Source organism: Sphingomonas turrisvirgatae, from assembly GCF_001721295.1.
Classification (GTDB): domain Bacteria; phylum Pseudomonadota; class Alphaproteobacteria; order Sphingomonadales; family Sphingomonadaceae; genus Sphingomonas; species Sphingomonas turrisvirgatae.
On the sequence record NZ_MDDS01000007.1, the window covers coordinates 1 to 53,631 of the forward strand.

Sequence of the window (53,631 nt, forward strand, 5' to 3'; positions counted from 1 at the left end):
AGAAGGGTGGCCGGCCGGCCGCACCGGCAAGGACAAGCGCGACCTGGCCGTCAGGCTCTACCACGAGAACACGATGCCGATCGCCAAGATTTGCTCGATGCTCGGCATCTCCAAGCCAACACTCTACGCCTATGTGCGATCGGCCGAGACCAAGCCGGTAGCCGCGTAGCGACGCTCGCCGACAAATAGCGCGATCAGAATGCCGCCACTTAGCGCGAGCGTTTACACCGTTCGCGGTCCCGATCGGCCCAGCGTCCCCCGGAACCGTTCGTTATCGGGAAGGCATCTAAGCGGTCTGCACCATCCTTCATCTAAAGTTCTCCAAGCGCTTCTGAGGATTTTCGGGCGCACCAAAAGCACTTGCTCCTCCAGTGGCTGGAGCATGTAACCGCAATTTGCTCTCCTGCGGACGGGGGGCTGGAGGTGGCTTTTTGACGGCCCGTGTTGAAGCAATCGGTATGTCTCGACGCTCATTAGTGGCGCGGCTGGTGGCCTGTGGAACCGGCTTGGTGCTCGGTTCTCCAACGCTCGCGCGACAGACTTCCCGGTCTGCGGGCTCGTGGAACTTCGGTGCGGCTCACCTCGAATGGGAGCCGCTGGAAGTCGGCACGGGTGATACCCTCCTTGTTTCGGCACAAGTGCGCGGAGTGCCGGTGCGGGCGGTGCTCGACAGTGGCAGCGGCGCGTCGATCATGAGCACGGCGCTCGCGGCGAAGCTCGGCTTGAACGATGGTGAGCGGCGCATGATTAGCGGGCTGAGCGCCAAGGCCCCGGTGCTGCTGGTCCGCGACATCGACGTACAGCTCGCCCGCGAAACCCGTCGCTTACCCTTTGCCGTCGTTGGTGATCTGAGTTCAGTGTCGGCGGCCTTCGGACGACCGATCGATATCCTCCTCGGTGCCGATATGTTCACGGGTAGCTGCATCGCGCTCGATTTCGCGAAAAGGCGTATGGCGGTCGTCAAGTCAGGCACGTTTCTCGCCGGTCCCGACTGGCGCGCTGTCGCGCTCGGGCGCGGTGCCAAGCAGGAGCTGTTCATTCGAGCTTCCGTCTCGGGTTTGCCTCCCGTGCCCTTGATGATCGATCTTGGCAGCTCGGCCGCGCTGATGCTCTCGTCGGCCTATGCCCGCGATCAAGGGCTGTTGAACGGGAAGCTCGTCTCGACCGCGGCGATCGGCGGCGTCGATGGTGTGCGTATCAACGATGCTTTCACGATCCAGAACATCAACATCGAAGGGCTTGGCGTCTCGAACGTCCCCACACTCGGGATGAGAGCTTGGCTCTCCACCAGCACGGTTGGCAATGTCGGCCTACCGCTGATCGCTCAATTCGACGTGGTGTTCGACGTGACCGCCGGATTCGTGTGGCTCCGGCCACTCGGTCCTCGTCGTCGCCTGCCGATGCTGAAGGACCGTAGCGGCCTTGGCCTCGCAGCCTCACCAACGGCGCTCACCGTTGTTCATGTGGCGGCGAACAGTCCCGCGGAAAAGGCTGGCTGGGCGGTCGGCGACCGGATCGTGGCGGTGAACGGCCATTCGATCGATGCGAACTATACGCGTGGGGAGCTCTGGCAAGTGCGCTCCCGGCCTGCTGGCACCCTCGTAAAGCTGACGATGGCCTCGGGTGATGTGCGCGAGCTCAGGCTGGCCGATTATTATTGATCGGCTTGAGGGTGGCCTTTGCCGATCGCCTTCATGATCCGACAATCGGCCATGCGCGCCTTGGTGCAGCTCTGGCTGAGCATTGCCAACTCATCCCGCAACACCGCGAGTTGCGCCAGTCTCTCCTCCACATCCTTGAGGTGCTGAGCAGCGATAGCTGAGGCGGCACCACAATCCTGGTCCGGGTTCTGCGCCAGCCCCATCAACGAACGGATCTCGTCGACGGAGAAGCCAAGCCGGCGACCGTTGCGGATGAAGTGCAAACGCTCAATGTCACTGGCATCGTAGGTTCTGCGACCCGACGCCGTGCGAGGGGCGGATCGGAGCAACCCGATCGACTCATAAAAGCGGATCGTCGTCACCTTCGTCGAGGTCTCGCTGGCGAGCTGCCCAATCATCACCGGCTTCATCATGCCATCCTTGCTTATGCGAACGTGTCGCACATTTCGCTTGCTTCTACAGCGACTGGAGGTGGTAAGGAAGGCCGCATGAATGCTTCTACCGAAAGCTGCGGGTGCCACGGGGAGCCCGCGCGCGCGCAAACCGATCCGGCCTATCGCCGTGCGCTGCTGACCGTCGTGGTGCTCAACCTCGGCTTCGGAGTCGCCGAGCTGTTCGGCGGGTTCATCGCCGATAGCCAAGCGCTGAAAGCGGATTCCCTCGATTTTCTCGGGGACGGGTCGATCAGCCTTATCGGTCTTCTCGCGCTTGCCTGGTCCGCACGGGCGAGGGCAAAGGTCGCGCTGACGCAGGGGTTGTTTCTCGGTGCGCTTGGCGTGGGCGTAATCGGTTTCGCGATTTGGCGCGCCCTGAACGCAACCGCGCCCGATGCCGAACTGATGGGCACAATCGGCGTTGTCGCGCTCGCGATCAATGTCGTGTCCGCCTTGGTGCTTGCGCGTTTCCGGGAAGGGGACGCCAATGTTCGCGCGATCTGGCTGTTCAGCCGCAACGACGCGCTCGCCAACGTGGCGGTGATCGCCGCGGCCGGTCTGGTGGCGTGGACAGGAAGCGCCTGGCCGGACCTCGCCGTCGCCGGCCTCATCGCCCTCCTGTTCCTCCACTCCGCTTATGAAATCGTCACTGGCGCTCGGCGCGAATTGGGAGAGCGGTAGTGCGTCTGCTCGCGTTGATCCGGGCAATGCTCTCGTTGCGGCTGCTCTCCGCGCTCGCGGCGCTGCTGATCCCTGCTGCGGCAATCGCCGAACCCGGCGACGTGCAAACCGCATGGCGGCTGCTCGACTATATGGCCGTCGATTATGGCGGCGCGGTCGCCAACGGTCGGATCAAGAGCACGTCGGAATATGCCGAGATGACGGAGTTCGCCGCGTCGGTCTCGACACGGCTTCAGGGCCTGCCGGCGAAGCCGGAGCGTCAAGCCCTCATCCAGCGGGCTGCCAACCTCCAGGCGGTGATCGCGGAAAAGGGACCGACTGAACAGGTGGCAACATTGGCGCACGGGCTCGCGGCCGATCTGTTGCGCGCCTACCCGGTGCCGCTCGCGCCCGATAAGGCTCCGAACCTCGTCTCCAGCGATGCCCTGTTCCGACAATCCTGCGCGTCCTGCCACGGGATGACGGGCAACGGCCGTGGCCCTGACGCCGCCAAGCTCGCTACGCCCCCGATTGCTTTCACCGATGCCGAGCGCGCGCGCCAGCGCAGCGTGTTCGCGCTCTATCAGGTGGTGACGCAAGGCATCGACGGGACCGCGATGCAGAGCTTCGCCGATCTGCCCAACGATCAGCGCTGGGCGTTAGCATTCCGAGCCGGGAGCTTCGCCTTCACGGATGCGCAGGCGCGCGAAGGCGAGCGGCTTTGGAAATCCGACCCGACCCTTCGCCGGCGCATTCCGGACCTGAAAACCCTGGTCGCGCTCACCCCGGCCGCGCTCGGCGCGGCGATCGGCGACGCCAAGGCTGACCCAGTGCTCGCGTTCCTGCGTCGTCATCCCGAACAGGTGATACAACAGGCTCCCGGCTCGCTCGCGGTCGCCCGCGCCAAACTCGCCGAAAGCGTGGCGGCTGCGCGGCGCGGCGATGCGCGCATGGCGAAAGAGCTGGCGCTGTCGGCCTATCTCGATGGGTTCGAGCCGATCGAGCCAACACTCACCGCGCGCGACGCGACGCTGATGGGTCGAATCGAGGGCGCGATGGGGGAGTTCCGCGCCTCGATCGACCGGGGCGCGTCGCCCGATGATCTCGCGGAGAAGGTCGCAGTACTGGGCGGCCTTTTCGACGATGCGGAAGCGGCGCTCGCGCCTGATGCCGCCACCGAAGCGTCCACGTTCCTGGGCGCGTTCACGATCCTGCTGCGTGAAGGGCTCGAAGCCCTGCTCATCGTTGTCGCCATGATCGCGTTCCTGCGTAAAGCCGAGCGCGGCGAGGCGCTGCGGTACGTGCATGGCGGCTGGGTCAGCGCGATCATCGCGGGCGGGATCACCTGGGCGGTCGCCACCTATGCGATCGGGATCAGCGGTGCGAGCCGGGAGCTGACGGAAGGGTTTGGCTCGCTGTTCGCCGCGGTCGTGCTGCTCTCGGTCGGGATTTGGATGCACGGCAAGGCGCAGGCCGATCAGTGGCAGCGCTATATTCGCGAGAAGATGTCGCGGGCGCTCTCGGGCGGGTCGGGCTGGTTCCTGTTCGGGCTGGCGTTCGTCGTAGTTTATCGCGAGGTCTTCGAGACGATCCTGTTCTATGCCGCGCTTTCGGCGCAAGGTGACAACGGGATGCTTCTCGCGGGGGCCGGGTCGGCGATTGGACTGCTCAGCCTGATCGCTTGGGCCATGCTTCGCTACAGTCGCAAGCTGCCGATCGCGCAGTTCTTCCGCTATAGCTCCTGGCTCATGGCGGTCCTGACCGTCGTGCTGGCGGGTAAAGGCGTCGCCGCGCTCCAGGAAGCCGGCCTTATCAACATCGCACCGCTCGCGGACGTGCCACGGCTGTCGATGCTCGGCGTGTTTCCCACTTGGCAATCGGTGCTGGCGCAACTCCTGATGGCGGTCGCCATTGCGGTCGGGTTCGCCTGGAACGGGCGCGACCGATCCCGCTCGGGTTCCGGCTCAGTGACCCTTGGTTCGAATTAGTGCAATGACATGAAAACCCTTCCGTGATAGAGGCAAGCTAGTGCGAGCCTTTTTGCCTTTCCTGACATGCCTGATGCTGGTCCTGACCAGCTTCTCCGGCATGGCCCATGCCGCCGATCTGGCGGGGGGAAGCATCGCGGGCGTTGAGTTCACGGTCCATACCGCCGGTGACATCGATCAGGTGCCATCGGACTCGGACAAGAATGTCCCGCATCATCACAATTATTGTCACGGACACGACGTCGGCGCGCCTGCGCGCACGACGATGGAATATACCCCCGTCCTCACAGTGCCCAAGCCGACAATCTCCGCCTCTGCGTCGCTCGACGGCCGCACCGGCATGGTCCATTTGAGGCCCCCCCAAGCCTGACGTCCGATTTGGGCGTGCGTTGGCGCGCCCCTGTCGATCATCGTCAGGAGTCCTATTTTCATGAATCGTATCCTCGCGGCCATGCTGGCCGCAGCGTCTTGCGCCACGATGGCGCAGGCGCAGGTCGGACCGTCCGCGCCTGTTGCGCAGGATGCGCCGGTCTACACGCTTGACCAAGCGGTCAGTGCAGCGGGCGGTTCGGCCCCTGCTGCGGAAGCGGCGACAGCTGGAATCGACGCGGCCCGTGCAGGTCGCACAGTCGCCGGCTTGCGGCCCAATCCGGTGGTTCAAGGCCAAGTCGAGAATGTCATCGGCTCCGGGCCGTATCGGGGGGTCCGCAGCGCGGAAACCACGGTCGGCTTTGCGATCCCGATCGAGCTAGGCGGCAAGCGCGGCGCCCGCGTCGCGGTCGCCAATGCGCAATTGTCCCGGGCCGAGATCCAGGCCGCGATCATCGCGGCGGATGTCCGGCTTCAGGTAACGCAGCTCTATGTCGAAGCGGTCGCGGCCGATCGCCGGGTAATGACAGCCCGCGATCAGGCCCGGATCGCCAGCGATGCGCTGCGGGCCGCGAGCGTTCGCGTGCAGGCAGGGCGGGCATCGCCACTCGAGCAACAGCGCGCGGATGTCGCGCGTATCAATGCCGACGCCAATGTGGAGCGGCAGCTTCGCTTGGCCGAGGCGGCCCGCGCCAATCTGGCGCGTCGGATCGGACGGCCGATCGACGGCCTGCTCGATGACACGCTGCTCGATCGCCTTCCCGGTGTGAACGTCTATGGGCCGTTGGCACCGGTCAACACGACCGGCACACTCGCGCTGGCGGCAGCCAACGCGGATTTCTCCATTGCCGAAGCCGGCGTGCGGCTCGCGCGCGCCAATCGCGTGCCTGACCTGAACGTCGGGCCGTCGATCCGCCGCCTGGAAGCGACCAACGACATGGCGGCGGTGTTCAGCGTGTCGATCCCGATCCCGGTGTTCAACAATGGTCGCGCCGCGATTGCGCAGGCGACCGCGCAGCGGACCCAGGCGGATGCGCAGCGCCGCGTGACCGCGCTCGACATCGAACAGGCGATCACGGACGCGCAGGCGCAGGCGGCCAATGCCGCAACGACGGCTCGTGCGGCGTCGGGGCCGGCGCTGGCGGCTGCACAGGAGGCCGCCCGCATCGCGCGGATCGGCTATCGCGAGGGCAAGTTCGGCCAGCTCGAATTGCTCGATGCTGAACGCACGCTCGCCGAAACGCGGGTCGCCGCGATCGACGCGCTTGCCAATTACCAGAATGCCCGCGCGCAAGTGGAGCGACTGACCGCTCGTGCGCCCAATGGGGGGAATCAGTGATGAAGAGCTTTTATCTCGCGGGCGCGGCGTCGCTCGCCCTGCTCTTGGCTGCCTGCGGCGGCAAGGATGGCGGAAACGAGGCAACTGCCGAAGGCGCAGCTGCCAATGAGACGGCAGCGGGCACGGAAAAGGGCGGTGCTGAAGGCGGTCATGCCGGTGAAGGCGTCGTCACATTGGGTGCCGACCAGATCGCCACAGCGGGCGTCCAGGTCGGACGGCCGATCATCGGCGGGGCCGGGACGATCGAGCTGCCCGCGATCATCGAGGGCGACCCACAGGGAACGCAGGTCGTCTCGGCCGCAATTGCGGGACGCGTGGTCGCGCTCACCCGTAACCTCGGCCAATCGGTCGGACGCGGCCAGACCATTGCGGTCATCGAAAGCCGCGAGGCGGCGCAGATCAAGGGCGAGGTCGAGGCGGCGCGGGCGCGGCTTCAGCTCGCTAATTCGAACCTCGCGCGCGAACAGCGGCTGTTCGCGCAGAGAGTCTCCCCTGAACAGGATCTGATCGCCGCCCGCACAGCGGCGACGGAGGCGCGGATCGCCCTGACGCAGGCGCAGAGCATGGTTTCGGCGGCGGGTGTCGGCGGCGGTGGGCTCAACCGGCTCGGCATTGCCGCGCCGATCTCGGGCCAGATCATTGCGCGCCCCGTGACGCTGGGACAAACGGTCGCGGCGGATGCCGAACTCTATCGCATCGCCAACCTGAGCCAGGTGTCGATCGCGCTTAATCTCAAGCCCGAGGATGCGGGCCGGGTGCGTCCCGGCAATACGGTGCTGGTGAAGGCGGCAGGCCGTCAGGCGACCGCCCGCGTGACCTTCGTGTCGCCGGCGCTTGATCCGCAGACGCGGCTCGTGCCTGCGCTCGCCACCCTCGACAATCGCGGTGGCGAATGGCGGGTCGGCGAGCCTGTGACGGCAGCCGTGCAGCTCACGGGCAGCGGCGGGAGCGGGGCGGTCCGCGTGCCGACGACGGCGGTCCAGAGTTTCGAGGGCAAGTCGGTCGTGTTCGTGCGCACGCCCACCGGCTTCAAGGCGACCCCGGTCCAGCTCGGCGATGCGTCGGGCGACACGGTGATCGTCCGGTCGGGCCTGACCGGCAACGAACAGATCGCCACCACCGGAAGTTTCACGCTCAAGGCCGAGATCGGCAAGGGCGAAGCGAGCCACGAGGATTAAGCCATGATCGCCCGTATCGTAACCTGGGCGGTCGAGAAGCGCTGGCTAGTCCTGCTCCTCACCGTCATCGTCGCCGCCATCGGCGCCTTTTCCCTCTACCGGCTACCGATCGACGCGGTGCCGGACATCACCAACAATCAGGTCCAGATCAACGTCCGCGCGCCTGCCCTCTCGCCCGAGCTGGTCGAGAAGCAGGTGTCGTTTCCAATCGAAACCGCGCTCGCCGGCACCCCCGGCCTGGAATATACGCGCTCGTTGAGCCGCAACGGCTTCGCGCAGATCACGGCGGTCTTTTCGGACGCGACGGACATCTATTTCGCCCGCCAGCAGGTGGGCGAGCGTCTGCGGGGCGTGCAAGAGAATCTGCCCGACGGCGTGAACCCTGAAATGGGTCCGATCGCGACAGGCCTGGGCGAGGTGTACATGTACACCGTTCGTCTCGATCATCGCGAGGACGACAAGCACAAGCCCGGTGAACCGGGCCAACAGCCCGATGGCAGCTACATCACGCCAGAGGGCGAGCGACTGACGACCGAAGAGGACAAGGCGACCTACCTGCGCACCGCGCAGGACTGGATCGTGACGCCGCTTCTGAAGACCACACCGGGCCTCGCCGGTGTCGACTCGATTGGCGGTTACGCCAAGCAGTTCCTCGTCGTGCCCGACGTGCAGAAGCTGGCCTCGCTCGGCATCACGCTGACGGACCTGGGAAATGCGCTGGAGCGCAATAACACCAGCGTCGGCGGTGGCTTCGTCAATCGCAATGGCGAAGGTCTGGCTGTTCGCTCGGATGCGCTCGTTCGCAATGCCAGCGAGTTGGCCAGGACCGTGATCGCGACACGTAACGGCGTGCCGATCACGGTCGAACAAGTTGCGACTGTGAAGACGGGTCAGGCGATCCGCATGGGTTCGGCATCGGAGAACGGTACCGAAGTCGTCGTCGGCACGGCGATCATGCGGATCGGCGAGAACAGCCGCATCGTGTCGACCGCGGTCGCTGAGAAACTGAAGACGATCAACGCTTCGCTGCCTCCTGACGTCGTAATTCAGCCGGTGCTGAACCGCACCGAGCTGGTCAATTCGACGATCAAGACGGTCGCGAAAAACCTGTCCGAAGGCGCGGTGCTGGTCATCGTCGTGCTCTTCCTGCTGCTCGGCAACTTCCGTGCGGCCCTGATCGCGGCGTTGGTCATCCCGATCACCATGATGCTGACAGGCTTTGGTATGCTGCGCGCTGGGGTCTCGGCCAATCTGATGAGCCTTGGGGCTTTGGACTTCGGTCTGATCGTCGACGGCGCCGTCATCATTGTCGAAAACGCGCTGCGCCGGCTTGCCGAGCAACAGCATCATGAAGGCCGATTGCTCAGCGTCAAGGAACGGCTCGCGACCGTGGCAGCCGCTGCGCGTGAGATGATCCGTCCCTCTGTGTACGGGCAGGCAATCATCATCCTCGTCTACGTACCGCTGCTCACGCTGACCGGCGTGGAGGGTAAAACGTTCGGACCGATGGCGCTGACCGTCATCATCGCGCTCGCCTTCGCCTTCATCCTCTCTCTCACCTTCGTGCCGGCGATGATTGCGATCTGGCTGTCGAAGAAGGTCGAGGAGAAGGACGGCCGCATCATCACGTGGCTGAAGAAGCGCTACGAACCCGGTCTCGACCGGGCCATGAAGCGCCCGACGCTGACGATCGGTGCGGGTGTGGGAAGCCTTGTGGTGGCGGCGCTTGCTTTCACTACGCTCGGCTCGGTGTTCCTGCCGCAGCTCGACGAAGGCGATTTGCTGATCCAGTCGCTCCGCATTCCGGCAACGTCGGTCCAGCAGAGCCAGGCGATGCAGGTGCCGATCGAGCGGATGATGTCGAAGCAGCCGGAGGTGCAATTCGTCTATTCCAAGACGGGCACCGCCGAGCTGGCGGCCGACCCGATGCCGCCGAACGCGACCGACATGTTCGTCATCCTGAAGCCGCGCAAGGATTGGCCGGATCCTGAGCTTCCCAAGGAGGAGCTGGTCAGCCGGATCGAGGGTAATCTCGCGAAGATTCCGGGAAATGCCTACGAGATCACCCAGCCCATCCAGATGCGCTTCAACGAGCTGATCGCCGGCGTGCGCGGCGACATCGCGGTGAAGGTGTTCGGGGACGACTTCAACCAGATGAACCGGACGGCCGAGCAAATCGCGGCGGTGCTGCGCAGAACGCAAGGCGCAGCGGACGTGAAGGTGGAGCAGACGACCGGTCTTCCCATGCTCGACATTCGCGTCAACCGCGACGCGATGGCGCGGTTGGGCGTTACGGCTCAGGATGTGCAGGACACCGTGACTGCGACGATCGGCGGGCGAACATCGGGCCAGATCTTCGAGGGCGACCGTCGCTTCCCCGTGGTGATCCGCCTGTCGGAGGCGCAGCGTGCCGACATCGGCCTGCTCCAACAGGTGCAGGTGCCGGTGGCAGGCGGCGGCTATGTACCGCTGTCCAGCGTCGCCGAGATCAAGGTGGTCGATGGTCCGAACCAGATCAGCCGCGAGAACGGCAAGCGGCGCGTGGTGGTGCAAGCCAACGTGCGTGGCCGCGACGTCGGATCCGTCGTGGCGGATGCGCAGGCGGCGATCGGCAGCCAACTCCGGCTGCCTGCCGGCACCTATCTCGAATGGGGCGGCCAGTTCGAGAACCTCCAATCGGCAAGCGAACGGCTGAAGCTGGTCATTCCGGCTTGCTTCATCTTGATCCTGCTGCTCCTCTACGGGGCGTTGGGATCGGTCCGCGACGCCGCGATCGTGTTCACCGGCGTGCCTTTCGCGCTGGTGGGCGGCGTCCTGTTGCTGTTCCTGCGGGGCATGGACTTCTCGATCTCGGCGGCAGTGGGCTTCATCGCCCTCTCGGGCATCGCGGTCCTCAACGGCCTCGTCATGGTCAGCTCGATCCAAGATCTGATCCGATCAGGGATGAGCCGCGAGGAAGCCGCGCATGTTGGCGCGATGCAGCGTCTGCGACCCGTCATCATGACCGCGCTAGTCGCCAGCCTCGGCTTCGTGCCGATGGCGCTGGGCGAAGGCGCCGGCGCAGAGGTTCAAAAGCCTTTGGCGACGGTCGTCATCGGCGGTCTGATCTCGGCGACGCTTCTTACGCTGTTCGTGCTGCCGACACTCTATGCCCGGTTCGGGCAGAAAGTGATCGAGAAACCCGAGCACTACAATGAGGAGCATGAAGGGGACGACCACGGTCAGACCTTCGTGAACAACTTGGCCTGATGGATGGGCGGGGCGATCCGCGATCGCCCCGCCCATCTCTGGGAGATGGGGATATGCCTCGCACCATAACCAGCTCGATGCTTCACGGCGGGCCACTGCGCATCTGGTCGGCACTCACCGATCCGGATCATCGCCGGGCGTGGAGTCCGCTCGTATTTCTCGATGATCCGTCCCGGCTCGGCGACACAGAATGCACCTTTGCGATCCAGGGCATCACCCGGCCAATTCGGACGCCAGCACGGATTGATCGATTCGATAAACCGCACGCCTTCGCTTGGTCCTGCGGCATCCCCTATCTGTTCACGCTCGAAGAGCGGTACGAGCTGGCGGGGGACGATGGCGGCACCAGGCTAACGCATAGCTGCACGCTGCGCGGGGCGCTCTCCCTGCCGTTCGCGGCGATGATGTTGCGCCGCCTGCGATCCCTGATGGTCGAATCTGACGATCGCCTCGCAACCTATCTCCGCTGGCGGGTAGGTCAGCCTGCCCGGGCTATCAATCGTCAGCGCGTCCCCTTCCGCTACAGGAGGAAGGCGCGATGATGATGCACTGTAAGCGGGTGCTGCCCGCCGTCATCCTCGTTGTCGGGCTCGCGGCGTGCTCGGAAAGAAAGCCGCCAGCCCCGCCAACGGAGCAGCAGATCCATTCGTCCGACAGCGCCGTGGCGACCGGGGAAATGGGGCGGCATAGATATCGCTGTTCCGACGGGGAACCACTGTTCGTCGATTACAAGGACGATGGCCTGCAAATCGATTTGCGGCGCTCCAACGGGGGACCGCCGATGATGCTGACCGCGCCAGCGCAGGGCCTGCAATATGTCGGCGAGACGGCCACCGCGACCTTCAAGGGGTCGCAACTCACGATCGTGGAAGGCGAAGGCCGCACGCGGACATGCGAGCGGGAGGGCGTCCAATGAACCGTCCCGTCCTCCGACACATCGCACTGCAACGGGGGAGAAGCGATGTCTGACACGTCGATCTCGAATGTGATGGCCATTCGTGCCGAGGTGATCGCGCGCAGCCGCGCCTTGCGCGAGGCGCAGCCGACGGCACCGCCGAGCGTCGCTCCGACAACTCCAGCCTCAAGCTTTGCCGACACGCTCAACGCCGTGGTCGCCAAGGTCAATGAGACCCAGGAGCAGGAGGATGTCGTCACCGAAGCATATGAGCGTGGCGAGACCACCGACATTGCGACCGTCGCGCTCATGCAGAGCCGCGCATCCATAACTTTCGAGGCGACCCTGCAAGTCCGGAACAAGCTGCTGTCCGCTTATCGGGACATCATGAACATGCCGATCGGATGACGGTCGCAGGGAGAATTAAGGCGTAACTGATATGATTGTCGGCACGAGGCCACGATTTAGACAGATCATTATCGAGGTTTGGAAGCCCCTCACGATCCTGTTCGTGTGGGACGTGGCCGTGACGGCATTCCACATGATGACCCCGATCAAGGAACCGCCTTTGCCGACGGCGCTGTTCGGCACCGCGATCGCGCTGTTCATGGGGTTCCGGACCAACGCTGCTTATGCGCGCTGGTGGGAGGCGCGAACCCTTTGGGGCTCGCTGATTAATGCGTCGCGCAGCCTTGCCCGGATCACGCGCAGCCTGACCAGGGGCGAACCCCAAGGCAGTGAGATGCGGGACGATATCATCCTGCACCAGATCGCCTTTGCGCACTCGATGCGCTGCCAGCTCCGTCGACAGTCGCCCTATGAAGAGATTGCCCGGGTCGCCGGCTCTGACGTCGCCGACAGGGCGCTCGCTCGCACAAACCCTGCCAACGCGCTCTTGGAGGACATATCGTGCATCTACTCCGACGCGCTCGCGGAAGGGCGGATCAACGCCATCCAGCAAGCGACTGTCGAGCGCGTCCTGATCGACATCGCCAATGCGCAGGGCGGCATGGAGCGGATCAAGAACACGCCGCTGCCCAATGGCTTTCGGTTCTTCCCGAACCTCTTTACGCGCGTGTTCTGCATCCTGCTCCCGATCGCGCTCGTCGAATCCTTGGGCCTCGCCACGCCGATCGGATCGACGCTGATCGGACTCGTCTTCCTCGCGGTGCTGAGCATCGGCGAAGATCTGACCGATCCGTTCGCTAACAGCGTCCACGATGTCCCACTCACGGCCATGTGCCGCACGATCGAGATCGACCTTCTCCAGACGGCGGGGTTGCCAGCCCCTGAGCCGCTGACTCCCGATCACGGCGTACTGTGGTGATGGGTGTGCGCGCCTTGCTGCATCTGCCCGGCCTGACGATCGCGCGCGCTGGCGTCGTTCTCGTGACCGGCGTGGTTGTAGGGGCGTGCAACCCGGCCCCGAGCGAACCCGCCGAACCAGCTCACGATAAGCGGCTGACGCCAAGGCTGATCGCGCAACGCATCATGTATTGCGACGACGGCACCCGCGCCGATGTCGACTTCATCGACGACGGCTTGAAGATGGCCGTCACCTGGCTGCCGAAGGGCAGGACCGAAATCCTGCGCGCGCAGCGAACTGGCGACGAGTTTCGCGGCGACCAGTCGCGGGCCATCGTGGCGGGCGGGGCGATCGCCTTCATGCGGCGCGGAAAGATCCACGTCTGTCACCGAACCCCGGAGGGATCATAGGATATGCAGGCACTGCTCTACACGCTTGCGCCTGTGCTGGCGGTCGTGCTCGGCGCGATCATCGCGAGCCGCACCAAGTTGAAACCCAACCTAGTGGCGGGCCTCCAGCATCTCGCGGCAGGCGTCGTGTTCGCGGCTGCCGCGACCGAGATACTTCCCCAGGTCAAGCATGAGGCATCGCCCAGCGCGACGTTGATCGGCGGGGCGGCGGGCGTCGCGACGATGCTGGGGCTCAAGGCATTCGAGGCCCGCTTCAAAGGGCCGATGGCGCTGCTCGCGGCGATCGGCATCGACATCCTGGTCGATGGCCTGGTGCTCGGTCTCGCCTTCGTGGCGGGCGAGAAGGCAGGTTTCCTGCTGACGATCGCGCTCACGCTGGAAGTATTGTTCCTGGGACTGACGCTGACCGACGAGTTGGCGGAAACCTATCGCTCGCGCCTGCGCATCATCGTGATCGTCTCGGCGTTGGCGCTGCTGCTGCCGATCGGCGCGCTGGCGGCTGTACCCGTCGCCACGCTGTCGCCGGTGATGGTCGCCGGCTTCCTCAGCTTCGGGCTGATGGCGCTGCTCTATCTCGTTACGGAGGAGCTGCTGGTCGAGGCGCACGAGAAGCCCGACACCCCGCTCATCAGCTCGATGTTCTTTGTGGGGTTCTTGGCCCTGCTGACGCTTGAGGAGATCATGGGATGATCCCGAGCAACGACAACAAGGGCGGAGAGGAGCGCCGCACCCTCTGGATCGTCCTGCTGCTGAACGCGGCGATCGCGGTGGGCTTCTTCATCTCGGGCTTCTTCGCGGACTCGAGCGCGCTGATCGCCAACGGCGTCGACAATCTGTCGGACACCGCCGTGTATGCACTGAGCCTCGTAGCGCTCACCCGGGGCCAGACATGGAAGACACGCGCCGCGATGGCGTCGGGCGTCATGTTGCTGATCTTCGCGGGCGGCATCCTGATCGACGTTGGCCGACGCTACCTTCAAGGCAGCGACCCGATCGGGCCGACCATGATGGTCATGTCGGCGATCGCCGGCGTCGTGAACTACCTCTGCCTGCGGCTGCTCCAGCGCCTCAAGGATCCGGACGTCAATCTCCGGGCCGCCACCACCTTCAGCTTCAACGACTTCATTTCCAACGGCGGCATCCTGATCGCCGGCGTCCTGGTATTGTGGCTGGGCACCAACTGGCCGGACCTGCTGGTCGGCTTCGCTACCGCCATCATCGCCATCAAGGGCGGTGTCGAAATCCTGCGCGACGCACGCGCCGAAACCAAGAAAAGCGAAAGGAGGTCGTCATGAACGACAAGCTCGAACTCGATATTCCAGTGCTGCTGCCGGACCTTCCTGACGCGGCCGATGCCTGCCTGGATCGTCTCGTATCGACCCTGTCGAAGCGCGAAGGCGTCGAGCGGGCGCATGTGATCTGCCTCGACGGCGACACGCCGGCGGCGTTGTGCATCCATTTCGACGCTGCCAAGCTGCCGCTGCCACGCTTGCGCGAGATGGTGCGCGCCGCAGGCGCCGAGATCACCGAACGTTACGGCCATGCGATCTGGCAGGTGACAGGTATCAATCACGAGCGCCGGGCGCGCACTGTCAGCGATGCACTGTGCGCCTTACCCGGCGTCGTCCAGGCAAACGCCAGCACCAGCGGCTCGGTTCGGGTCGAGTATGATCGCCGGGAGACCACCGAAGAGGAGGTCCGCGCCGCACTTCGCAAGCTCAAGGTCGGTGTGGGCAAGCGGGTCGCTGCCGATGAACATGCCGGCCATGACCACGGGCCGGGTGGCCACGGCGCGGGCGAGGAGAAGCACGGTCCTGGCGATGGCCACGACCATAGCCATGCCGAGTTTCTTGGCCCCAACACCGAGCTGATCTTCGCGCTCGCCTGCGGTGCTCTCCTGGGGGTCGGCTATGCGATCGAGAGGCTGGTCACTGGTGCGCCGGACTGGCTGCCGACCGCCTGCTATATCGCGGCCTATTTCTTCGGCGGTTTCTTCACGCTGCGCGAGGCGATCGACAATCTCCGGCTGAAGAAGTTCGAAATCGACACCTTGATGCTGGTGGCAGCCGCCGGCGCCGCTGCGCTGGGTGCATGGGCCGAAGGTGCGCTGCTGCTGTTCCTGTTCAGCCTCGGCCATGCGCTCGAGCATTATGCGATGGGCCGCGCCAAGAAGGCGATCGAGGCACTGGCGAAGCTCGCCCCGGAAACCGCGACCGTGCGCCGCAACGGGGAGACCAGCGAAATCCCGGTCGAACAGATGGTCGTCGGCGATATCGCCATCGTGCGCCCGAATGAGCGCCTGCCTGCCGACGGCTTCGTCATCAAGGGCGCAAGCGCGATCAATCAGGCCCCGGTGACGGGTGAAAGCATTCCGGTCGACAAGGTGCCGGTCGCGGACGCTGCGGCGGCACGCGCCAAGCCCGACGCGGTAGACGCGGAAAGCCGGGTCTTTGCCGGTACGATCAACGGCGGCGGTGCGATCGAGATCGAGGTGACGCGCCGTTCCAATGAAAGCGCGCTTGCCAAGGTCGTCAAGATGGTGAGCGAAGCGGAGACGCAAAAGTCGCCGACGCAGCGCTTCACCGACCGGTTCGAGCGGATCTTCGTGCCCGCCGTCCTGATCCTGTCGGTGCTTCTCCTGTTCGCTTGGGTCGTCGTCGACGAGCCGTTCCGCGACAGCTTCTACCGCGCGATGGCGGTGCTGGTGGCGGCAAGCCCCTGCGCGCTTGCGATCGCCACGCCGAGCGCGGTGCTATCGGGCGTCGCCCGCGCAGCGCGCGGCGGCGTGCTGGTGAAGGGCGGTGCGCCGCTCGAAAATCTCGGGTCGCTGAAGGCGATCGCCTTCGACAAGACGGGCACGCTGACCGAAGGTCGGCCGCGCATCACTGATGTCGTGCCGGTCGATGGCGCCGATGAAGGCGAGCTGCTCGCGCTGGCCGTGGCTGTCGAGGCGCTGAGCGATCATCCGCTGGCCCAAGCGATCGTCAAGGACGGTCGCGAACGTCTGGATGGGCGCGCCTTGCCCACTGCCGGCGATCTCAAGAGCCTGACCGGTCGCGGCGTCACCGCAAGCGTCGATGGCGAGACGGTGTGGATCGGCAAGGCCGAGATGTTCGGAACGGAAGGTATTCCGACCCTTGGGCAGGGGGCGCAGGATGCGATTGCGCGCCTGCGCGAGAACGGGCGCACGACGATGGTGGTCCGCAAGGGGGATCGCGACCTGGGCGCGATCGGCCTGATGGACACGCCTCGCGAAGCTGCCAAGACCGCGTTGCGTCGGCTGCACGAGATGGGCGTGTCGCGGATGATAATGATCTCCGGCGATCACCAGAAAGTCGCCGAAGCGATCGCCGACGAAGTCGGGATCGACGAAGCGTGGGGCGACCTCATGCCCGAAGACAAGGTTGCCGCGATCAAGAAGCTCGCCGGCGAAGACAAGGTCGCGATGGTGGGCGACGGCGTGAACGATGCGCCGGCGATGGCAAGCGCCACGGTCGGCATCGCGATGGGCGCGGCGGGGTCGGACGTGGCGCTGGAGACGGCCGACGTGGCGTTGATGGCCGACGATCTGGCGCACCTGCCGTTCGCGGTCGGCCTGAGCCGCCACACGCGCGGGATCATCCGACAGAACGTCTTCGTCAGCCTGGGCGTTGTCGCCTTCCTCGTGCCTGCCACCATCCTCGGCCTCGGCATCGGGCCAGCGGTGGCGGTCCATGAGGGTTCCACGCTGCTCGTCGTCATCAACGCGCTCAGGCTGCTCGCCTACCGCGATCCGGCGGGGAAGGCGGCATGAAGTGGCTGATTGCCTTCGACCTCGACGGCACGCTTGCGGAGAGCAAGCGGCCATTGTCACAGGAGATGGCCGCAACCCTCGCTCGATTGCTCGCCGTCACCGACGTGGCGGTGATCTCGGGCGGTGACTGGCCGCAATTCGAAAAGCAGGTTGCTTCACGCCTTCCTGTGGATGCCGCCCTAGACCGCCTTTGGTTGATGCCGACCACGGGCACAAAGCTCTACCGGTTCATCAATGGCGCTTGGCGCGCTGTCTATGCCGAGTTGTTCGACGGCGCGGAGAGGGCGAAGATCCGCACGGCTTTCGATCGGGCGCTCGTCGATGCCGGGATCGCTGATGAACGCATCTGGGGTGAACGGATCGAGGATCGGGGTAGCCAGATCACCTTTTCAGGGCTTGGCCAGGCAGCACCGCTGAAGGAAAAGGAAGCGTGGGATCCTGACCGAAAGAAGCGCACCGCGTTGCAGGCGACCTTGCGCGCGGCGTTGCCGGACCTCTCGATCAATCTTGGCGGCACGACATCGATCGACGTGACGAGGGCAGGGGTCGACAAAGGCTATGGCCTGAAGCGTCTGAGTGCCGAAAGCGGCGTGCCGCTCGATGCGATGCTGTTCATCGGCGATGCGATTTTCCCCGGCGGGAATGACTATCCTGCTGCTGAAATCGGCCTCGATACGGTGAAGGTGCGCGACGTAGCCGAGACGACTGCCGTCGTGACCGCCATCATCGCATGTCTGCACCGCTAGGATCGCCGATGTTCGCAACCATCGCCTTCCCCGGTGAGACTTTCCCCCATTTCTTCCGATCTGGAGCAATCGCGTAGAACAGGCAGGCCGGCATGTTTCAAAGCTCGTGGTGGGAGATCGCCACCCATATCATCAGTCTCGCCGCCGCCTACGCGCTCGCCCTGCCCGTTGGCTGGGATCGGGAGAGGGATGCGCGCAGCGCAGGTATCCGAACCTTCCCACTGGTCGCCATTGCCAGTTGCGGGTTCGTGCTGGTGGGCATCGCAATCCTCGGCCGCACGTCTCCTGCGCAAGCCAGGCTGCTCGAAGGTCTGATTACCGGCGTCGGCTTTATCGGGGGTGGCGCCATCCTGAAGAAAGGCAGCAAAGCGTCGGGCACGGCAACAGCGGCCAGCTTATGGGCTACCGGGGCGCTCGGCGCGGCGGTCGGCTATGGCCTCTATGATATCGCCGTCATTCTGAGCGCCACCACCTTCCTCACGTTGCGTTGTTCTCGTCCGCTCAAGCGCGCCAGCAAAAGCGACGTCGGCACCCCCGCAAGCCCATGACGGCCTCTCAGGCGCCTCGATGGCCGCGGCCCGTTCGCGCGCTTACTAAACGCTGGACGCTGGCGAGCAGCATCGCGGCGCAGGATCGCCAACATCGCTTGCTGCGCTGGGCGACACTGCTGGAGCGCAATCCGCATCGGATCATCGGTTTGCTTTCTCCCTCCTGGGCGGGCGGTGATGCGCGCGGCCCGATCGTCGATCGGCCGAGCGCGATCGATGTCGCATGGGACGACGTGGTGCTGCGCGCGATGGGGCTGGCGGGGCGGTCACGCGCCGATGTGAAGGCGTTTTTCGGGCTGTCGGATGCGGAGCTGGATCGCATTGCCGCAGGCTCCTGGCGGTGTCCAATCCGCCCCGCTTGGCAAGTCGCCGTGCGGATCAGGAACGTCGAGTGTCCGCGACTGGAAAACCGGATCGTAGGGTCCGTCTTCGCCTTCCTGCTCGCATTCTGCGCGATTTTCTATTGGGTCTTCTGACGAGGCTGGCTTGTGTTCGACATCATAACATCGATCCTCTCAGCGCTCGGCGGCTTCGGCGTCTTCCTGCTGATGCTGGCCGAAAACGTCTTCCCGCCGATCCCATCGGAAGTGATCTTGCCGCTCGCAGGCTACACGGCTGCGCAAGGACGCGGCTCGCTGTTGATGATCGTTGTCGCCGGCACCCTCGGATCGGCTGCAGGGGCAGTGCTGTGGTACTATGTCGGCCGCTGGATCGGCATCGATCGGTTGAAGCGCTTCGCGTCCCGTCACGGCCGATGGCTGACGCTGACACCGGGCGAGGTCGACCATGTCGACCGCTGGTTCGCCCGCTATGGCCATTGGGCGGTTCTGTTCGGCCGTATGGTCCCGGGGGTCCGGACATTGATCTCGGTGCCCGCAGGGGTCAGCGGGATGCCCCTTGGTCCATTCTTGGTCTCGACGCTCGCCGGCTCGGCCATATGGACCGTGATCCTCGTGCTGGCGGGCTATGAGCTGGGCGAGCGCTATAGCCAGGTGGCGAGCGTCATCGAGCCGGTCAGCAACGCCGTGCTCGCGCTGGCCGTCATCTGGTATCTTTGGCGGGTCGCGACTTTCGGGCGGTGAAGGGGCGGCGATTGATGGCTGGCCTGCTGCCCGTGCCTCCTGCCGGCCTTTGGCTCATGGCGGCTTCGATGCTTGTCCGCATCACACGCCTCGCACGTGCCTTTAGCCTGATCTCGCCAGCCTGCGCGATTGTTCTCATCAAGTGGGTGGACGGCTTCACCGCAGCGGATTTCACGCATGGCGTCGCAACGGAGGGAAGTGGCGTCGCGCCGGAATATGGAGAGGATCGACATAATGGGGAACAGCAAGCAGCGGGCGGCAATCGCCGTTGCCGCGACAATTGGTCTGTCCGGATGCGGGCTGATTAAACCACGGGATGCGGGCTATTTCCGCTTCCACGCGGAAGAGGCGAGACTAGTCGTCACACGCTGCAAGCAGGGCCAAGAGACCGGCGGCGACTGCGAGGCTGCGGCGCAAGCCGTGGCCGAGCTCGACGCGGTGGCGCGACGAGAGTCCTCTGCCGACGGTCGACGCTGATGGTAGCCGCCTTCGCCCGCACCATGAATCGAAACTCTGCCACTGGAGAACAAGTGTAATGATCGGAACCACCAGAGCATTTGTGCTGATGCTCGCAATGGCCGCTGGGCAAACGCCGCTCGCCGCGAGCGCCCAGCACACCCAACACGACTTAAGCGCATCAGAAACTGTGGCTTCTGACCAGCGGACCGAGACGCCCGCAACCGAGGCTTACCGAGCAGCCAATGCCAAGATGCATGGCGAAATGGATGTAACATTCACCGGCGATGCCGATGCCGACTTCATGCGTGCGATGATCCCGCATCATCAAGGCGCGATTGCGATGGCCGAAGTCGAACTGAAATATGGTCGCGATCCCGCTGTTCGCCGCCTCGCGGCCGAAGTCGTGGCGACACAGCGGCGCGAGATCGCCCAGATGCGAGCTTGGCTAGCCCGCCGGGAAACCCGCAAATAATCGTAGCTGACAATCGAAGTGCTGTCTTAACACCCTGCCATTCCTAGATTCAAATCCTCGGCGATTGCGACCGATCGCCGAGGCTTTAAAATCACTTCGCGGTGGGCCAGTAGACGTCGCGCTTCCATCTGCATTCACGACAACACGAAGCGTTCGTCGTGCCGCTGCATGCGCCGCATTTGTGAAAGTGACGACGGTCTGACGGGCGCCGCCCAGCGTGCGCTCGCTAGACCCTTGCAGATTGGCTTTCGTCCAGCTCGCCGGAAGCTTCGATTGCGTCACCATGCGGATGATATGCTGACGCGCCTGATCCGCTGGCGCTTGCTGCTGCACCTCTTCATCATGGTCGGGGTGGGCCATAGCAGGGGAGGCAATGAGCGCTGCCCCAGCAAGGAAGCATATTTCATAGGTCGTCTCCGGTTGAAGGATTGGCTTGTGGGTAGGTCAGGATTTCGGTTTCGCGGCGAAGCTACGGAACGTGCCGGTTGCCGTCACCGTAACGGTGACGGGGGAAGAGGTACGGTTACGCCAATACCACCCATGCATCCCGTCGAACGGAGCCTGGAACTCACCTCGCTCGCCAGCAGACGATCCCTTCTCGTAGCTGGTATATTCGTCAGCCGGCGCATCATGCTCTTCACCATGCAACTCGAAGCGAATTTCCGGTCCGCCGGTTGTCCAAGCGTAGGTAATCTTGTCCCCAGCGCGCATGTCAGCTTTGACCTCGCGCCCTTCGTCGGGGGCGAGCGTGACCTTCACCTCGGCGCTCTGCGCGGTCGCTGGCACATTCGACGTTGCCGCCGACGGCGCTGTCGTAGTGGCTGCCGGGACGGTAGCCGTCTCGGCAGCATGTTCGGCCTGCTTCACCTCTCCCATGCGAGTGAGGCCAAGCAGGCGTCCCGTCCCGATCGGGTCGACACCATATTCGGCGGGCAGGATCGTCGTCGCGAGCAGCGCGACGGCGACGCCGAAGGCAAGCGCCGTTGCCCGGTTGAGCTGGTGCAGCGTCGGCAGATCGCCGACGTTCGGCAGATTGGCGTTTTTCATCAGGCGTTCCCTTCGAGAATGAGGCCGGCGAGCTGGTAGCCGGAAAGGACGAAGCCGGCGGTCATCAGGACCACGTTCGCGGCAAAGGCATATCGGCGGAAGCTGGCGGTGCGGCGCCAGTAGCCCATAACGATCAGGATCGCGGACAGAGCGAGCAACTGGCCTATTTCGACGCCGACGTTGAACGACAGCAGATTCACCAACAAGCCGTTCGATGGCAGCGCGAAGTCTTGGAGCTTGGTCGCGAGGCCGAATCCGTGGAACAGGCCGAAGATCAGGACCGCGGCCTTGGTGTTAGGCTGGACGCCGAACCACCGTTGATAGGCACCGAGATTGTCGAGCGCCTTATAGACCACCGACAGACCGATAATCGCGTCGATCGCATAGGGACTGACGTGGGTGCCGAGCAGAACGCCGGCGATCAGCGTCGTGCTGTGGCCGATCGCGAACAGCGTCACGTAGGCTGCGACCTGCTTCATCCGGTAGAGGAAGAAGATCACCCCGAACAGGAACAGCAGATGGTCGTAGCCTGTGACCATGTGCTTGGCGCCGAGATAGAGGAAGGCGCCGGGGGCGGGTCCGTTGATCGTCTCGATGAATGCCTGATCGCCTTTGGCGACCCCATGTGCATAGGCGGCGCTCGCCATGAACGTCGCGGTGGCGACGGCAAGGAGCGTCGTCACCCCTCTCAAACGCAGCGGGAGCAGCCACGGGCGGTTGGATGATGTTTCCACGGTAAGTTGTCTCCGCTTCATCACGCGAGCGCGTGGGCCGGGGTGGCAGAATCGGTACGTCGCCGCTGCGACCATCGACCCGCGAGGGCGGTGATCGCCGGGAGCACCAGCAAGGTGAGGGCGGTCGATGTGATGAGGCCACCAATGACGACGGTCGCGAGCGGCCGTTGCACCTCGGCGCCGGTGCCGGTAGCCAGCGCCATCGGCACGAAGCCGAGCGACGCCACCAACGCGGTCATCAGTACCGGGCGGACGCGCTCCATCGCACCGCCCACGATCGCATCGTCGTCGCTTGCCCCTTCCTCACGATGCTTCCCGATCGCGCTCATCATCACGAGGCCGTTGAGGACAGCGACGCCCGATAGAGCGATGAACCCGACCGCTGCGGTGATTGAGAAGGGGATACCGCGCAGCAGCAGCGCAAACACGCCCCCGGCGAGTGCCATCGGCACCGCCGAGAACACGATCGCCGCCGACACGAAGCTGCCGAGCGCCATGTAGAGCAGGGCGTAGATCGCGATAAAGCAGATCGGCACGACGATCAGCAGACGCAGCCGAGCCGATTGCAGACTCTCGAAGGTGCCGCCCCACTCGGTATACATGCCGGCGGGGAGCTGTATCTGGCCGATCTTCGCCTGCGCTTCCTCGACGAACCCGCCAAGGTCGCGCCCGCGGACGTTGATCTGCACGACCACCATCCGCTTGCCGTTCTCACGACTGATCTGGTTCAACCCCTGCGTGTAGTTGAACCGGGCGACCTGGCTAAGCGGGATCGAGCGCGCCACCTGACCTTCGGCCGCGGGCAGCATCACCGGGATCGACCCCAGCGTCTCAAGGTCATCCCGCTGCGCGTCGGGGAGGCGGACCACGACGTCGAACCGCCGGTCTCCCTCGAACAGCAACCCGGCCTCACGACCGCCAAGCGCAGCCGAGACAGTGTTCGCCACCTCCTCGACCGACAGGCCGTAACGGCCCGCCGCTTGCCGATCGATCTGCACATCGAAGGTCGGCGCGCCGGACGTTTGCTCGGCGCTCACGTCGCCAGCGCCGGGAATGGTGCGCATGACGGCGGCGATGCGACGCGCCTGTTCGCTCATCGCGTCAAGGTCGTCGCCGTAGAGCTTGATCGCGACGTCGGCGCGGACGCCAGCAATTAGCTCGTTGAAGCGCATCTGGATCGGTTGCTGGATCTCCGTGCGGTTGCCGATCAACGGTTTCATCCGCTCCTCAATGCGGCGAAGAATGTCCTCCTTGCTTTTCACCTCCGCCGGCCATTCGTCCTCCGGCTTGGGGATGACGTAGGTGTCCGACGCATTAGGCGGCATCGGGTCGGTGCCGAGATCGGCGTTGCCGTTCTTGGAGAAGACCAGCGCCACCTCCGGCAGCGTCTTCAATGCGTTCTCGATCTGGAGCTGCATCTGCGTCGATTGGTCGATCGACGCCGACGGCACGCGGAAGTTGGTGACGGTTATGTCCTTCTCGTCGAGCTGCGGCATGAACTCCTCGCCGAGCAAGCCAAAGCTCAGCACGGCCGCAACGAACACGCCGACACCGCCCAGGATGAAGGGCATCGGGCGGGCGACAGCCCGGCCCAGCACGGGGGCGTAGCGTTCCTTGAACCAGCGGATCGGCTTCACTTCCGTCTCACTGACCCGGCCCTTGACGACGATCGCGATCATCGCGGGAACGAAGGTAAGCGACAGGACGAAAGCAGAGGCGAGCGCCACCATCAACGTGATCGCCATCGGCGCGAACGTCTTGCCCTCGACGCCCTGGAAGGTGAGCAGGGGCACGAAGACGAGGAAGATGATGAGCTGACCATAAACGGTCGGCCGCACCATCTCCTTGGCCGCGAGCGTCGTTTCCTCCATCCGCTCTTCGCGGGTGAGAAGCCGGCCTTCATGCTCCTGGCGCTCGGCAAGGCGGCGAAGCGCATTCTCGACGATGATGACGGCGCCGTCGACGATCAGCCCGAAGTCGAGCGCCCCCAGGCTCATCAGGTTGCCCGACACGCCCAACCCGTTCATCCCTGCGGCCGTCATCAACATGGTAATCGGGATGACTGCGGCGGTGATGAGCGCGGCGCGGATGTTGCCGAGGAGCAGGAACAGCACGACGATGACGAGCAGCGCGCCTTCGGTCAGGTTCTTTTCCACCGTCGCGATCGTCGCGTTGACGAGCTTCGAGCGGTTATAGACAGGCTCGGCGAACACGTCGGGCGGCAGCGCCTTGTTGATCTGCGTCAGCTTCTCGGCGGCATCGGTCGCGACGATGCGGCTGTTGTCCCCAACCAGCATCAGCACCGTCGAGATGACCGCTTCCGATCCCATGCGGCTGCCGGAGCCGGTGCGGACCGCACCGCCGATCACCACCTGGCCCACGTCCTTGACGCGGACGGGGACGCCGTTGCGGGTCGCGACGACGGCTTCCTGAATGTCCTCGATCGACTTCAGACGAGCATCGGCGCGGACAAGGAAGCTCTCGCCGGCGCGGCGGACATAGTTGGACCCGGCGGAGAGGTTGGCCCGCTCCATCGCGTCCGCCAGCTCCGTGACGGACAATCCATAGCTGGCGAGCGCGTTGAGGTTTGGCTCGATCAGATATTGCTTCACATAGCCGCCGTTGGAATCGACGCCGGCGACGCCGCGCACCGCCCGCATCTGCGGGCGGATGACCCAGTCTTGGACCGTGCGGAGATAGGCGGCTTTTGCCAGTTCGGTGGTTAGCCGCTCGCCCTCGGGGGTGAGATAGCTGCCGTCCGACTGCCAGCCCGGTTTGCCGTCGACCGTCTTCAGGCCCTTGCCGTCAGGATGACGGAAGGCGACCGAATAGAAGAAGATTTCGCCAAGCCCCGTGCTGAGCGGCGCGAGGATCGGCTGCGCGTTGGCGGGAAGGCTGTCGCGCGACTGCGCAAGCCGTTCCGTGACCTGCTGGCGCGCGAAGTAGATATCGGTGCGATCGGTGAATACCGCCGTCACCTGGCTGAAGCCGTTGCGCGAGATAGAGCGCGTCATCTCAAGCCCTGGGATACCGGCCAGCGCCGTCTCCACCGGGAACGTCACCTGCTTCTCGATATCGACCGGCCCCAAGGTCGGAGCGAAGGTGCTGATCTGGACCTGCCGGTTGGTGACGTCGGGCACGGCGTCGATCGGCAGCTTGGTAATCTGCCAGAGGCCGAAGCCGATGACGACGAGGGTCAGGAAGGCGACAAGCCATCGCATCCGGACCGAAAGGGAGAGGATGCGGCCGATCATTCCGCCGACTCCTTCTCGATCTCGGCCTTGAGAAGGAAAGCGTTGGTGATGGCGATCTGTGTGCCGGCGGCGAGGCCGCCGGTGATCGCCACCATCCCACCCGATCGGCTGCCGATCTGAACCCGCTGCGCGCGGAAGCCCTGGCCGGTGCGGACGAACACCACGCTGTCGCTGCCAAGCGTCTGCACCGCGTCTTGCGGCACCATCACGCCGCTCTTTGCGGCTCCACCACTGGCAAGGATGCGGGCCTGAACAAGCTGGCCTGGGGCAAGCGTGCTGCCGCCGGCGGTCGGCGTGACGACGACCGTCGCGGTCCGCGATTGCGGATCGACGACGCCGGTCGCCGACCGCACCCGCCCTTCGATCGTGTGACCGTCTGTGGTGGTCAGCTCTACCCTGTCGCCTTCTCGGACACGGCCAGCATCGGCAGGCGGGACGCTTGCGGTGATCTGAAGCCGGCGTGGATCGGCGACCCGGAACAACTCGGTTTCAGCCGCGACGAACTGGCCGAGATTGGCACCGGCATTGGTGACGCGCCCCGCGACGGGGCTGACGACCGCGACCGATCGACCGTCGCCCGAAACACGGGCCGCGCCTGCGGCGGCGCTGGCCCGTCGGGCGTCGGCCTGGGCGACGGCAAGGTTGGCCTGCGCCGATTCATAGTCGGCGCGGGGAGTCACGCCCTGCGCGAGCAAGCCGCGCTCTCGTTCGAGCTGACGCGCGGCGAGGGTGACGCGCGCGGACGCGGCCGAGCGGTCGGCCGCGATTTGCGAAGCATCGCGGCTCTCGACCAACGCAAGGGTCTGGCCGGCGCGAACCGGATCGCCGATGCGGACCATGATACGGCTGACCGTGCCTGGCGCGCGCGCGGTCAGCACCGCCTCGGCGTCGGGCGTCGCCTCGACCGTGGCGGAGGCAAGGATCGCGGCGTCCAGCTCGCCGGAGGCCGCCGGGGCGACGGTGATCTGCGATGCCGAAAGCGCCTGTTGCGTCATCGCAACCGTGTTCGACGGCTTCGACGGCGCTGCGGCCTCCGTAGGGTCAGGGGTGGGCGGCGGCGATTGAGTGAGGCGCGCAGCGCCAAAGCCGAGCGCTGCGGCGGCAACCAGGCCGATAGCGGCGCCGGTATAAAGACGATTTCTATCGGTCATTGAACCGCTTCTCCGGTGATGGTGAGGCCCTGCAGGCGGGCAAGGTTGGCGCGAGCGTCGATACGGGCGCTCACGGCGTCGAGAAGGACGACCCTCGTGGCCCCCAGATTGCGACGAGCGGCAAGAAGTTCGATCAGAGGCGACTTCCCGGCCTCATATGCTACGCGGGCGAGGCGATAGGCCTCCTCGGCCGTCGCCAGCGTGCGCTCGGCGGCAACGGCTCGCTGGTCCGCCGCTTCCACGAGGGCAAGCGCCGCGCGGCTTCCAGTCTCGGCGTCCAATCGCGCGATGGCCGCGCGCGCTTCAGCCCCCTGTAAGTCGGCTTGAGCGGCGGAAATGTTGCCGCGGTTGCGGTCGAACAAGGGAAGTGGGATGCCAATTCCGGCGACGATGGCGGGGCCGCTGGCGACCCTGAGCTGTCGAACACCGAGCTGCGCAGTGACATTCGGGATCGCGAGCCGCTGCTGCAGCGTCACGGCCCGGGCGGCCGCATCTCGTTCCGCCTCGGCAACCTTGACGGTGGTCGCTTGCATCGGATCGATCGGACCCGTGGCGGGGCGTGCATTGAGCCGACCGACGAGCGATTCAGACACACCCGTGAAGGGTATGGGAACCCCGGCCAAAGCTGAGAGACGTGCGAGTGCAACGGTCTTTTGCGCACGTACCGTCTCGAGATCAGCCCGAAGCGTGTTGAGGTCGGTTTCGGCTTGTAGTTGGCGCAGCCGCGCTTCCTTGCCAGCACCAACCAGAGCCTGCGCGACCTTCAAATCCTGGGTTGCCGCTTCAACCTGATCCTCGGCGATGCTGATGCGGCGCTCGGCAAGTTCGGCACCGGCATAGGCACGGGCTAGCTCGGTCGCATAGAGTAATCGGCCGTCTCTGGTACGCGCCTGTGCGAGAACGATGCCGGCTTCGCCGGCGGCTATCCGCGCAGATCGCTTGCCACCCAACTCGATAGGCTGATCGATCTGAAATGTCGTCTGTTGCTGATTGCTGGCATTGCGGAGCGTGTCGCCCGCAAAGTTTTCCGCATAGACAGAGACAGTAGGATTAGGTCGAGCGCGCGCCTGTTCGGCGACACCTCGCGCCCGAGCTATCTCTGCATCAAGTACCGTAACGCGTGGCGTGGTCTGTGCGTCGCGCAAAAGTTGGGCGAATGGTGGGGCGGTCTGCGACCATGCCGCGCCCGCTGGCCATAGCGCCGCAAGCGTGCCGGCCAACGCAAGCGTGCGCTGCCGGCGATAATAGCCGTTCATATTCCATGATCCTCCAGAGGTAAGTCAGGCGGCGTATCGCGCGCCGGCAAGACTCAACCGCGAGGAGGGCGAAGAAGCTTTGAGGGATCGATCGTGCTGAGAAGTGAGGCCGTCAGTATCGACCATGTACGAGTAGCGACGATCGTTGGTACAGGGGCGGTCGTGGGTCCGCCGAACGCGACCCAGTGGCCAGCGGCATGTGCTAGAAGATGCACCGGGCCGACATCGCCGCTTTCCTTGTCGGGAGCGTGTTCGCCTTGCTCTGCCGTAACATCGTGATGGTGGTCGACCACAGCGACTTTAATCGGATTATGGTCATGGACGGTGGCGCTATGCCATCCCGACGCCACGAGAAGACCGAGCATGGCAACAAGTGCCAGCACGGCTCCAAGGAACGTAGGAGAATGACGCATCGCCATAGCGGGGGGTCTAGGCTGATAGCGACCACGGGGCAACAAGATCACTTGCCCGGCCATTGTGGATGACGACGGTCGATCACATAGGGGTGTTCGCCGTGGCTGTGGACCGCCAGATGCGGATCATCAGCAGGAAGATTGCCATGTTCATGCGCGATCACGTCGGGGTCATTCGCTGGCCATAGTCGGATGGCAGCAAGGGTGCCGAGTGCGGCGAGAATTGCCATCGCGCCGAACGCCGCTTCCATTCCGACGCGAGCGCCGAGCTGGCCGACGAGCGGGTAGCAGACCAGCCAGCACACGTGGCTGAGCGCGAACTGCGCCGCGAACACGGCGGGGCGATCCTCGGTCTGCGCCGACCGCTTCAGCAGACGGCCAGATGGGGTGACGTTAGAGGAATAGGCGGCCCCCATAATCAGCCAACCGACAAGCAGCACGTGCCAGTAGCTCGCTCCCGGCGGCATCGTGGCCGTGATCGCGGCAAGCGCGCCGAGCGTGATCGTCAGGATGGTCGCACCGACCAACATCACAGTCCGATCGGCGACGCGATCGAGGATGCGCGGAAGGGTGAGGGCGGCGATGATAGATCCGCCGCCGAACGCGGCAAGCGTCAGCGCCACATCGCGCTGTGTCAGCCCCATGCCGCGCACAATGACGACGGTGTTGACGATCACCATCGCGCTCGCTGCGGCGGCGGTGAGGGTCAGCGCCAGCAGCCCGCGCAAGCGCGGCGTCTTGAGGTAGATGCGGGTGCCGCGCGTCGTCTTGTCGTAGATGCCACCCTCACTCTCCACGGGGGCGGGCCGGGGTAGCACGGTCGAGACGACGAGCAGGGCGGAGGCGACGAATCCGATCGCGGTGCCCGAGAACAGCCAATGATAGCTCATCACGGTTAGCAGTCCGGCCGCAAGGATCGGGCTTGTCAGGCTCTCCATGTCGTAGGCGAGGCGGGAGAGGGACAGCGCCCTGGTATAGTCGCGCTCCTCGGGAAGAACGTCTGGAATCGTCGCCTGAAAGGTTGGCGTAAACGCAGCCGAAGCTGATTGCAGGACGAAGATCAGGATATAGACCTGCCAGACCTGGTTCACGAACGGCAGGCAGATGGCGACCCCGGCGCGGATCGCGTCCATTCCGACCAGCAAGGCGCGGCGCGGTACGCGGTTAGCGAACGCGCCGGCGATCGGCGCCACGCCAATATAGGCGACCATCTTGATCGCAAGCGCGGTTCCCAGCACCGCCCCTGCGCTGCCACCGGCTATGTCGTAGGCAAGCAGGCCAAGCGCGACCGTCGCCAAGCCGGTCCCGACCAGCGCGATGATCTGCGCGAGGAACAAGTGCCGATAGGTACGGTTGGCAAGAACGCTGAGCATGCTCGCGCTATATCCCCCCTGGGGGATTGAGTCTATCCCCCCAGGGGGATACTCGACAACTGCCCCTCACGCGCACTAGATAAGGGGATGACCCATCACGCTCACAACAGCCACCCGGCGATCGTCAAGCGGCTAAACCGCGCCGCTGGTCATCTGCGCAGTATCGTCGGCATGATCGAGGAGGAACGCCCCTGCGTCGACATTGCGCAACAGCTCCAAGCGGTCGAAAACGCCATCGCCAGCGCCAAGCGCGCGCTTATCAACGACCATATCGACCATTGCCTAGTCCATGCCGAAGAGGGCGAGGGGACCAAGGCCGCGGTGGAGCAGTTCCGCGCGATCTCAAAATATTGGTGATGCGCCACTCGTCCGTGGGCGGGGAGTAGCGCGTGATTGCCGGCTAACCGGCAATGAAACTACCGCGCCCGCCCCTGAACGCCCCAACGACGTTGCCGCCGTCCCAATGGCCGGAAAGGATGCCGCGCCGGGGTATGCTGCCGATCGGCTTGCGGCGCGCGGCGAGGAGCCGCGCGCGGCGCATGTCACGGTCGATCAGCTCGCCGGTCGAAATATCTACCGCGCTGCGCAGCGGGATCATTCCGGCCGCCATTGCTCAACCAGCGCCGCCATCGCGTCGCGGTAGCCCCACGCGTCGGGATACACGGTTGGTTCCTGCGCCAGATACGCCATGACGATCAACATATCCTCCGAAATGGATGGATCGCAGTTGCACAGGTGGAGAACGGGGAAGTGCCCCCAAGTCGCGCCGTCCCACCATGCCAACAGAAAGTCGGCCGCGCGCGATGCTTGTCCCGTGTCTGACCCGGCGATCACGATCAGGCGGGAGATAGCCCCGCCCACCTCATCGAAGCTGACGGCGCGGATCGCAGGGCGGCGTTGAGGTGGATTCATGACACTTAGCTCCTGCTGCCCTCAAGGGTGGAAGGGGACGGGGACCAACAGCGCATCGTCGATCGGCTCGACGTCGCGCAGTTCCACCATCACGATCTTCTCTACCCGTTCGGCCCCGGTCGGATCGAGATAAACATAGGTGTGGTCCGCAAACACCGGACTGCACAAGCGCCAGATGACACCTTTCCGGCCAACGCGGCGCTCAAAGCGGCCGTCATAGGATACGGACGATCCGGCGATGCGGACCCGCTGGCCGACGCGCAGCCAATTCGCAGACGATCGGATTAGCACCGCCTTTTCCTCGGCGCTCAAGCCGGGACGGCCGATGCCGAACGTCGCATTGGGGTCGCGCGCGATCCGCGCCAGCTTCTCTTCCACCGGCTCGGGCTTCCAGTCGATGACCGGCCCGGGCGCGGCCTTGTGCATGTGCGTCACCGGCTTCCCGCCGAATAGGTCGGGCTGCACGCCGACAAGGCGGCGGTGAAACATCGCCTTGTGATAGTCGCGCCGCCATTGCGCCTCGGGGGTCAGCGGCTTGGCGGCGATGCCGTCGCGCATGATCGCGACCAGTTCGTTAAACTCCTCCTCGCTGACGGTCGCGAAGCTCGGATCATAGACCAGTCGCCCCGCGATGGCCCGGCCCTCGTCGGGGCCGGGATCGTGGGGGGCGGTCACGCTGCCTCCTCCATTTCGGAGGCCGTCTCGACCGCCATGCGGCTCAACAGCCAGTCGGAGGCATCCTGCGCGAGCCGTGCAGCGGTGAAGATGCATCTTTTGTCGTTGCGCAGGGCTTGAAGCCAGCTTGCCAGATAGGCGGCATGGTCCTCGCGGTCGTGGAGCTTGATGCCGATCGTCGCGCTGATGAACGCGGCCCCAAGCTCGGCCACCAATTCCTCGCGGGCGTAGTCCTCGCGCTTCGTGGAAATGAGGGTGGGGCGGGCGAGCCGGTCCACATGGCCGCTGGCGTGACATAGCTCGTGCGCTAGGGTCGAATAATAGTCGTCGCTGGTGTGGAAGTCGGCAAACTCCGGCATGACGACATGATCGCTGCTCGGCTGATAATAGGGCTGGGAACCATGATGCCGGACGGTGACGGGCACGCGGACAAAGAGGGCGTCTAGCTCGGCGTCCCGCTCGTCGGGATTGGTCGCGGTGATGATCGGCGCGGGGGTGGGATATTTCGCCTCAATGCCGTCGATCTGCTCGGCATTGAAAACGGTGTAACGCTTGAGGAACGCCACCTGACGCTTGCCGTCCTCGCCCCCCTGATCGCCGCCACGGTCGCCCCTGTCGGCGTCCACCTCGATCTTGTTGGCATAGACGACGGTAGAGCCCTTCTCGCCCTTCCTGACGCATCCCCCAAGCGCGAGCGCCTGCTTGAAGGTCAGCCAATGCGGGGAGGCATAGCCCTTCGTCATCGACGCAACCCACAGGGTCAGGACATTGATGCCCCGATAGGGAACGCCAGTGGAACGCAGCGGGATATTGGGCGCGGGGCTGCCATTCCACGATTTCGACCAAGGCCGGGTGCCTGCCTCGATCATCGCGATCATCTGATCGGTGATTTCCTGATAGATGTCGGCTCGATTGTCGGTGATCCGTCCCATGATGTCTTCCTTTCCTTTGAGGCTGAAAGCCGGTCGCAACAGCAACCGGCTCTGCCTTTCCGGCGAGGAACGGGATGGGGAGGGAGGGCGAGAATCTGGCCTCTGGCGCGGGCGAGCCGCCTAGCGCGGCCGACGCTTCGTAGGGCGTCGGGTGCCGCGGTTGGCGGATTACACGGGGGGCCTGATTGTCGTTCGGGAACGAAAGGGCAGCCGCCCTTGGTGTTCCCCGGCACCGGTCTGGCCTCCGGGGGAGGGCAGGGTGGCCAACAGGCTGTGCCGCGCCTGTAGCGCGACATAGGGGTGTGCCACGTGGCACACCTGCCTTGCAGCAACGCGACGCAGAAAAATTTGGGCAGAGGGGGAGGCCGTGGGGGCTCCCGCTGGATGGTTACTCGGTTGATACGCCAGGAGTGTACCCTGAGCGGTTCCTATATGGGGATGTCCTATGCTTTGTAGGCCCCGTGCGGCTCCCGGGAGGGCGGTCCAAGAGGCTGGGGAGGGGGTGGCCCCTGAGCCCTGTGGGGCGCCCGTAGTGCCGCCCCCTCAAACTTGAATCGCCTTCGCGCGAGGGACATATTTGCGGTCAGAAAGGATAATCATATGGCTGCGAAAAAGCAAAAGGACAGCAGCGCCGATCTGCGAACGAATGAGAAGAAGTGGACCAAGCCGCTGATGGATGCGGGCTGGACTGCATTGCCGAGCGTCATCATCGAAAATCAGCGCCAGCTCATGCTGTCGCCGCTCGATCTCAATATCATCGTGTATCTGGCGAGCAAATGGTGGACGGCGGAGGGCAAGCCCTTTCCGTCCAAGACCACGATGGCGAAGGCGATGGACGTTCATCCGCGCACGATCCAGAAGCACATCGCTGCGCTGGAGGGGGCAGGGTATATCCGTCGCGAGGAGCGGCGGACCGAAACTGGCAGCCGCACCAACATCTACCATCTCGATGGGCTGATTAAGGCCGTAGCGCCGTTCGCGGTCGAGAAGCTGGCTGAGATCAAGGACAAGGCCGAGTTGGCGAAGCGCCGTCAGAACCGGGCCGGGGCGCCTAAGCTGCGTCTGGTACAGGATGACGACGAGTGAACGCGCATATCCAAGATCCACCCCCGAAGGTGGAACCGAGGGTTACGGCCGCGCCAAGCATCCGTCAGCTCTACTGGTGTGACTTTCCGCAAGACGCCCAGCTCCCGGAGTTCTGGAAGCGGCGCCCCGTCATCATCGTGTCGTTCAAGAATACGCTGCATGGCGCGGTCACGGTCGTTCCGTGCTCGACGGCAGCGCAGCCAGGAAACAAGTGGGCCTTTCCGCTGCAGACCACGATTGACGGTCGGGCGGCGTTCGCGATCTGCGACAAGCTGACGACCGTGGCGGTGAGCCGGCTAATCCCTGACAAAGGCGGCATCATGCGAATGCCGGTCGGGGAGTTCGACGACATGCTGCGCCTTGTGTTGGCCTGGCTGCCGGTGCCCTCGACGCCCCCGTCGCCGCCTCAGGGGGTGCCGCCTACGCCCACCGGTTCCGGCGCGTAAGGCCGGTTGATGTCCTTTCAGATTTTAGTTGAATCGTAAGGGATGGGTTTCTACATGGGGAGCACGCGCGGCCTCCCCCTAGGGAGTGTCCGTTTCCCGCGAGGGAACTAAATGGTCGGGGCCGCCTCAAAAGGGCGGCCCTTGGCTTATCTGCGGCACTGGCACGCAGCCCGCAAGCTTCAGACATAATGACCTGCTCGCCGGTAGATTGGCATCGAGTCGTCCAGTCGCATGGCAGGGAAGGGCGGAACGTCGTCGGCCGCCGCTTAGGCAGAGCAATAAATTCGCTGTGAGCGGATTTTATTCGTTGACTAGCGAAGTGCGCTGGGGCATCACACTCTCGTTCAGTTTGAAAGGGGATGTGTCGCCATCAACCGAGGGGGAAACCCCTCCTGGAGAAGAAACCTTCTCTGCTTTGTGGCTCCGTGCGTGCGAGCGAGCGGCGCCGCGGGCGGCCACCGGACGGCCCGGTGTCCGCCTTGGTGTTCAGGGTTAACGTGCTTCTACCCCACCCTCCAAAGCCTCGGCGGCGCCCCTGCATGGTGTGGGGGTTGGCAGAGGAGGACGCCATGCGAAAGCTTGGTCTGAACGAGAAGCGTGCGCGAACGAAGACGGTGCGACGGCAGCATTGGGCAAAGCGCCTGATCCGTCCGTCCACTTTGAAGACGGTGGTGGCCTTGGGGCGAGTGGTGGTGCAACTGCTCCACATCGCCCTCTCCATCATCAAGGTTTTCCGCCAGTAATTCGCACCCTGAATAGCCTCCTGAAAGGAGATGCAATGTTGGGTGAAGCTCTTCGCTTGATCCGAGTCTATCACGACCTCAAGCAAAAGCAGGCGGCTGAGCGGTTGGAGGTTTCGACGTCGTATCTGTCGGAAATCGAACGCGGCCTGAAGACGCCCACGCTGGACATCATCCAGCGCTATGCCACTGTCTTCGACATGCCTGTCTCGTCGATCATGTTCTTTTCGGAGAACCTCGATCAGAAGAGCACGCTCGACCAGGCACGGACGTTTGTAGCTGGTAAGGTAGTGAGCCTGCTACAATTCCTTGAGGCGCGGTCCGGTCGGACCCATGCCGAATAAGACGGTCATCCCGCTCAATCAGTCGCAGCTCTATAAGCTCACGAGTCCGCGCCGCCTCGCTGACGTGCTCGGCCTTGCAGAAGCTGAGCTGCGGGCAATGGCGACCGGGCCGGATCGGTATCGGCAGTTTGAGATTGAGAAGAAGAGTGGCGGAACACGTCCGGTTGAAGATCCGGTCGCGCCGCTCAAGCGTGTACAGGGCCGTATCGCCAAGATGCTGGCGCGGATCGAGCCGCCATCTTTTCTGTTCTGCCCGGTGAAGGGGCGATGCTACGTCAGCAATGCCGCGCGCCATCGCGGCAACCGCGTCGTTCACTGCCTCGACATCAAGAAGTTCTTCCCCAACACGCCCCGTGTGCGGGTGATCGCGTTCTTCCAAAGCATCATGGGATGCCGCGCCGACGTTGCCGGCCTTCTTGGTGATCTTTGCACGTTCGAGGGTCATTTGCCGACGGGCAGTCCCCTCAGCCCGATCCTGGCATATTATAGCTATCACGATATGTGGGCCGAGATCGCGGCGTTCTGCACGGCCAAGGGCTACACGCTGACGGTCTATGTCGATGACGTGACAATTTCCGGCGCGAAAGTGCCCGTAGCAGATGTTTGGCATGTGCGGCGCATGATCCACCGGACAGGGCTGCGCTATCACAAGCTCAAGCACTATGTGGATCGGCCAGCGGAGATCACGGGTGTCGTCGTTCGCGACGGGAAGGTCGTCGTGCCCAATCGCCAGCGCCTGAAGCACCGTCAGACGATGTTCGCCCTCCAGCAGCCCGGGAGCGGCGATCAACGCCTGAAGGGCCGTCTGAGCGGCTTGGCGGGTCAAATGCGCCAGATAGATAGCATGAACGAACCGGGTTGATTGACGCCGGTTCCTGCGACCTTAGCAGGGCTTGCGGCTGACGATCGATCCCGGCTCAACACGCGCATACCCATATTCACGCTGATATTCGCGCGCGGCGGTTTCTACGTCGGTGCGCGAGGGGCCACCGGGAACGAAGCAGTTGATGTGGCGCTTGCCGCCTTCTTGAGCATCAACGACCGGTTTTGACCACGGGTTGTCGTCCACCATCGGCCCCTCGACCGAAAAGACGCGCTTGTCGTGATCGGCAACAATCAGAACAAAAGGCTCTATTGGCATCATGCCCTCACAAAAGTCTTCGCGACGCTATTTGGGTCTCGCGATCGAGGTGTGCCACGTGGCACACCTCGTGTTCATAGCCATTGCCCGTCGAGAGCGGCAGCATGTTCGGCAGCAAGGGCAGCGGTCCCGGCGATCGTCGCGGCGAGTGCAAACAGCGCAAGCCGCGCAGGGATACCAAGGCGTGGTTCGTCTTCTTTGGTGAAGATCACGGCGCTGCCGACGGCCGCAACCAAGATCAGCGCCGGACCCAGCTCGTATAGAACAAGGCCAGGAAGCCGGTTGGGCAAGAGATAGGGGAAATTGCGGATCAAGCGGCCGATCAGGACCGCGCCGGTAACAAGTGTGAGGGCCATCCTTCGGGGGTGATGTAGCTGCCGTCGCGCTGGAGCCCGGGTTCGCCATCCCGATGCTTCACGCGGTTGAGTTCTTGAAACTCGACGGTCCACATGAAGATGTCGCCGAGACCGGTCGCGATCGGCCCCATCTCGGGCATGACGCCCTGCGGCAGCCGTTCCTCGGCCATCCGCATCCGCTCGGCGACCTGTTGGCGAGCGAAGTAGATGTCGGTCGCGTCGGTGAAGACGGCCGTGATCTGGGCAAAGCCGTTGCGGTTGAGCGACCGGGTATAGGCAAGACCCGGAATACCCTTGAGCGAGGTTTCGATCGTGAAAGAGACCTGCCGCTCGATCTGATCGGGCGACAGCGATGGTGCGAGGACGTTTACCTGCACCTGGTTGTTCGTGATGTCCGGGACGGCATCGATGGGGAGGCGCTGGAGGGCGAAGATGCCCGCGAGCGCGGCGACAAGAGTCAGCAGCAGGACTAGCCAGCGCCGCTCGACCGAGAAGGTGACGAGGCGGGAGATCATGGGCTCAGTCCATGTCCATCCCGCCACCCTTGCCGAGTTCGGCTTTCAGGGTGAACGAGTTAGTGGTGGCGATCCGCTCCTGGCCATTGAGGCCGGAACTGATGATGACCTGATCGCCATTGCGGCGACCGGCCGTGACCGGGGTGGCGTGAAAGCCGGTCGGGGTGCGGACGAAGACGACTGTGCGGTTCTCGATGCTTTGCACCGCGGTGGAGGGGACCGAGACGCTACGATCGCCGTTGGCGGGCAGCATGAAGCTCGCCGTCACCGGCTCGCCCACCCGCCAGGTATTCCCCGCATTGTCGAGCGTGGCGATGACAGGCACGAGGCGCGTGCTGTCATCGAGCGCTGGGGACACGAACGACACCCGTCCTTCCTGTCTACGACCGGCTGCGGTTACCTCAACCCGCGTACCCGGCCGGATACGGCTTGCATCCGCGGGCGAGACCGAGGCGGTGATCGTCACCCGCGAGAGGTTCGCAACCCGGTAGAGTTCGGCGTTCGCATCGACAGTCTGGCCGAGAACCGCCGGACGGGCGATTACCTGACCTGAGATCGGCGAGCGCATGGCGATGCGGTTGAGGGCACCACCACCGCCCCCCGTGGTACCGAGCTGTTGCTGCGCGAGGCGCAGCGCGATTGCCGCCTCCGTGGCTGCGGTCCGCGCCGCCACCAGGTCTTGTTCGGGCGAAACGCGCTCGGCAAAAAGCCGCTGTTCGCGCCGAAGGTTCGACTGTGCCAGTGCGGCGCGGGCGCGAGCGGCCTCGACTTCCGCCTTCAGAGAAGCGGCCTCGCGGCTCTCGATCACCGCCAGCGGGTCACCCTGCCGGACGGGCTGGCCGAGGTTGCGTGTGAGCGCGACCAAGCGACCGCCAATGGTTGCGGAGACAACCTGGACGCCTTGGGGATCGCCCTGGATGAGCGCGGGCAACTCGATCGCGCCGGCGACCCCGCCCACGGTCGGGCGGGCGACCTCAATGCCGGCGTCGGCGATCTGCCGCGCCGTGAGCGTCACCGCATCCTTATCCGTCTTCTTCTCGGCCCCCTCGCCCTTCTCCATGCCCTCCATACCGGCCATGTCGTCGGTCTTCTTCTCGGCCCCGCCGCACGCAGCGAGCGCCAGCGGAAGCAAGGCGGACAGTAGGGTCCGCGCATGATTGGTTTTCATCGTGCGTCCTTCGCATCGTTAGGCGCCGGGGCGGCGAGCCGTTCCAGCCGGGCCTGTGCGTCATGATAGGCGGCCAGCGCGTCGACCGCGGCCGCACGGGTGTCGGCAAGCGTGCGTTCGGCCTCGAGGAGATCCAACTGACCGAACTTGCCTTCGCGGTAGCCGATCCGCGCGATCCGCGCGGCTTCCTGCGCCGCGGCAAGCGTCGGTCCGGTCGCGTTGCGGGCTGTCGTCGCCGCATTCGCAACGTCGCCCTGTGCCGTGGCGATGGCCTGTTCCGCATCGAGCGCGCGAGGCGGCGCTGCGCGTCCGCCTGGGTGCGTTGAGCAGAGGCCAGATCAACGGCCGCTCGGCCATTGTTGAACAGTGGCAAGGGCACCGACACGCCGAATACCGCGGCCGTATCGTTGGTCATCTCCAGCCTGCGTGCGGACGCGCTGATCGTTACGTCGGGAACCCTCTGGCTTCTGGCAAGGCGGACCTGCGCCGTCGCCGTGGTGAGATCGGCCTGCACCGCCGCGGCCGTCAGCGTGCCTTCACTGCGCACCGGCAACCGTGGTCCTGCGCCTTCGATCCGGGCGAACCAGGCTGTATCCAGCGAGCTGGGGCCGCGCCCGATCAGCCGGGCAAGATTGCCGAGCGCCACTTGGGCGGATCGCTCCGCGCGCTCGGCCGCTCCTTCCGCATTCAGCCGAGCTACGTCGGCGCGCTGCTCTTCGAGCGGTGAGGCGCGACCGGCCGCAACGCGAACCCGCGCTGCACGCAGTACCTCGTTTGCGATCCCGACCTGTTCGCGGGCGGTGACTACCCTGCGTTGCGACGCCGCGGCATCGTTATAGGCCTGCGTGACCCGCAACCGGAGATCGGCCTGTATGATTGCCGCTTCGAGCGACGCGCGGTCGAGTTGCGCATTGGCGACCGCGACGCGCGCGGACCGCTTGCCGCCGAGTTCAAGCGGCAAAGATACGCCGACCGTCGTTTCGGCCGAGCGCAGTCCCTTATAGATACCGGTGCCGGCGACGTTCTCGCTCATCGCGTCGAGCGACGGATTAGGCCGCAAGCCGGCGATCGAGCGTTGCGCTTGCGCCGCCTGAATGCCCGATCGGGAGACCTCGACCGCCGGCGATACTGCACCGGCCGCGGTAAGAGCTTCATCAAGGGTCAGCGGCGGTGCCGACGCCTCCGTGTCCTGTGCCTGTGCCGAGTTGCTCGACGCACAGGCTGTCGCGACCAGCACGGCCGCTATCATGCGCTTCATTGTAGATGCTCCTGACGAACCAGTCTCAGGCGCCGGAAGGCGCCCGGTGCGTCGTCAGGCCTGTGGTGGTCGAAGCGCCGGGTCGCTCTGATGCGCAAGCCAGACCGGAGCCTTGTGGCTCGCAAATTCGGCCCAACTGTCGATCACGGCGACGTCGACACTATGCTCAGCGGGTGCGGCGACATGGTGGCCGTGACAGACGGTGTGATGATGAGGATAGCCCTTATCCGCATCCGCCGGCACCTCGTCGCAGTCGCCAGCCATGTGCATGATTGTGTTGACCTGAGAGGTCTCGATGCACCCGACGCCTTCCGTAGCCTCCGCCATGCCCGCCCAGCCGGTCAGGACCAGCATCAGACAGGCGAGAAAGGGCAGCAGCTTGCGCATGAGCTTGCTCCTTATCATTCCGCGAGAATGGCGTGACCCGCGATCATCGGACGCTACCCGGCCAGCGTTGCGTTCGACTTTCATGAGCTGCCACCCATTTCTGCCAATGCACCTCGGGTAATCTCCCAAGCGGAGTGCAGGAACAGGACCGCAATGATGCCGGCGACCGCGAGGTCGGGCCATGCCTTCCCGGTCCATGCCACCAGGCCGGCGGCAATGACGACGGCGATGTTGGCGAGCGCATCGTTCCGGCTAAACAGCCAGATAGCCCGTACATTGGCATCGCCCTCGCGAAACCGTGACAGGACGAGCGCCGCGCTGACGTTGACGATAAGGGCGACGATCCCGATGCCGCCCATCAGATCGGCGTCGGGTGCCACGGCGTTCATCGCGCGCCAGATGGCAAAGCCGATGACACCCAGACCCAGTGTTCCGAGGAACAAGCCTTGGGCGAGAGCGACCCTTGAACGGGCTGGCGCCGTCCAGCCCAACGCGATGAGGCCGAGCAATGAGATCGTGCCGTCGCCAATGAAGTCGAGCGCATCGGCTTTGAGCGCCTGACTGTCGGCGACGAACCCACCGACGATTTCGATCAGCCCGAAGCCCAGGTTCAGGAGGACCACGATCCATAGGGCACGCCGATAGGCAGCGTCGCGCTCCGCACGTTTCGTGTCGCCCGTGCAGCCGCACGTAGAGGATTCGCTTGCGCTCATCCCGCTCCGTTACGATCTACAGTCACTGTAGGAGCAAGCGTAAAATTGCGAGGACCGCAGGGTGTTGATGATCGGCGACATAGCGAAACGGACCGGGACCAAGGTCAACACGATCCGTTTCTACGAAGATATAGGCTTGATGCCGGAGGCTGCGCGCACGGCAGGCGGGCGCCGCACCTATGGTGATGCGGAGGTTCGCCAGCTCGCTTTTATCCGTCACGCCCGTGATCTGGGGTTCTCGACTGACGAAATCCGATCCCTGATCGCTTTGTCGGCCAACCCCGATCAGGATTGTAAGGAAGCAGGCTCGCTCGCTCGCCGGCACCTTGCGAGCGTGGAAGACCGCATTGCGCGCCTGACGGCGCTCCGAAACGCATTGGCTGATGCGACACGGGATTGCGAGGGCGGCAGGATCGCCGATTGCCGGGTTATGGAAGCGATCACGATGCCGGCTGATCTCGACAGCGGAACGCGGGTCTAAGCTGCACATACGCAACTCCTGACGAAGCCCGTCAGGATTGCGGCGCTGTCGCGATGCTGGAGGGGTCCGTGGTGGTGTCGATCGGCATCCCGGCTTCCTTGCGCTCCGAATAGCGATCTACGAGTTGGGCAGTGTGTGGGCGCAGCAGTATCGTGAACCGCACCAGCTCCTCCATCACATCCACAATCCGGTCGTAATAACTCGACGCCTTCATGCGCCCGGTGTCATCGAACTCGTTGAACGCCTTGGCGACGCTCGACTGGTTCGGGATCGTCACCATCCGCATCCAGCGACCCAGCACGCGCAGCGTGTTGACGCTGTTGAAAGACTGTGATCCGGCCGACACCTGCATGACCGCGAGCGTGCGTCCCTGCGTCGGACGCATCCCGCCCATCGACAGCGGCAGATGGTCGATCTGCAGCTTCATGATGCCGGTGATCTGGCCGTGACGTTCCGGGCTGCACCACACCTGTCCTTCCGACCATAGAGACAGCTCGCGCAGCTCGTGGACGGCCGGATGGTCGTCGCGGGCATGTTGGTCGGGCAGCGGCAGCGTCGATGGATCGAAGATGCGTGTCTCGCACCCGAAGAACCGGAGCAGGCGCGCCGCTTCCTCGACGCACAGCCGGGAGAAGGACCGTTCGCGCAGCGAACCATAGAGCAGAAGGATACGTGGCGCGGGATTGCACGGGCCGAGCCCGACAGCGGGTCGCTGGATGGCATAGGCGGGATCGAGCGCCGGTAGGGTATCGGGATCGGCGAGCGTGCGGAGCGGCATCAGAGAGCTTTCACGAGATAGGCGGCCGACGCGGGGCACAGTGCGGTGAATTCGCGCGATGCGGCGATGGCCGGGGGAGCAGCGCCGCGATCGGCATCGGCATAGCCGAGCGCCCGGAAGAATGGTGCGGCCGTGGTCGTCAGGAGGTGCAGGCGCTCCACCCCGAGGTCGTGTGCCTGTCGTTCGAGGTCGGCGACCAACACCCGCCCGAGGCCAAGTCGACGGCGATCGGGGACGACGACGATCGAGCGGAGCAAGCGGTCGGCCCCTGCTCCCTCGAGCCCACCGAAACCGACGAGGCTACCGGCCTCGATCCGGAAGAACAGGCGGCCGGGATCGGCGAGATCGGCACTCGGCAGGTTCGCGGCATCGAGCAATTGTGCCAAGCCAGCCAGACCGGCAGGTTCGAGCACCGTGGCGACCATTCTGGTCATGCGATGCTGATCCTGATCGCAAGCCCCGCGAGCGTGATGAGCAGCACCGGCACGGTGAGTGTCACGCCGACACGGAAGTAATAGCCCCATCCGATCCGCACGCCCTTTTGCCCGAGGACGTGGAGCCAGAGCAGCGTCGCGAGTGAGCCGATCGGCGTCAGCTTGGGGCCGAGATCGCAGCCGATCACGTTGGCATAGATCATCGCTTCCTTGATCGCGCCCGTGGCGTGGGTGGCGTCGATCGACAGCGCGCCCAACAACACAGTCGGCATGTTGTTCATCACCGACGACATAATCGCCGCGATCACACCCGTACCCAGCGCGGCGCCCCACACGCCGCCTTGCGCCGTGCGATCGAGCAGCGCCGCCAGATGGTCGGTCAGGCCGGCGTTCCGCAGGCCATAGACGACCAGGTACATGCCGAGAGAGAAGATCACGACCTGCCAGGGTGCGCCGCGCAGCACCTTGGCCGCTGAGATCACATGGCCGCGCCCCGCGATCACCAGCAACAGGATCGCGCCGGCAGCGGCGACGGCGCTGACCGGCACGCCGAGCGGTTCGAGCAGGAAGAACCCTGCAAGCAGGAGCGCAAGGACGATCCATCCGGCGCGAAAGGTTGCGGCGTCCCGGATCGCGGCACCGGGAAAACGCAGCGCGGCCACATCGTAATACTGCGGTATATCGCGCCGGAAGAAGATCAACAGCGCGCCCAGCGTGGCGGCGATCGACACCAGATCGACCGGCACCATCACGGACGCATATTCATCGAACCCGACGTGGAAGAAGTCGGCCGACACGATGTTGACGAGGTTCGACACGACCAGCGGCAGGCTGGCGGTGTCGGCGATGAACCCGGCCGCCATGACGAACGCCAGCGTCGCCTTGTCTCTGAACCCCAGCGCCCGCAGCATGGCGATGACGATCGGCGTCAGGATCAGCGCCGCCCCGTCGTTGGCAAACAGCGCGGACACGCCTGCGCCGAGCAGCACGATCAGGACGAACAGCCGGCGACCATGCCCGCCGCCCCAGCGGGCGACGTGCAGCGCCGCCCACTCGAAAAATCCGGCTTCGTCGAGCAACAGGCTGATGACGATGATCGCGACGAACGCGGCCGTCGCGTTCCAGACGAGGACCCATACCACCGGCACGTCGGACAGGGTGACGACACCCGCGAGCAGCGCCACCACCGCCCCGCCCATCGCGCTCCACCCGATCCCGAGGCCCTTGGGTTGCCAGATGACGAGCGTGATCGTCGCGACGAAGATCAGGACGGCAAGGAGCATCAGGCGACGCGCTGGCCCGAGGCGTCCACCACCTGTTCGCCGTCTTCCTTGGCGAACGCGCCGAGCTGGCCGCTCGGCAGCAGATCAAGGACGGCTTCAGAAGGGCGGCACAACTCCACGCCGAGCGGCGAGACGACCAGCGGCCGGTTGATGAGGATCGGGTGTGCCATCATCGCATCGACCAGCGCATCGTCGGATAGCGACGTGTCGCCCAGGCCCAGCTCGGCATAGGGCGTCCCCTTCTCGCGCAGCAGCGCGCGGGGCGTCATGCCGGCGCGGTCGATCAGCTCGACCAGCAGCGCACGCGCGGGTGGGGTCTTCAGATACTCGACCACGTGCGGCTCGATGCCGGCGTTGCGAATAAGACCGAGCGTGTTGCGCGACGTGCCGCACTCGGGGTTGTGATAGATGACGATATCGACGGACATGGGACGTCCTTTCAGCAGCAGGGGGTGAGTTCGGCGACGAGCGGCGCGCACAGCTCCGCATTGCCGGCGCAGCAGTCCTTGACGAGGAACAGCGTCAGCGCGCGCAGGCCGTCCAGATCGGCGCGATAGATGATCGATCGGCTATGGCGTTCCGATTGGACCAGTCCCGCGCGAGCAAGAATGCCGAGGTGCGCCGACATGGTATTTTGCGGCACGTCGAGCTGGCGGGCGATATCACCCGCAGCCATGCCGTCCGGCTCGTGCCGCACCAACAGGCGGAACACGTCGAGCCGTGTCCCTTGCGCAAGCGCGCCTAGCGCAGCGATAGCCGAATCGTTTTCCATATATCCAGAATAGACGATATATTGGGCTTGTCCAGTTTTGCGCCCGCTGTCTCGCCGTCAGCACTTGCCGGAATGGCAATAACGGCCATGCGGGATTGATCGCGCCAGTCGTCGATCCGGCGCCGGCCTCTCACATCGCCGATACGGGTGGTTCCAACGTGCCCAGCCAGGCAACGAGCGCCAGGATCGTGATGGCGCAGCCACCCTCGATCGCGAGACTGCGCAGCAGAGTGCCGAGTGCGCCGCGAAGATCGGCCGCGGCGATCGAGCGCTCGAGAGCCGGTGTCAGCCGGAAGCGATTAAGCGACGCGAGCCCCAGCATCGCGCCCAACAGCGCGAGTTTGGCGAGAAGAAGCTGGCCGTAGAGGGTGTCGGGAAGGCGCTGCAGATTGCCGACGCCAACCAGCAGCCAGCCATTCACCAGACCCGTTACCACGATCGTGCCGACCAGAATCGTACCCGCGAGACCGAAGCCGTGCAGTGCGCGATGGCTCAGTCGGAGATGGGCGACGTCGACGCGACTAGGCGCACGCGTGACGAGCAGCGTCAGACCGAGCAGGGCGCCGACCCAGGCGCCGGCTGCCCATAGGTGCAGAATATCCGCCAGTAGATGAACCCAGCCGGTCGCACCCTCGTCCATTGCGCCGTGACCCGTCCAGGCGAGCGTTGCGAGCGCGATCCCCGCCGCGACCGCAACCAGGCCGAGCGGAGCGGTCCGTCCTCGCGCGATCAGCGCGAAAATGGTCCCGACCACCAGCGCGATCATGCGAGTTTCCCACGCCGTGCCCGTCGCAGATCTGGTAAGCAGCATTCCGATCGCCTCGCGGTCGACCGGCCAGGGCGGCGCCCCTGCCATCGCCGCAGCGAGGAGCGCGAGAGCGATGCAGGAGAACAGGAGCCCCAGCAGGCCGCATCCGACGAGCCACGGGCGTAAGGCGATGGCGTCCGCGCGTTCGCCGCCCTTGAGGCCGTAGAGGCCGAAGGTCGATAAGCCGAACAGGCCACTCAGCGTCATGTAGAGCGCAAAGCGAACCGCGATCAGCGGCCAGTCGGCGTCCACCTTACTTCACTGCGAAGGCGATATTGCCGGTGACGCGGTGCGTGTCGGCCGAGACGACATGCCATGCGACGCTATAGCGTCCTGCGGCGAGCGGCGCCTTCGGCGTGACGACGAGGGTGCGGCCATCTCCGCCGACCGCGGCCGCGGCGGTGACCTTCATCGGTGCATGCTCGGTGCCGCCATGACCGGTCATCACGAGGTCCGCGCCCGAAAACTTCGGCATCAGCTTCTCGCTGAAACGAAGCGTGATGCGCGCAGGCTTGGCGACGGTCGCGTTCGCTGCCGGCGAGGCCGACAGGAGCTTGGGATGAGCCTGGGCGGCGCCGGCGATGCCGAGAAGGGCCAAGGTGGCAGGCAGGAAGATGCGACGCATGGGGCTACTCCGTGAGGTTCGTGCTCTATTTACGCGGCCCGATCGCCCACCCCTCACCGCCGCATGAGGGATGATGGGCAGCCTCGCGTATCGAATGCTAGAGGGGTGGAGTGGAAAGCATGGAAGATCTGGACAGAGCATTGGCGAGGCTGGCAGGCGCACCTGTCCCTGCCGCGCTGGAGGGGATCGAGGATCAGGTCCTCGCCCGCATCGGCACGCGCCCTGTCGTGCGCCAAGCCGGGCTCGGCCTCGGCGCGGTGACGATCGCGGCGCTCGCGATGGGCGTGATCGGCGCGGAGCTGCCGGCGACCGCCAGCCCGGCGGTATCGCTCGCTCCGTTAGGGGGCGCATCGCCTCTCGCGCCGTCGAGCTTGCTGATCGGCGAACCATGACCTCGACCAGGCGCCTCCTTTTCTGCGTCCTCTTAGCCTTCCTGGCGGCGATCGGAGGCGTGTTCGTCGGACGAGCGCTGTTGCCCCAGCCCAAGCAGCCCGGCGCGGCGCTCCACGAGGTGCTGCACCACAAGCTCGCGCTCGATGCCGACCAGCAGGCCCGGTTGAAAATTCTGGAAGACCGTTTCGCGGTGCAGCGGCGTGCGCTCGAACTCGAGCTGCGCGCCGCCAATGCCCACCTCGCCGAGGCGATCGAAGCCGAACACGGCAATGGCCCGCGGGTCACGGCTGCGGTCGATCAGAGCCATGCCGCAATGGGCGAGCTGCAGAAGGCGACGCTCGCGCACATCTTCGCCATGCGGCAGCTCCTGCGGCCCAATCAGACATCCCAATTCGACGACGCGGTGGTGAAGGCGCTCACCGACGGCCAGGGGTGAGCCTCGACTGGACCGCGCTGTCCGACGGCGAGCTGGCGGCGCTCAGCATCGCCGGTCGACAGGCCGCCTTTGCCGAAATCGTGCGCCGCTATCGTCAGCCGGTGTTCCGGCTTGTCCGGGCGTGCGTCGGGGAGCCCGACGAAGCGCTCGACCTCGTTCAAGAGACCTTCGTCGCTGCGCACCAAGCCCTTTCCCGTTACGACGCCCAGCGCGCCATGAAGGCGTGGCTGTCGACGATCGCGATCAACAAATGTCGTGATTGGGCGAGGAAGCGCACTGTGCGCCGCTTCGTCTCCTTCGCCCTTCCGATCGACGGGCAGGCCGAGACGATCGTGGACGATCAGGTGCCGATCGATGACAGCGCGGCCGACCGACAGGAGTTGGACCGCGTGACACGCGCCATCTCGACCTTGCCGGCGAACCTGAAGGAGCCGCTGGTGCTCCGGACGATCGAGGGCCTGAGCCAGGCCGAGACGGCCGAGGTGCTGGGTATCAGCCAAAAGGCCGTCGAAACCCGCCTCTATCGGGCGCGGGCGCGCCTCATGGAAAAGTTGAACGCGAGCTAAGGGATACGCGACCGGGACGCGTAGAAGGGGTGAAACGGGGCCGGTAGCGGCCCCACCCTTCGAGGAGCTTTCATGTCCCAAGGCACCTGAATGCGGGTTCTGCGCCAGCACCTGCTGCACCAGCACCGCCAGGCCATCAAACCCCTTGCGCATGTCGGTCACCCCGCACGCCAGGAACACCCGCGTCGGCAGCGGCACTGGGGTCACCGCAGCACCGACAACACCCGTGCCAGTGCGCCTGCATCCACGTGCGCGTCGACACTCACCCGCACGCCGCCCGGCAACTCGATCTGGATGAGCCCCGATGGACATTGTGCCGGCTGTGGCGCTGGCACGACCGGTTCCGCCACCTGCACCTCGGCAAACACCGGCAGCGACGGCATCGCCCCGGCCAGCTTGCCTTCGCGCCGCTGCTTGCGCCACGTATAGATCAGGCTGCTCGACACCTCACGCCGCGCGATGACATCGCAGACCCGAACCCCCGGGCGGAACGCCTCGGCCAGAATCTCCAGCTTCTCCGCGTCCGACCATCGGCGCCGGCCTGACACCCGGCCGACCACCTCCATCCGACCAGTCATACGAGTGCTCGTATGACTGGTCGTAGAACCGATAACTTCCCGCACCGCCCGCGCCCTCGTCAAAGCCGACAAGCATCCCGGCTATCGGCGCTACCGCAAGGCGGCCTCCAGACCACGCTTACCAAGTTGGGCAGAATCCCTCTTTCCCGAATGGGAAGGTCGCGTGGGACGGCTGACGGCGGGAAGGCGCGCTCGATGGCAACGAGGGCGCCATTTTCCCGAAATGTGTTCCCGATTGGCTTTTCCCGAAACTGCCCGGTGCAGATGGAGAAACGGGACAACCTATGGCCGTCTGATCGACCTCCCCTTGGCGGTCGAAGCTGTTGGCAGATAACGTGAGTGCGACGCCTCGTTTGCGAGCAGCGCCGGATGATGGCGAGCACATTGGCAGCTAATTCGAGCACGGTGCCACGCGCCAGTGGCAGATAGCGTGAGCAGGAAATAGCGCTGTTGGCGAGCAGACACCGCTACGATTGCAAGCCCCTACACCTACCCGGGCGAGCCCATGCTAAGGAGCCGTTGAGAGCATCTATCGGGCAAGCCGATCGAGGCGGCCGCCTCGCCGGCTTCGGCGCCGACCTCCGAAGCAAAGGGCAGGCTGTACTCCCGCCCGATCGGAAACCGCCTACCTCCCACGACGATCGCGTCGCCGCGAGCGTCGAGGGTCGATCCTAGCGGCAGGACCGGCGTCAGGACGGTGGAGCCGACGCGGACCTGAAGGCAGCCATCCTTCACGAAGAAGGTGCCATAATCCCGTGTGGCGTTCCGCAACCGGTTCGCGGCCTCCGGCAGCTCGGTCACGACCGTCACGCCCGAGCTTTGGCCAACCGCGAACGGCCATACCTTCTTCTCCCGGTCAGCGTTACAGGCGGCGAGCGCCCCTAACGCCAACATCATCGGGACCGCTCGGGCGCTCAAGGCACCAATAGCCCTTGGGTGGTGTGGATCAGGAAGGGAACCCTGTCGTTCACCCGATCGATCGGCATATATGAGAACGAACAAGCGCTCCCGGTGCAGGGACGCCCATAAGCGTCGGTGCTGCCTCCCTTGAGAATGCCATAGGCGACGATCTCGTACGAGCCGTTCGGGTATGAGAATACAGGCGCCCCGCTGTCGCCGCCGAAGGCGATCACCTGCTGGCTCGATCCGCTGACCTTCACGAAGCTCGAATAACTCACGCCTCGATCATCGGTGCCCGACACCGAGCTTGACTGGACGGTGCCGCAGGTGAAGCCGGTCGTCATGCCGCTCTTGCACACGGGCATTCCGATATAGTGGTTCGAGTTGTAGGACGACTGCTTGAGCGTACCCCGGGTGGTGAAATAGCCATCTCCATAGAAGCCCGGAACCGTGTTCACGTAGGACGGGTAATCGGTCACCGCCTTGGAGTTCTGGAAATAGACCCAGTACCCGGTGCTAAGGCCGACCACCGGATGATAACGGAAATCATAGAGGTCGCCATAACGCGTCTCCGTTGCGGCCGGCAGTTGCACCAGGTGGCTACCATCGGACCCGACCACGTAGGGCGGGTTCGTCCGGCAGTGGGCGGCGGTCAGGATCGAGTCCCGGCCGTTGCTGTCCCTTCCGGCGAAACCGTAACTACAGGTCGCGCGCCCGGTCGAGTCGACCAGCTCCCATCCGCCATAGACCGCATCGCCTGGCCGCACGTTGGTCTGGAAGGTTTGTAGAATCGGCCCCACCTCGACCTTCACGGCCGAGCGCAACGTCGGGGGGATCAAGCCCCGGGCCGTCTGAGCAGCCGCTTGGTCTTTCACCGTGACGACATAATTCTGGCTTCTCGGCTCGAAATACGTCTCGAAGGGAAGCTTGGCGGCGGTGATGGCCTTCAAGATCGCATCCAGGTCCTGCTGCGCCGCCGCGAGCGATTTGGTCGCGTTGCGCAGCTGCACATAGCGCCGCAGCTTCGCCGGAATCTGATCCAGGAACGCCTTGCGCTCGTCCTGGCCGGTGAATGCGACGATGATCTTGAACGTCGGCGTGTGCTCCACCCACAGGCCCGCGAAGCCGTCCGGATCGCTGGCGACCGCGACGTCCACGATTTGCTGGACATCGCGGAGGACGTCGACACGCTCTGCCGCCTCCGCGGCCGAGATACCGTATTGCTGGGCTAGGTACTCGACCTGGAGGTCCTTGCCCGACCCCTTGGAGTTTTGCGGTGTCGGGAGTGGGGGAGCCTTCATCTCCTGCGCCGCGAGCGGCGTGGTGCAGAGAAGGGCCGAAATGACGGTAAGCAACGTACGCATGCATTCTCCTGATGACGATCATCTACAGCATGGACGGCCCGACCGTTGCGGCGGACCACCCAAGCCCGACTCACCATGAGTACGGAACAAAGGGTGAACGATTTAGAATCCTACATTGCAAGCCTTTTTTGCCCGGACACTCGGATTGTTAAGGACGGTTGTTCAACAAACGGCCGGGGCTGTGTAAGCGTAAGCGTCCGGTCACCTCCGTCGGGCGGGGAAGCAGTCGGCCGGCAGTCTGCCTAATTACAGCCGCGGGAAAGGGCGCTACGATCTCGACGAGGGGAGCTGCGAGTGGTCGATCAGGTGATTGTGCGGCGCACGTTCAAAGTTGATGGACGCGATGCCGAGTGCCGTTTTCTGAGACCGGAAGAGGATGGTGGGAGCTTCTTCTGCCGATATGAGATTGACTGACCTGAGGGCGCCAAGGGTCACAGGGCTGGCGGTGTCGACGAAGTGCAGGCCCTCTTGCTCGCCATGATGGGCGCACACGCAAATCTGTTAGCCGCGCGGAACATGGACGGGCGGAATGTTGAATGGCTGGACGGGCAAAGCCTCGGAATGCCCATCGCGCGATCCATCCGAGACTGGGATCCCGAGAACGAAATGTGACGCCGGCTAGCAGCCGCCTTCTACCACATCAGGCATTTACGCCGGTGTCGCCTGCGTCCAGTTCCACGGCAGCAACTCGTCAAGCCGGTTGATCGGGTGACCTTGCCCGACGCGGTGGAGCACGTCAGCGAGCCAGTGCTGCGGGTTGACGCCGTTGAGCTTGGCGGTTTCGAGCAGGCTGTACATGGCGGCAGCGCGCTCCCCGCCGCAGTCGGCACCGGCGAACATCCAATTCTTCCTGCCGACGGCGATGCCGCGCAGCGCATTCTCGGCGAGATTGTTGTCGATCTCGAGCCGGCCATCTCCGGTGTAGGCGAGCAGCGCCGGCTTGAGCCGGACCGCATAGCGCAGCGCCTCCGCCAACGGCGTGCGCGCGGACACCTGACCCAGCACATTGTCGGCCCAGGCGAAGAAGTCGAGCGCAGTCAGCTTTGATAGCTTGCGTGCCTTGCGGCGGTCGTCATGCGGGTCCTGCACAATGCCGCGCTCGACCTCGTACAGGTCGCGGATCTTGCGCAGCCCCTCGGCCGCAACCGAGCTTGGGTCGGCCTGGAAGACGTCGTGGAGCTTGCGCCGGGCATGCGCCCAGCAGGCGACGGGTGTGATGGGGCCAGGCTTGCGGTCCGGGTCGTAGAGCCGCTCGAACCCGGCATAGGCATCGGCCTGCAGGAAGCCGGTGAACGCCTTCAGATGCTCGCGCGGGCGTTCGCCCTTGCGGTCGGGGCTGTAGCGGAAGAGAGCAGCCGGCTTGTCGCTCGGCCGCCATCGTCGGTTGTCGCGCAGGTACACCCACAGCCGCCCCGTCGCGGTCTTGCCGGTGCCGGGCGCCAGCACCGGGACGGGCGTGTCGTCGGCGTGGAGCTTGGGACTGGCCATGACGTGGGTAGCAATGCGGTCGACCAGCGGCTGCAGTAGCCAGCTGACCTGGCCCAGCCAGTCGGCCAGCGTCGAGCGGCTGAGGTCCACGCCTTCGCGGGCGTAGATCTGAGACTGACGGTAGAGCGGCAGGTGGTCCGCGAACTTGGACACGACCACGTGCGCCAGCAGTCCCGGTCCGGCACGCCCGCGCGGGACCGGCAGCGCCGGTGCCAATGCCTGGGAGATCGCGTCGCAACGCGTGCAGGCAAGTTTGGGGCGGACGTACCGCATGACCTGGAAGCGAGCCGGCACATATTCCAGCACCTCGGTCACGTCCTCGCCCAGCGCCGACATGGTGCCGCCGCAGGCGGTGCAGCCGTCCGCCTCCGGTGCGGGGTGGATGACCTCCTGGCGTGGCAGGTGCGCGGGCAGCGGCTCGCGCCGAGGCTTGCGGCCGGGTGCCTGAAGCACCTCGGGCGACACATCACCTGCGACCACGCACGCGGCATGGGCGTGCTCGGCTTCCAGGTCCTCCAGCGTCAGCTCGAGCTGGTCGGCCAGCAGCGTCAGCCGCTCGGACGACTGGCCGAACTTCATGCGGCGCAAGCGCGCGAGTTGGAGCTTGAGCTTCTCGATCTGAAGCGTGGTCAGCTTGACCGCGTTCTTGGCCGCGTCGAGATGTTCGCGGGTGGTCTGATGAGCGGTGCGCTCGGCTTCCAGCGCCTGCTCCGAGGCCACGAGCCGGGCCTGCATGGCGGCGACCAGCGCCCGCACGTCGTCAGGGTTTTCCGGTATGTCTATCCCACCCGGCGACATGGTTCTGTGTACCAGACGGGCGACTCGCGCCCAAGCGCAAACCACGCTTTTCTGCGGTTTTCACACCTACATCTGCACCGGCAGTCTTGGTGCCGGAGGGGCCACGGTGCGGCGCCAGTCCATCGCCTCGATGAGCAGCGCGAACTGCGCCGGCGTCAGCACCACGCCGCCCTCGACCAGCGGTGGCCAGACGAAGCGGTGCCGCTCCAGCCGCTTGGCGAACAGGCACAGGCCGGTGCCGTCCCAGTGCAGCGCCTTGAGGTAGCTGCCGCTCCGGCTGCGGAACAGGAAGACGTGGCCGGCATAGGGCTCGACCGCGAACAGCGGCCGCACCAGCGCCGCCAGCCCGTCGAAGCCCAGCCGCATGCTGACCGGCTTGCTGGCGAGATAAACCTTGGTACCGGGCGCCAGTGAGATCACGACGCTTCCCTCAAGGCCCGCAGGACGCGCGCCAGCGCCTTCTCGTTGACGTAGCTGTCGACCGACAGGCGAACGCCGCTGGCCAAGTCGATGTCGATGCCACCCGGCCGGCCGCCCGGATGCGGGCGGACCAGGTCGTCAGGGGCTGGCGTGGCCTCGCGGGCAGGTGCGGCGCTCTTGCGCTCGACTGGCATTGCGAGCGCCACGACCGGTTCGGGCGGAGCAGCGTCCGCAACCACGCCGTACGGGATGAACTGTAACGGTTCGCTGGCGATGCGCTCCGCCTCTCGGCGCGTCTTACGCCAGCCGTGGATGAGACTGGCCGAGATGCCCAGCCGGCGCGACACGCCGACCACCGTGGCGCCGGGCTCATCACACTGCGCCAGCACCGCCGCGCGCTCCTCGTCCGAATACCGCCGGCGGCGCTCAACCCGCGTGATGACCTCCATGCGCCCCATCCGCACTCTCCTTACGGAGTGCGAAAGGACACTCCGAGAGCCGACCGCCTCGCGCAGCTGCGCCGCGCCAGCAACACGCGTCAGACCGGACGCTTACGTCCGACCTGCGCTTCTCTGAAACGAGGGCGTATGAGAAAGCCCGCCTCGCTGTCGGCGTAAAGCGGGCGGCGAGGCGGGCTTTTCCCAGAATTTGTTCCCAATTCACTTTTCCCGAAATGGCTCGACCTCGACGGGAAATCGAGAAAGGATCAGGCGGCTTCCAAGGTCGGGATACGCGCGATGATATCGGCATCCTTCACGGCCTGCACGCGCAGGTCGTAATTGCGCTGCATGTTCACCCACATTTCGGGCGTGGTGCCGGTGAGCTTGCCGATCCGAAGCGCCATAGTCGGGGTGACATCCTGCTTTTCAGCGAGGATATCGTAGAGGGTCTGCCGCGACACCTCGATCAGCCTGGCGATCTCCGCCTTGGGCTTGTTGAGCGCGGGCAGAATGTCCTCCCGCAGCAGCTCACCGGGGTGCATCGGGGCAAGGCCGGATACGAGCTGGTTCATCATCT

At 64.9% G+C, this 53,631-nt stretch carries 63 protein-coding genes and 4 pseudogenes; 33 read left to right on the forward strand and 34 right to left on the reverse strand.

Going from position 1 to position 53,631, the window contains the following annotated elements; translation table 11 throughout:
* Nucleotides 1-73: 73 nt before the first annotated feature.
* On the forward strand, nt 74-169 hold the full coding sequence (locus BFL28_RS21395; RefSeq protein ID WP_241527197.1) for a helix-turn-helix domain-containing protein: 96 nt from the start codon (nt 74-76) through the stop codon (nt 167-169).
* Between the two features lie 289 nt (nt 170-458).
* The gene (locus BFL28_RS02865) at nt 459-1,661 is read left to right on the forward strand and encodes an aspartyl protease family protein (RefSeq protein ID WP_013039112.1); all 1,203 of its coding nucleotides are present in this window, start codon (nt 459-461) and stop codon (nt 1,659-1,661) included.
* On the opposite strand, the gene BFL28_RS02870 is transcribed toward BFL28_RS02865, so the two are convergent.
* On the reverse strand, nt 1,655-2,071 hold the full coding sequence (locus BFL28_RS02870; RefSeq protein ID WP_004212867.1) for a MerR family transcriptional regulator: 417 nt from the start codon (nt 2,069-2,071) through the stop codon (nt 1,655-1,657). The two genes, BFL28_RS02865 and BFL28_RS02870, sit on opposite strands and share 7 nt — an antisense overlap.
* Nucleotides 2,072-2,149: 78 nt before the next feature.
* Here BFL28_RS02870 and BFL28_RS02875 point away from each other — a divergent pair, with 78 nt between their 5' ends.
* The 20 genes from BFL28_RS02875 (at nt 2,150) to copM (ending at nt 20,589) form a co-directional block, all read left to right on the forward strand.
* The gene (locus BFL28_RS02875) at nt 2,150-2,776 is read left to right on the forward strand and encodes a cation efflux transmembrane domain-containing protein (RefSeq protein WP_004212870.1); all 627 of its coding nucleotides are present in this window, start codon (nt 2,150-2,152) and stop codon (nt 2,774-2,776) included.
* A complete protein-coding gene (locus BFL28_RS02880; RefSeq protein WP_004212871.1) occupies nt 2,776-4,743 on the forward strand; it encodes a cytochrome c/FTR1 family iron permease in 1,968 nt (655 codons plus the stop codon). Before BFL28_RS02875 ends, BFL28_RS02880 begins: the two co-directional genes overlap by 1 nt.
* A 73-nt stretch (nt 4,744-4,816) precedes the next feature.
* A complete protein-coding gene (locus BFL28_RS02885; RefSeq protein ID WP_007406840.1) occupies nt 4,817-5,113 on the forward strand; it encodes a hypothetical protein in 297 nt (98 codons plus the stop codon).
* A gap of 60 nt (nt 5,114-5,173) precedes the next feature.
* Nucleotides 5,174-6,451 carry a TolC family protein gene (locus BFL28_RS02890; protein WP_004212875.1) on the forward strand — a complete coding sequence of 426 codons (1,278 nt, stop codon included), beginning with the start codon at nt 5,174-5,176 and terminating at the stop codon, nt 6,449-6,451.
* Entirely contained in the window at nt 6,451-7,629 is a 1,179-nt protein-coding gene (locus BFL28_RS02895) for an efflux RND transporter periplasmic adaptor subunit (protein ID WP_004212877.1), read from the forward strand. Before BFL28_RS02890 ends, BFL28_RS02895 begins: the two co-directional genes overlap by 1 nt.
* A gap of 3 nt (nt 7,630-7,632) precedes the next feature.
* Nucleotides 7,633-10,878, forward strand: coding sequence for an efflux RND transporter permease subunit (locus tag BFL28_RS02900; RefSeq protein WP_004212878.1), 3,246 nt, complete (start codon nt 7,633-7,635; stop codon nt 10,876-10,878).
* Between the two features lie 53 nt (nt 10,879-10,931).
* A complete protein-coding gene (locus tag BFL28_RS02905; protein ID WP_004212879.1) occupies nt 10,932-11,420 on the forward strand; it encodes an SRPBCC domain-containing protein in 489 nt (162 codons plus the stop codon).
* Nucleotides 11,417-11,794 (forward strand): putative periplasmic lipoprotein, encoded by a 378-nt coding sequence (locus BFL28_RS02910; protein ID WP_069319147.1) that lies wholly within the window; start codon nt 11,417-11,419, stop codon nt 11,792-11,794. Before BFL28_RS02905 ends, BFL28_RS02910 begins: the two co-directional genes overlap by 4 nt.
* A gap of 45 nt (nt 11,795-11,839) precedes the next feature.
* Complete coding sequence (gene fliE, locus BFL28_RS02915; RefSeq protein WP_069319148.1) at nt 11,840-12,181, forward strand: flagellar hook-basal body complex protein FliE; 342 nt, start codon at nt 11,840-11,842, stop codon at nt 12,179-12,181.
* Nucleotides 12,182-12,212: 31 nt separating this feature from the next.
* Nucleotides 12,213-13,100, forward strand: coding sequence for a bestrophin family protein (locus BFL28_RS02920; RefSeq protein ID WP_069319149.1), 888 nt, complete (start codon nt 12,213-12,215; stop codon nt 13,098-13,100).
* Complete coding sequence (locus tag BFL28_RS02925; protein ID WP_069319150.1) at nt 13,100-13,489, forward strand: hypothetical protein; 390 nt, start codon at nt 13,100-13,102, stop codon at nt 13,487-13,489. Before BFL28_RS02920 ends, BFL28_RS02925 begins: the two co-directional genes overlap by 1 nt.
* A gap of 3 nt (nt 13,490-13,492) precedes the next feature.
* Nucleotides 13,493-14,179 carry a ZIP family metal transporter gene (locus BFL28_RS02930; RefSeq protein ID WP_069319151.1) on the forward strand — a complete coding sequence of 229 codons (687 nt, stop codon included), beginning with the start codon at nt 13,493-13,495 and terminating at the stop codon, nt 14,177-14,179.
* Nucleotides 14,176-14,784, forward strand: coding sequence for a cation diffusion facilitator family transporter (locus BFL28_RS02935; protein WP_069319152.1), 609 nt, complete (start codon nt 14,176-14,178; stop codon nt 14,782-14,784). Before BFL28_RS02930 ends, BFL28_RS02935 begins: the two co-directional genes overlap by 4 nt.
* Entirely contained in the window at nt 14,781-17,282 is a 2,502-nt protein-coding gene (locus tag BFL28_RS02940) for a heavy metal translocating P-type ATPase (protein WP_069319153.1), read from the forward strand. The genes BFL28_RS02935 and BFL28_RS02940 overlap by 4 nt, the downstream gene beginning before the upstream one ends.
* Nucleotides 17,279-18,028 carry an HAD-IIB family hydrolase gene (locus BFL28_RS02945; RefSeq protein WP_069319154.1) on the forward strand — a complete coding sequence of 250 codons (750 nt, stop codon included), beginning with the start codon at nt 17,279-17,281 and terminating at the stop codon, nt 18,026-18,028. Before BFL28_RS02940 ends, BFL28_RS02945 begins: the two co-directional genes overlap by 4 nt.
* Before the next feature lie 92 nt (nt 18,029-18,120).
* Nucleotides 18,121-18,576, forward strand: coding sequence for an MgtC/SapB family protein (locus tag BFL28_RS02950; RefSeq protein WP_069319155.1), 456 nt, complete (start codon nt 18,121-18,123; stop codon nt 18,574-18,576).
* Between the two features lie 98 nt (nt 18,577-18,674).
* A complete protein-coding gene (locus BFL28_RS02955) occupies nt 18,675-19,052 on the forward strand; it encodes a hypothetical protein (protein ID WP_069319156.1) in 378 nt (125 codons plus the stop codon).
* A gap of 12 nt (nt 19,053-19,064) precedes the next feature.
* A complete protein-coding gene (locus tag BFL28_RS02960) occupies nt 19,065-19,658 on the forward strand; it encodes a DedA family protein (protein ID WP_069319157.1) in 594 nt (197 codons plus the stop codon).
* 14 nt (nt 19,659-19,672) lie between these two features.
* Nucleotides 19,673-19,966 (forward strand): hypothetical protein, encoded by a 294-nt coding sequence (locus BFL28_RS20845; protein ID WP_158011617.1) that lies wholly within the window; start codon nt 19,673-19,675, stop codon nt 19,964-19,966.
* 227 nt (nt 19,967-20,193) lie between these two features.
* A complete protein-coding gene (gene copM, locus BFL28_RS02970; protein WP_069319159.1) occupies nt 20,194-20,589 on the forward strand; it encodes a CopM family metallochaperone in 396 nt (131 codons plus the stop codon).
* Here copM and BFL28_RS21275 read toward each other — a convergent pair.
* The 7 genes from BFL28_RS21275 to BFL28_RS03000 form a co-directional block, all read right to left on the reverse strand.
* Nucleotides 20,563-21,018, reverse strand: coding sequence for a DUF6488 family protein (locus tag BFL28_RS21275; protein ID WP_338152232.1), 456 nt, complete (start codon nt 21,016-21,018; stop codon nt 20,563-20,565). The genes copM and BFL28_RS21275 overlap by 27 nt on opposite strands.
* A 15-nt stretch (nt 21,019-21,033) precedes the next feature.
* Nucleotides 21,034-21,636 (reverse strand): hypothetical protein, encoded by a 603-nt coding sequence (locus tag BFL28_RS02975; protein WP_069319160.1) that lies wholly within the window; start codon nt 21,634-21,636, stop codon nt 21,034-21,036.
* The gene (locus tag BFL28_RS02980) at nt 21,636-22,283 is read right to left on the reverse strand and encodes a HupE/UreJ family protein (protein ID WP_119184529.1); all 648 of its coding nucleotides are present in this window, start codon (nt 22,281-22,283) and stop codon (nt 21,636-21,638) included. Before BFL28_RS02980 ends, BFL28_RS02975 begins: the two co-directional genes overlap by 1 nt.
* A 107-nt stretch (nt 22,284-22,390) precedes the next feature.
* Nucleotides 22,391-25,624 carry an efflux RND transporter permease subunit gene (locus BFL28_RS02985; protein ID WP_069319161.1) on the reverse strand — a complete coding sequence of 1,078 codons (3,234 nt, stop codon included), beginning with the start codon at nt 25,622-25,624 and terminating at the stop codon, nt 22,391-22,393.
* On the reverse strand, nt 25,621-26,775 hold the full coding sequence (locus BFL28_RS02990; RefSeq protein WP_069319162.1) for an efflux RND transporter periplasmic adaptor subunit: 1,155 nt from the start codon (nt 26,773-26,775) through the stop codon (nt 25,621-25,623). Before BFL28_RS02990 ends, BFL28_RS02985 begins: the two co-directional genes overlap by 4 nt.
* Nucleotides 26,772-28,031: a TolC family protein gene (locus BFL28_RS02995; protein ID WP_069319163.1), complete on the reverse strand. Its 1,260-nt coding sequence runs from the start codon at nt 28,029-28,031 to the stop codon at nt 26,772-26,774. Before BFL28_RS02995 ends, BFL28_RS02990 begins: the two co-directional genes overlap by 4 nt.
* Before the next feature lie 460 nt (nt 28,032-28,491).
* Complete coding sequence (locus tag BFL28_RS03000) at nt 28,492-29,817, reverse strand: MFS transporter (protein WP_069319164.1); 1,326 nt, start codon at nt 29,815-29,817, stop codon at nt 28,492-28,494.
* 87 nt (nt 29,818-29,904) lie between these two features.
* Between BFL28_RS03000 and BFL28_RS03005 the strand changes: the two genes are divergently transcribed.
* Entirely contained in the window at nt 29,905-30,174 is a 270-nt protein-coding gene (locus BFL28_RS03005; protein ID WP_069319165.1) for a metal-sensing transcriptional repressor, read from the forward strand.
* Nucleotides 30,175-30,217: 43 nt separating this feature from the next.
* On the opposite strand, the gene BFL28_RS03010 is transcribed toward BFL28_RS03005, so the two are convergent.
* Genes BFL28_RS03010 through BFL28_RS03025 form a run of 4 tightly spaced genes read right to left on the reverse strand, consistent with a single transcriptional unit; the run spans nt 30,218 to nt 32,336 of the window.
* Nucleotides 30,218-30,415 carry a hypothetical protein gene (locus BFL28_RS03010; protein ID WP_069319205.1) on the reverse strand — a complete coding sequence of 66 codons (198 nt, stop codon included), beginning with the start codon at nt 30,413-30,415 and terminating at the stop codon, nt 30,218-30,220.
* Nucleotides 30,412-30,729, reverse strand: coding sequence for a DUF7673 family protein (locus BFL28_RS03015; protein ID WP_069319166.1), 318 nt, complete (start codon nt 30,727-30,729; stop codon nt 30,412-30,414). The genes BFL28_RS03010 and BFL28_RS03015 overlap by 4 nt, the downstream gene beginning before the upstream one ends.
* Before the next feature lie 21 nt (nt 30,730-30,750).
* On the reverse strand, nt 30,751-31,404 hold the full coding sequence (locus BFL28_RS03020) for a hypothetical protein (protein WP_069319167.1): 654 nt from the start codon (nt 31,402-31,404) through the stop codon (nt 30,751-30,753).
* Complete coding sequence (locus BFL28_RS03025; RefSeq protein WP_069319206.1) at nt 31,401-32,336, reverse strand: ArdC family protein; 936 nt, start codon at nt 32,334-32,336, stop codon at nt 31,401-31,403. The genes BFL28_RS03020 and BFL28_RS03025 overlap by 4 nt, the downstream gene beginning before the upstream one ends.
* A 600-nt stretch (nt 32,337-32,936) precedes the next feature.
* Here BFL28_RS03025 and BFL28_RS03030 point away from each other — a divergent pair.
* The 5 genes from BFL28_RS03030 (at nt 32,937) to BFL28_RS03050 (ending at nt 35,814) form a co-directional block, all read left to right on the forward strand.
* Nucleotides 32,937-33,422 (forward strand): helix-turn-helix domain-containing protein, encoded by a 486-nt coding sequence (locus tag BFL28_RS03030; RefSeq protein WP_017503469.1) that lies wholly within the window; start codon nt 32,937-32,939, stop codon nt 33,420-33,422.
* Nucleotides 33,419-33,868 (forward strand): type II toxin-antitoxin system PemK/MazF family toxin, encoded by a 450-nt coding sequence (locus BFL28_RS03035; RefSeq protein WP_119184528.1) that lies wholly within the window; start codon nt 33,419-33,421, stop codon nt 33,866-33,868. The genes BFL28_RS03030 and BFL28_RS03035 overlap by 4 nt, the downstream gene beginning before the upstream one ends.
* 569 nt (nt 33,869-34,437) lie before the next feature.
* On the forward strand, nt 34,438-34,611 hold the full coding sequence (locus tag BFL28_RS03040; RefSeq protein WP_236704401.1) for a hypothetical protein: 174 nt from the start codon (nt 34,438-34,440) through the stop codon (nt 34,609-34,611).
* 35 nt (nt 34,612-34,646) lie between these two features.
* Nucleotides 34,647-34,952: a helix-turn-helix transcriptional regulator gene (locus tag BFL28_RS03045; RefSeq protein WP_019368207.1), complete on the forward strand. Its 306-nt coding sequence runs from the start codon at nt 34,647-34,649 to the stop codon at nt 34,950-34,952.
* Nucleotides 34,942-35,814 (forward strand): reverse transcriptase family protein, encoded by an 873-nt coding sequence (locus BFL28_RS03050; RefSeq protein WP_069319168.1) that lies wholly within the window; start codon nt 34,942-34,944, stop codon nt 35,812-35,814. The genes BFL28_RS03045 and BFL28_RS03050 overlap by 11 nt, the downstream gene beginning before the upstream one ends.
* 21 nt (nt 35,815-35,835) lie before the next feature.
* On the opposite strand, the gene BFL28_RS03055 is transcribed toward BFL28_RS03050, so the two are convergent.
* From BFL28_RS03055 to BFL28_RS03085, 7 genes and pseudogenes are all read right to left on the reverse strand, one after another.
* A complete protein-coding gene (locus BFL28_RS03055) occupies nt 35,836-36,093 on the reverse strand; it encodes a hypothetical protein (RefSeq protein WP_069319207.1) in 258 nt (85 codons plus the stop codon).
* 74 nt (nt 36,094-36,167) lie between these two features.
* A complete protein-coding gene (locus BFL28_RS03060) occupies nt 36,168-36,449 on the reverse strand; it encodes a hypothetical protein (RefSeq protein ID WP_069319169.1) in 282 nt (93 codons plus the stop codon).
* Nucleotides 36,449-36,964 (reverse strand): annotated as a pseudogene (locus BFL28_RS03065) (efflux RND transporter permease subunit); the annotation flags it as partial. The pseudogene BFL28_RS03065 and the gene BFL28_RS03060, both read right to left, overlap by 1 nt.
* A gap of 4 nt (nt 36,965-36,968) precedes the next feature.
* The gene (locus BFL28_RS03070) at nt 36,969-38,132 is read right to left on the reverse strand and encodes an efflux RND transporter periplasmic adaptor subunit (protein ID WP_069319171.1); all 1,164 of its coding nucleotides are present in this window, start codon (nt 38,130-38,132) and stop codon (nt 36,969-36,971) included.
* A pseudogene (locus tag BFL28_RS20030) lies at nt 38,129-39,390 on the reverse strand (TolC family protein). Before BFL28_RS20030 ends, BFL28_RS03070 begins: the two are co-directional and overlap by 4 nt.
* A 54-nt stretch (nt 39,391-39,444) precedes the next feature.
* Nucleotides 39,445-39,777, reverse strand: a complete 333-nt coding sequence (locus BFL28_RS03080; RefSeq protein WP_131818578.1) for a hypothetical protein — start codon at nt 39,775-39,777, stop codon at nt 39,445-39,447.
* A gap of 80 nt (nt 39,778-39,857) precedes the next feature.
* Nucleotides 39,858-40,490, reverse strand: a complete 633-nt coding sequence (locus BFL28_RS03085; RefSeq protein WP_069319174.1) for a cation efflux transmembrane domain-containing protein — start codon at nt 40,488-40,490, stop codon at nt 39,858-39,860.
* Between the two features lie 67 nt (nt 40,491-40,557).
* Here BFL28_RS03085 and BFL28_RS03090 point away from each other — a divergent pair, with 67 nt between their 5' ends.
* On the forward strand, nt 40,558-40,971 hold the full coding sequence (locus tag BFL28_RS03090) for a MerR family transcriptional regulator (protein ID WP_173655664.1): 414 nt from the start codon (nt 40,558-40,560) through the stop codon (nt 40,969-40,971).
* 31 nt (nt 40,972-41,002) lie between these two features.
* On the opposite strand, the gene arsH is transcribed toward BFL28_RS03090, so the two are convergent.
* The 7 genes from arsH to copC form a co-directional block, all read right to left on the reverse strand.
* Complete coding sequence (gene arsH / locus BFL28_RS03095; protein WP_069319176.1) at nt 41,003-41,749, reverse strand: arsenical resistance protein ArsH; 747 nt, start codon at nt 41,747-41,749, stop codon at nt 41,003-41,005.
* On the reverse strand, nt 41,749-42,183 hold the full coding sequence (arsN2, locus tag BFL28_RS03100; RefSeq protein WP_420911749.1) for an arsenic resistance N-acetyltransferase ArsN2: 435 nt from the start codon (nt 42,181-42,183) through the stop codon (nt 41,749-41,751). The genes arsH and arsN2 overlap by 1 nt, the downstream gene beginning before the upstream one ends.
* Nucleotides 42,180-43,466, reverse strand: coding sequence for an arsenic transporter (locus BFL28_RS03105; RefSeq protein WP_069319178.1), 1,287 nt, complete (start codon nt 43,464-43,466; stop codon nt 42,180-42,182). Before BFL28_RS03105 ends, arsN2 begins: the two co-directional genes overlap by 4 nt.
* Nucleotides 43,466-43,894 (reverse strand): arsenate reductase (glutaredoxin), encoded by a 429-nt coding sequence (gene arsC / locus BFL28_RS03110; protein ID WP_069319179.1) that lies wholly within the window; start codon nt 43,892-43,894, stop codon nt 43,466-43,468. Before arsC ends, BFL28_RS03105 begins: the two co-directional genes overlap by 1 nt.
* Before the next feature lie 11 nt (nt 43,895-43,905).
* Nucleotides 43,906-44,238, reverse strand: coding sequence for an ArsR/SmtB family transcription factor (locus BFL28_RS03115; RefSeq protein WP_069319180.1), 333 nt, complete (start codon nt 44,236-44,238; stop codon nt 43,906-43,908).
* 130 nt (nt 44,239-44,368) lie between these two features.
* Entirely contained in the window at nt 44,369-45,298 is a 930-nt protein-coding gene (gene copD / locus BFL28_RS03120; protein WP_131818579.1) for a copper homeostasis membrane protein CopD, read from the reverse strand.
* A gap of 1 nt (nt 45,299) precedes the next feature.
* Nucleotides 45,300-45,671, reverse strand: coding sequence for a copper homeostasis periplasmic binding protein CopC (copC, locus tag BFL28_RS03125; protein ID WP_069319181.1), 372 nt, complete (start codon nt 45,669-45,671; stop codon nt 45,300-45,302).
* Between the two features lie 119 nt (nt 45,672-45,790).
* Between copC and BFL28_RS03130 the strand changes: the two genes are divergently transcribed.
* Genes BFL28_RS03130 through BFL28_RS03140 form a run of 3 tightly spaced genes read left to right on the forward strand, consistent with a single transcriptional unit; the run spans nt 45,791 to nt 47,066 of the window.
* Complete coding sequence (locus tag BFL28_RS03130; protein WP_069319182.1) at nt 45,791-46,063, forward strand: hypothetical protein; 273 nt, start codon at nt 45,791-45,793, stop codon at nt 46,061-46,063.
* Nucleotides 46,060-46,500, forward strand: coding sequence for a periplasmic heavy metal sensor (locus tag BFL28_RS03135; RefSeq protein WP_069319183.1), 441 nt, complete (start codon nt 46,060-46,062; stop codon nt 46,498-46,500). Before BFL28_RS03130 ends, BFL28_RS03135 begins: the two co-directional genes overlap by 4 nt.
* Entirely contained in the window at nt 46,497-47,066 is a 570-nt protein-coding gene (locus BFL28_RS03140) for an RNA polymerase sigma factor (RefSeq protein ID WP_069319184.1), read from the forward strand. Before BFL28_RS03135 ends, BFL28_RS03140 begins: the two co-directional genes overlap by 4 nt.
* A 78-nt stretch (nt 47,067-47,144) precedes the next feature.
* On the opposite strand, the pseudogene tnpB (BFL28_RS21765) reads toward BFL28_RS03140, so the two are convergent.
* The 4 genes and pseudogenes from tnpB (BFL28_RS21765) to BFL28_RS03155 form a co-directional block, all read right to left on the reverse strand.
* Nucleotides 47,145-47,273: pseudogene (gene tnpB / locus BFL28_RS21765) on the reverse strand (IS66 family insertion sequence element accessory protein TnpB); the annotation flags it as partial.
* Complete coding sequence (gene tnpA, locus BFL28_RS03145; protein ID WP_069319185.1) at nt 47,270-47,644, reverse strand: IS66-like element accessory protein TnpA; 375 nt, start codon at nt 47,642-47,644, stop codon at nt 47,270-47,272. The gene tnpA (BFL28_RS03145) and the pseudogene tnpB (BFL28_RS21765), both read right to left, overlap by 4 nt.
* 489 nt (nt 47,645-48,133) lie before the next feature.
* On the reverse strand, nt 48,134-48,538 hold the full coding sequence (locus BFL28_RS03150) for a hypothetical protein (protein WP_173655663.1): 405 nt from the start codon (nt 48,536-48,538) through the stop codon (nt 48,134-48,136).
* A 20-nt stretch (nt 48,539-48,558) separates the two neighbouring features.
* Complete coding sequence (locus BFL28_RS03155; RefSeq protein ID WP_037447533.1) at nt 48,559-49,908, reverse strand: S1 family peptidase; 1,350 nt, start codon at nt 49,906-49,908, stop codon at nt 48,559-48,561.
* Between the two features lie 426 nt (nt 49,909-50,334).
* On the opposite strand from BFL28_RS03155, the pseudogene BFL28_RS21840 reads away from it, so the two are divergent.
* Nucleotides 50,335-50,520: pseudogene (locus tag BFL28_RS21840) on the forward strand (DUF6968 family protein); the annotation flags it as partial.
* Between the two features lie 36 nt (nt 50,521-50,556).
* Here the strand turns inward: BFL28_RS21840 and tnpC are convergent.
* The 4 genes from tnpC to BFL28_RS03180 form a co-directional block, all read right to left on the reverse strand.
* Complete coding sequence (gene tnpC, locus BFL28_RS03165; RefSeq protein ID WP_079246892.1) at nt 50,557-52,194, reverse strand: IS66 family transposase; 1,638 nt, start codon at nt 52,192-52,194, stop codon at nt 50,557-50,559.
* A 66-nt stretch (nt 52,195-52,260) separates the two neighbouring features.
* On the reverse strand, nt 52,261-52,614 hold the full coding sequence (gene tnpB, locus BFL28_RS03170) for an IS66 family insertion sequence element accessory protein TnpB (protein ID WP_066760231.1): 354 nt from the start codon (nt 52,612-52,614) through the stop codon (nt 52,261-52,263).
* Nucleotides 52,611-53,072 carry an IS66-like element accessory protein TnpA gene (gene tnpA / locus BFL28_RS03175; protein WP_066760229.1) on the reverse strand — a complete coding sequence of 154 codons (462 nt, stop codon included), beginning with the start codon at nt 53,070-53,072 and terminating at the stop codon, nt 52,611-52,613. Before tnpA (BFL28_RS03175) ends, tnpB (BFL28_RS03170) begins: the two co-directional genes overlap by 4 nt.
* Before the next feature lie 248 nt (nt 53,073-53,320).
* Nucleotides 53,321-53,626, reverse strand: coding sequence for a HigA family addiction module antitoxin (locus BFL28_RS03180; RefSeq protein WP_205499322.1), 306 nt, complete (start codon nt 53,624-53,626; stop codon nt 53,321-53,323).
* Nucleotides 53,627-53,631 lie beyond the last annotated feature (5 nt).

Coding starts and splice junctions, on each gene's coding strand:
- BFL28_RS03115 (WP_069319180.1), bottom strand. CDS start 44,238: ATGGAAAACGATTCGGCTATCGCTGCGCTAGGCGCGCTTGCGCAAGGG.
- tnpA (WP_066760229.1), bottom strand. CDS start 53,072: ATGGGGCGCATGGAGGTCATCACGCGGGTTGAGCGCCGCCGGCGGTAT.
- BFL28_RS02950 (WP_069319155.1), top strand. CDS start 18,121: ATGTTTCAAAGCTCGTGGTGGGAGATCGCCACCCATATCATCAGTCTC.
- copC (WP_069319181.1), bottom strand. CDS start 45,671: ATGCGTCGCATCTTCCTGCCTGCCACCTTGGCCCTTCTCGGCATCGCC.
- arsC (WP_069319179.1), bottom strand. CDS start 43,894: ATGTCCGTCGATATCGTCATCTATCACAACCCCGAGTGCGGCACGTCG.
- arsH (WP_069319176.1), bottom strand. CDS start 41,749: ATGCCGCTCCGCACGCTCGCCGATCCCGATACCCTACCGGCGCTCGAT.
- BFL28_RS02980 (WP_119184529.1), bottom strand. CDS start 22,283: ATGGCGAGCGCCGCCTATGCACATGGGGTCGCCAAAGGCGATCAGGCA.
- BFL28_RS03070 (WP_069319171.1), bottom strand. CDS start 38,132: ATGAAAACCAATCATGCGCGGACCCTACTGTCCGCCTTGCTTCCGCTG.
- BFL28_RS02935 (WP_069319152.1), top strand. CDS start 14,176: ATGATCCCGAGCAACGACAACAAGGGCGGAGAGGAGCGCCGCACCCTC.
- BFL28_RS02885 (WP_007406840.1), top strand. CDS start 4,817: ATGCTGGTCCTGACCAGCTTCTCCGGCATGGCCCATGCCGCCGATCTG.
- BFL28_RS02975 (WP_069319160.1), bottom strand. CDS start 21,636: ATGAAAAACGCCAATCTGCCGAACGTCGGCGATCTGCCGACGCTGCAC.
- BFL28_RS03050 (WP_069319168.1), top strand. CDS start 34,942: ATGCCGAATAAGACGGTCATCCCGCTCAATCAGTCGCAGCTCTATAAG.
- BFL28_RS21395 (WP_241527197.1), top strand. CDS start 74: ATGCCGATCGCCAAGATTTGCTCGATGCTCGGCATCTCCAAGCCAACA.
- BFL28_RS03000 (WP_069319164.1), bottom strand. CDS start 29,817: ATGCTCAGCGTTCTTGCCAACCGTACCTATCGGCACTTGTTCCTCGCG.
- BFL28_RS02865 (WP_013039112.1), top strand. CDS start 459: ATGTCTCGACGCTCATTAGTGGCGCGGCTGGTGGCCTGTGGAACCGGC.
- BFL28_RS02990 (WP_069319162.1), bottom strand. CDS start 26,775: ATGACCGATAGAAATCGTCTTTATACCGGCGCCGCTATCGGCCTGGTT.
- BFL28_RS03030 (WP_017503469.1), top strand. CDS start 32,937: ATGGCTGCGAAAAAGCAAAAGGACAGCAGCGCCGATCTGCGAACGAAT.
- BFL28_RS02930 (WP_069319151.1), top strand. CDS start 13,493: ATGCAGGCACTGCTCTACACGCTTGCGCCTGTGCTGGCGGTCGTGCTC.
- BFL28_RS03150 (WP_173655663.1), bottom strand. CDS start 48,538: ATGTTGGCGTTAGGGGCGCTCGCCGCCTGTAACGCTGACCGGGAGAAG.
- BFL28_RS02940 (WP_069319153.1), top strand. CDS start 14,781: ATGAACGACAAGCTCGAACTCGATATTCCAGTGCTGCTGCCGGACCTT.
- BFL28_RS03135 (WP_069319183.1), top strand. CDS start 46,060: ATGACCTCGACCAGGCGCCTCCTTTTCTGCGTCCTCTTAGCCTTCCTG.
- BFL28_RS03130 (WP_069319182.1), top strand. CDS start 45,791: ATGGAAGATCTGGACAGAGCATTGGCGAGGCTGGCAGGCGCACCTGTC.
- BFL28_RS03180 (WP_205499322.1), bottom strand. CDS start 53,626: ATGAACCAGCTCGTATCCGGCCTTGCCCCGATGCACCCCGGTGAGCTG.
- BFL28_RS03015 (WP_069319166.1), bottom strand. CDS start 30,729: ATGAATCCACCTCAACGCCGCCCTGCGATCCGCGCCGTCAGCTTCGAT.
- BFL28_RS20845 (WP_158011617.1), top strand. CDS start 19,673: ATGGCTGGCCTGCTGCCCGTGCCTCCTGCCGGCCTTTGGCTCATGGCG.
- BFL28_RS02890 (WP_004212875.1), top strand. CDS start 5,174: ATGAATCGTATCCTCGCGGCCATGCTGGCCGCAGCGTCTTGCGCCACG.
- BFL28_RS03090 (WP_173655664.1), top strand. CDS start 40,558: ATGATCGGCGACATAGCGAAACGGACCGGGACCAAGGTCAACACGATC.
- BFL28_RS02870 (WP_004212867.1), bottom strand. CDS start 2,071: ATGAAGCCGGTGATGATTGGGCAGCTCGCCAGCGAGACCTCGACGAAG.
- tnpA (WP_069319185.1), bottom strand. CDS start 47,644: ATGACTGGTCGGATGGAGGTGGTCGGCCGGGTGTCAGGCCGGCGCCGA.
- BFL28_RS03045 (WP_019368207.1), top strand. CDS start 34,647: ATGTTGGGTGAAGCTCTTCGCTTGATCCGAGTCTATCACGACCTCAAG.
- BFL28_RS03085 (WP_069319174.1), bottom strand. CDS start 40,490: ATGAGCGCAAGCGAATCCTCTACGTGCGGCTGCACGGGCGACACGAAA.
- BFL28_RS02895 (WP_004212877.1), top strand. CDS start 6,451: ATGAAGAGCTTTTATCTCGCGGGCGCGGCGTCGCTCGCCCTGCTCTTG.
- BFL28_RS02995 (WP_069319163.1), bottom strand. CDS start 28,031: ATGAACGGCTATTATCGCCGGCAGCGCACGCTTGCGTTGGCCGGCACG.
- BFL28_RS03005 (WP_069319165.1), top strand. CDS start 29,905: ATGACCCATCACGCTCACAACAGCCACCCGGCGATCGTCAAGCGGCTA.
- BFL28_RS03080 (WP_131818578.1), bottom strand. CDS start 39,777: ATGCGCAAGCTGCTGCCCTTTCTCGCCTGTCTGATGCTGGTCCTGACC.
- BFL28_RS02910 (WP_069319147.1), top strand. CDS start 11,417: ATGATGATGCACTGTAAGCGGGTGCTGCCCGCCGTCATCCTCGTTGTC.
- fliE (WP_069319148.1), top strand. CDS start 11,840: ATGTCTGACACGTCGATCTCGAATGTGATGGCCATTCGTGCCGAGGTG.
- BFL28_RS02905 (WP_004212879.1), top strand. CDS start 10,932: ATGCCTCGCACCATAACCAGCTCGATGCTTCACGGCGGGCCACTGCGC.
- tnpC (WP_079246892.1), bottom strand. CDS start 52,194: ATGTCGCCGGGTGGGATAGACATACCGGAAAACCCTGACGACGTGCGG.
- BFL28_RS03040 (WP_236704401.1), top strand. CDS start 34,438: ATGCGAAAGCTTGGTCTGAACGAGAAGCGTGCGCGAACGAAGACGGTG.
- BFL28_RS03010 (WP_069319205.1), bottom strand. CDS start 30,415: ATGATCCCGCTGCGCAGCGCGGTAGATATTTCGACCGGCGAGCTGATC.
- BFL28_RS03105 (WP_069319178.1), bottom strand. CDS start 43,466: ATGCTCCTTGCCGTCCTGATCTTCGTCGCGACGATCACGCTCGTCATC.
- copM (WP_069319159.1), top strand. CDS start 20,194: ATGATCGGAACCACCAGAGCATTTGTGCTGATGCTCGCAATGGCCGCT.
- BFL28_RS02925 (WP_069319150.1), top strand. CDS start 13,100: ATGGGTGTGCGCGCCTTGCTGCATCTGCCCGGCCTGACGATCGCGCGC.
- BFL28_RS02985 (WP_069319161.1), bottom strand. CDS start 25,624: ATGATCGGCCGCATCCTCTCCCTTTCGGTCCGGATGCGATGGCTTGTC.
- BFL28_RS02900 (WP_004212878.1), top strand. CDS start 7,633: ATGATCGCCCGTATCGTAACCTGGGCGGTCGAGAAGCGCTGGCTAGTC.
- BFL28_RS03025 (WP_069319206.1), bottom strand. CDS start 32,336: ATGGGACGGATCACCGACAATCGAGCCGACATCTATCAGGAAATCACC.
- arsN2 (WP_420911749.1), bottom strand. CDS start 42,183: ATGACCAGAATGGTCGCCACGGTGCTCGAACCTGCCGGTCTGGCTGGC.
- BFL28_RS02945 (WP_069319154.1), top strand. CDS start 17,279: ATGAAGTGGCTGATTGCCTTCGACCTCGACGGCACGCTTGCGGAGAGC.
- BFL28_RS03060 (WP_069319169.1), bottom strand. CDS start 36,449: ATGGCCCTCACACTTGTTACCGGCGCGGTCCTGATCGGCCGCTTGATC.
- BFL28_RS02875 (WP_004212870.1), top strand. CDS start 2,150: ATGAATGCTTCTACCGAAAGCTGCGGGTGCCACGGGGAGCCCGCGCGC.
- BFL28_RS03055 (WP_069319207.1), bottom strand. CDS start 36,093: ATGCCAATAGAGCCTTTTGTTCTGATTGTTGCCGATCACGACAAGCGC.
- BFL28_RS03155 (WP_037447533.1), bottom strand. CDS start 49,908: ATGCGTACGTTGCTTACCGTCATTTCGGCCCTTCTCTGCACCACGCCG.
- BFL28_RS02920 (WP_069319149.1), top strand. CDS start 12,213: ATGATTGTCGGCACGAGGCCACGATTTAGACAGATCATTATCGAGGTT.